The organism is Paraburkholderia antibiotica, from assembly GCF_012927125.1.
Classification (GTDB): domain Bacteria; phylum Pseudomonadota; class Gammaproteobacteria; order Burkholderiales; family Burkholderiaceae; genus Paraburkholderia; species Paraburkholderia antibiotica.
Window position 1 is genome coordinate 1 of record NZ_JABBFZ010000001.1, and the last position, 56,723, is coordinate 56,723.

General features: G+C 64.9%; 50 protein-coding genes. 18 read left to right on the top strand and 32 right to left on the bottom strand.

Translation table 11 applies throughout. The features are described 5' to 3' along the window. A partial coding sequence (locus tag HHL14_RS00005; RefSeq protein WP_169495559.1) for an IS3 family transposase occupies positions 1 to 94 on the top strand: 94 nt, incomplete at its 5' end. A 112-nt stretch (positions 95 to 206) separates the two neighbouring features. Here the strand turns inward: HHL14_RS00005 and HHL14_RS00010 are convergent. Beyond that, entirely contained in the window at positions 207 to 1,826 is a 1,620-nt protein-coding gene (locus HHL14_RS00010) for an N-acetylmuramoyl-L-alanine amidase (RefSeq protein ID WP_169495560.1), read from the bottom strand. Next, positions 1,808 to 2,404, bottom strand: coding sequence for a tRNA (adenosine(37)-N6)-threonylcarbamoyltransferase complex ATPase subunit type 1 TsaE (tsaE, locus tag HHL14_RS00015; RefSeq protein WP_169495561.1), 597 nt, complete (start codon positions 2,402 to 2,404; stop codon positions 1,808 to 1,810). Before tsaE ends, HHL14_RS00010 begins: the two co-directional genes overlap by 19 nt. A gap of 17 nt (positions 2,405 to 2,421) precedes the next feature. On the opposite strand from tsaE, the gene queG reads away from it, so the two are divergent. The 3 genes from queG (at position 2,422) to xerD (ending at position 5,482) form a co-directional block, all read left to right on the top strand. Beyond that, positions 2,422 to 3,780, top strand: a complete 1,359-nt coding sequence (gene queG / locus HHL14_RS00020; protein ID WP_169495562.1) for a tRNA epoxyqueuosine(34) reductase QueG — start codon at positions 2,422 to 2,424, stop codon at positions 3,778 to 3,780. Between the two features lie 278 nt (positions 3,781 to 4,058). Beyond that, the gene (locus tag HHL14_RS00025; protein ID WP_169495563.1) at positions 4,059 to 4,529 is read left to right on the top strand and encodes a methylated-DNA--[protein]-cysteine S-methyltransferase; all 471 of its coding nucleotides are present in this window, start codon (positions 4,059 to 4,061) and stop codon (positions 4,527 to 4,529) included. Positions 4,530 to 4,543: 14 nt separating this feature from the next. After that, the gene (gene xerD, locus HHL14_RS00030; RefSeq protein ID WP_169495564.1) at positions 4,544 to 5,482 is read left to right on the top strand and encodes a site-specific tyrosine recombinase XerD; all 939 of its coding nucleotides are present in this window, start codon (positions 4,544 to 4,546) and stop codon (positions 5,480 to 5,482) included. 247 nt (positions 5,483 to 5,729) lie between these two features. Here xerD and HHL14_RS00035 read toward each other — a convergent pair whose 3' ends face one another. Beyond that, on the bottom strand, positions 5,730 to 7,292 hold the full coding sequence (locus tag HHL14_RS00035; protein ID WP_169495565.1) for a class I adenylate-forming enzyme family protein: 1,563 nt from the start codon (positions 7,290 to 7,292) through the stop codon (positions 5,730 to 5,732). Between the two features lie 148 nt (positions 7,293 to 7,440). Here HHL14_RS00035 and ybaK point away from each other — a divergent pair, with 148 nt between their 5' ends. Beyond that, on the top strand, positions 7,441 to 7,932 hold the full coding sequence (gene ybaK, locus HHL14_RS00040) for a Cys-tRNA(Pro) deacylase (RefSeq protein WP_169495566.1): 492 nt from the start codon (positions 7,441 to 7,443) through the stop codon (positions 7,930 to 7,932). Positions 7,933 to 8,087: 155 nt separating this feature from the next. Then, positions 8,088 to 8,723, top strand: a complete 636-nt coding sequence (gene plsY / locus HHL14_RS00045; protein WP_169495567.1) for a glycerol-3-phosphate 1-O-acyltransferase PlsY — start codon at positions 8,088 to 8,090, stop codon at positions 8,721 to 8,723. A 329-nt stretch (positions 8,724 to 9,052) separates the two neighbouring features. Here plsY and HHL14_RS00050 read toward each other — a convergent pair whose 3' ends face one another. Next, on the bottom strand, positions 9,053 to 9,538 hold the full coding sequence (locus tag HHL14_RS00050; RefSeq protein WP_169495568.1) for a YajQ family cyclic di-GMP-binding protein: 486 nt from the start codon (positions 9,536 to 9,538) through the stop codon (positions 9,053 to 9,055). A 254-nt stretch (positions 9,539 to 9,792) separates the two neighbouring features. Between HHL14_RS00050 and murB the strand changes: the two genes are divergently transcribed. Further along, complete coding sequence (gene murB / locus HHL14_RS00055; RefSeq protein WP_230412874.1) at positions 9,793 to 10,917, top strand: UDP-N-acetylmuramate dehydrogenase; 1,125 nt, start codon at positions 9,793 to 9,795, stop codon at positions 10,915 to 10,917. A 202-nt stretch (positions 10,918 to 11,119) separates the two neighbouring features. Here the strand turns inward: murB and argF are convergent, their stop codons facing one another. Next, positions 11,120 to 12,049 carry an ornithine carbamoyltransferase gene (gene argF / locus HHL14_RS00060; RefSeq protein WP_169495569.1) on the bottom strand — a complete coding sequence of 310 codons (930 nt, stop codon included), beginning with the start codon at positions 12,047 to 12,049 and terminating at the stop codon, positions 11,120 to 11,122. A 501-nt stretch (positions 12,050 to 12,550) separates the two neighbouring features. Here argF and HHL14_RS00065 point away from each other — a divergent pair. Beyond that, on the top strand, positions 12,551 to 12,898 hold the full coding sequence (locus HHL14_RS00065) for a DUF3579 domain-containing protein (RefSeq protein ID WP_169495570.1): 348 nt from the start codon (positions 12,551 to 12,553) through the stop codon (positions 12,896 to 12,898). A gap of 227 nt (positions 12,899 to 13,125) precedes the next feature. On the opposite strand, the gene rpsT is transcribed toward HHL14_RS00065, so the two are convergent. Further along, positions 13,126 to 13,404, bottom strand: a complete 279-nt coding sequence (gene rpsT, locus HHL14_RS00070) for a 30S ribosomal protein S20 (RefSeq protein ID WP_169495571.1) — start codon at positions 13,402 to 13,404, stop codon at positions 13,126 to 13,128. 627 nt (positions 13,405 to 14,031) lie between these two features. Here rpsT and murJ point away from each other — a divergent pair. Together murJ and HHL14_RS00080 are read left to right on the top strand one after the other, a co-directional pair. Continuing rightward, a complete protein-coding gene (murJ, locus tag HHL14_RS00075; RefSeq protein ID WP_169495572.1) occupies positions 14,032 to 15,582 on the top strand; it encodes a murein biosynthesis integral membrane protein MurJ in 1,551 nt (516 codons plus the stop codon). Between the two features lie 5 nt (positions 15,583 to 15,587). Continuing rightward, positions 15,588 to 16,430 (top strand): SirB1 family protein, encoded by an 843-nt coding sequence (locus HHL14_RS00080; RefSeq protein ID WP_169496264.1) that lies wholly within the window; start codon positions 15,588 to 15,590, stop codon positions 16,428 to 16,430. 146 nt (positions 16,431 to 16,576) lie between these two features. Here the strand turns inward: HHL14_RS00080 and HHL14_RS00085 are convergent, their stop codons facing one another. From HHL14_RS00085 to lpxK, 5 genes are all read right to left on the bottom strand, one after another. Beyond that, positions 16,577 to 17,335, bottom strand: a complete 759-nt coding sequence (locus HHL14_RS00085) for a 3-hydroxyacyl-CoA dehydrogenase (RefSeq protein WP_169495573.1) — start codon at positions 17,333 to 17,335, stop codon at positions 16,577 to 16,579. 277 nt (positions 17,336 to 17,612) lie between these two features. Continuing rightward, positions 17,613 to 18,278, bottom strand: a complete 666-nt coding sequence (gene adk, locus HHL14_RS00090) for an adenylate kinase (protein ID WP_169495574.1) — start codon at positions 18,276 to 18,278, stop codon at positions 17,613 to 17,615. Between the two features lie 210 nt (positions 18,279 to 18,488). After that, complete coding sequence (kdsB, locus tag HHL14_RS00095; RefSeq protein ID WP_169495575.1) at positions 18,489 to 19,283, bottom strand: 3-deoxy-manno-octulosonate cytidylyltransferase; 795 nt, start codon at positions 19,281 to 19,283, stop codon at positions 18,489 to 18,491. Between the two features lie 194 nt (positions 19,284 to 19,477). Continuing rightward, a complete protein-coding gene (locus HHL14_RS00100; protein ID WP_007180583.1) occupies positions 19,478 to 19,681 on the bottom strand; it encodes a Trm112 family protein in 204 nt (67 codons plus the stop codon). Then, a complete protein-coding gene (gene lpxK / locus HHL14_RS00105; protein WP_169495576.1) occupies positions 19,662 to 20,678 on the bottom strand; it encodes a tetraacyldisaccharide 4'-kinase in 1,017 nt (338 codons plus the stop codon). The genes HHL14_RS00100 and lpxK overlap by 20 nt, the downstream gene beginning before the upstream one ends. 749 nt (positions 20,679 to 21,427) lie before the next feature. Between lpxK and xseA the strand changes: the two genes are divergently transcribed. The 3 genes from xseA to HHL14_RS00120 all read left to right on the top strand — a co-directional run bounded on the left by xseA (position 21,428) and on the right by HHL14_RS00120 (position 25,115). Continuing rightward, a complete protein-coding gene (gene xseA, locus HHL14_RS00110; RefSeq protein ID WP_169495577.1) occupies positions 21,428 to 22,807 on the top strand; it encodes an exodeoxyribonuclease VII large subunit in 1,380 nt (459 codons plus the stop codon). A gap of 255 nt (positions 22,808 to 23,062) precedes the next feature. Next, positions 23,063 to 23,641 (top strand): superoxide dismutase [Fe], encoded by a 579-nt coding sequence (gene sodB / locus HHL14_RS00115; RefSeq protein ID WP_169495578.1) that lies wholly within the window; start codon positions 23,063 to 23,065, stop codon positions 23,639 to 23,641. A gap of 919 nt (positions 23,642 to 24,560) precedes the next feature. Next, complete coding sequence (locus HHL14_RS00120; protein WP_169495579.1) at positions 24,561 to 25,115, top strand: glycine zipper family protein; 555 nt, start codon at positions 24,561 to 24,563, stop codon at positions 25,113 to 25,115. 456 nt (positions 25,116 to 25,571) lie between these two features. On the opposite strand, the gene HHL14_RS00125 is transcribed toward HHL14_RS00120, so the two are convergent. Together HHL14_RS00125 and clpP are read right to left on the bottom strand one after the other, a co-directional pair. Beyond that, positions 25,572 to 27,146, bottom strand: a complete 1,575-nt coding sequence (locus HHL14_RS00125) for an NYN domain-containing protein (protein WP_169495580.1) — start codon at positions 27,144 to 27,146, stop codon at positions 25,572 to 25,574. 131 nt (positions 27,147 to 27,277) lie between these two features. Beyond that, complete coding sequence (clpP, locus tag HHL14_RS00130; protein WP_169496265.1) at positions 27,278 to 27,934, bottom strand: ATP-dependent Clp endopeptidase proteolytic subunit ClpP; 657 nt, start codon at positions 27,932 to 27,934, stop codon at positions 27,278 to 27,280. A gap of 275 nt (positions 27,935 to 28,209) precedes the next feature. Between clpP and HHL14_RS00135 the strand changes: the two genes are divergently transcribed. Continuing rightward, positions 28,210 to 29,355 carry a sigma-70 family RNA polymerase sigma factor gene (locus HHL14_RS00135; RefSeq protein WP_169495581.1) on the top strand — a complete coding sequence of 382 codons (1,146 nt, stop codon included), beginning with the start codon at positions 28,210 to 28,212 and terminating at the stop codon, positions 29,353 to 29,355. On the opposite strand, the gene HHL14_RS00140 is transcribed toward HHL14_RS00135, so the two are convergent. From HHL14_RS00140 to HHL14_RS00150, 3 genes are all read right to left on the bottom strand, one after another. Further along, complete coding sequence (locus HHL14_RS00140; protein ID WP_169496266.1) at positions 29,311 to 30,585, bottom strand: EAL domain-containing protein; 1,275 nt, start codon at positions 30,583 to 30,585, stop codon at positions 29,311 to 29,313. The genes HHL14_RS00135 and HHL14_RS00140 overlap by 45 nt on opposite strands. Before the next feature lie 297 nt (positions 30,586 to 30,882). Continuing rightward, positions 30,883 to 32,343 (bottom strand): multidrug transporter subunit MdtD, encoded by a 1,461-nt coding sequence (gene mdtD / locus HHL14_RS00145; RefSeq protein WP_169495582.1) that lies wholly within the window; start codon positions 32,341 to 32,343, stop codon positions 30,883 to 30,885. 129 nt (positions 32,344 to 32,472) lie between these two features. Next, on the bottom strand, positions 32,473 to 33,891 hold the full coding sequence (locus HHL14_RS00150) for an aminotransferase-like domain-containing protein (RefSeq protein ID WP_169495583.1): 1,419 nt from the start codon (positions 33,889 to 33,891) through the stop codon (positions 32,473 to 32,475). 200 nt (positions 33,892 to 34,091) lie between these two features. Here HHL14_RS00150 and HHL14_RS00155 point away from each other — a divergent pair, with 200 nt between their 5' ends. Further along, entirely contained in the window at positions 34,092 to 34,397 is a 306-nt protein-coding gene (locus HHL14_RS00155; protein WP_169495584.1) for a DUF2917 domain-containing protein, read from the top strand. Positions 34,398 to 34,470: 73 nt separating this feature from the next. Here HHL14_RS00155 and HHL14_RS00160 read toward each other — a convergent pair whose 3' ends face one another. Continuing rightward, complete coding sequence (locus HHL14_RS00160; protein ID WP_169495585.1) at positions 34,471 to 35,712, bottom strand: citrate/2-methylcitrate synthase; 1,242 nt, start codon at positions 35,710 to 35,712, stop codon at positions 34,471 to 34,473. A gap of 126 nt (positions 35,713 to 35,838) precedes the next feature. Between HHL14_RS00160 and HHL14_RS00165 the strand changes: the two genes are divergently transcribed. Then, positions 35,839 to 37,302, top strand: coding sequence for a CoA transferase (locus tag HHL14_RS00165; protein WP_169496267.1), 1,464 nt, complete (start codon positions 35,839 to 35,841; stop codon positions 37,300 to 37,302). A gap of 240 nt (positions 37,303 to 37,542) precedes the next feature. Here the strand turns inward: HHL14_RS00165 and HHL14_RS00170 are convergent, their stop codons facing one another. After that, positions 37,543 to 38,289, bottom strand: coding sequence for a GntR family transcriptional regulator (locus HHL14_RS00170; RefSeq protein WP_169495586.1), 747 nt, complete (start codon positions 38,287 to 38,289; stop codon positions 37,543 to 37,545). A gap of 245 nt (positions 38,290 to 38,534) precedes the next feature. On the opposite strand from HHL14_RS00170, the gene HHL14_RS00175 reads away from it, so the two are divergent. Further along, positions 38,535 to 39,380 carry an aldo/keto reductase gene (locus HHL14_RS00175; RefSeq protein ID WP_169495587.1) on the top strand — a complete coding sequence of 282 codons (846 nt, stop codon included), beginning with the start codon at positions 38,535 to 38,537 and terminating at the stop codon, positions 39,378 to 39,380. 118 nt (positions 39,381 to 39,498) lie between these two features. On the opposite strand, the gene HHL14_RS00180 is transcribed toward HHL14_RS00175, so the two are convergent. From HHL14_RS00180 to HHL14_RS00240, 13 genes are all read right to left on the bottom strand, one after another. Further along, on the bottom strand, positions 39,499 to 39,972 hold the full coding sequence (locus HHL14_RS00180) for a hypothetical protein (protein WP_169495588.1): 474 nt from the start codon (positions 39,970 to 39,972) through the stop codon (positions 39,499 to 39,501). A 328-nt stretch (positions 39,973 to 40,300) separates the two neighbouring features. Beyond that, positions 40,301 to 41,143, bottom strand: coding sequence for a hypothetical protein (locus HHL14_RS00185; RefSeq protein ID WP_169495589.1), 843 nt, complete (start codon positions 41,141 to 41,143; stop codon positions 40,301 to 40,303). Between the two features lie 535 nt (positions 41,144 to 41,678). Beyond that, positions 41,679 to 43,973 (bottom strand): ABC transporter ATP-binding protein, encoded by a 2,295-nt coding sequence (locus HHL14_RS00190; RefSeq protein ID WP_169495590.1) that lies wholly within the window; start codon positions 43,971 to 43,973, stop codon positions 41,679 to 41,681. Next, positions 43,970 to 44,893, bottom strand: coding sequence for an ABC transporter permease (locus HHL14_RS00195; protein ID WP_169495591.1), 924 nt, complete (start codon positions 44,891 to 44,893; stop codon positions 43,970 to 43,972). The genes HHL14_RS00190 and HHL14_RS00195 overlap by 4 nt, the downstream gene beginning before the upstream one ends. Beyond that, positions 44,890 to 45,918: an ABC transporter permease gene (locus HHL14_RS00200; RefSeq protein ID WP_169495592.1), complete on the bottom strand. Its 1,029-nt coding sequence runs from the start codon at positions 45,916 to 45,918 to the stop codon at positions 44,890 to 44,892. The genes HHL14_RS00195 and HHL14_RS00200 overlap by 4 nt, the downstream gene beginning before the upstream one ends. A 79-nt stretch (positions 45,919 to 45,997) precedes the next feature. Continuing rightward, a complete protein-coding gene (locus tag HHL14_RS00205) occupies positions 45,998 to 47,695 on the bottom strand; it encodes an ABC transporter substrate-binding protein (RefSeq protein WP_169495593.1) in 1,698 nt (565 codons plus the stop codon). 398 nt (positions 47,696 to 48,093) lie between these two features. Next, positions 48,094 to 49,131: a HoxN/HupN/NixA family nickel/cobalt transporter gene (locus HHL14_RS00210; RefSeq protein ID WP_169495594.1), complete on the bottom strand. Its 1,038-nt coding sequence runs from the start codon at positions 49,129 to 49,131 to the stop codon at positions 48,094 to 48,096. 27 nt (positions 49,132 to 49,158) lie between these two features. Continuing rightward, positions 49,159 to 49,686, bottom strand: a complete 528-nt coding sequence (locus HHL14_RS00215; protein ID WP_169495595.1) for a cupin domain-containing protein — start codon at positions 49,684 to 49,686, stop codon at positions 49,159 to 49,161. A 331-nt stretch (positions 49,687 to 50,017) separates the two neighbouring features. Beyond that, entirely contained in the window at positions 50,018 to 52,126 is a 2,109-nt protein-coding gene (gene fusA / locus HHL14_RS00220) for an elongation factor G (RefSeq protein ID WP_169495596.1), read from the bottom strand. Between the two features lie 413 nt (positions 52,127 to 52,539). Beyond that, positions 52,540 to 53,055: a DUF192 domain-containing protein gene (locus tag HHL14_RS00225; RefSeq protein WP_169495597.1), complete on the bottom strand. Its 516-nt coding sequence runs from the start codon at positions 53,053 to 53,055 to the stop codon at positions 52,540 to 52,542. Between the two features lie 143 nt (positions 53,056 to 53,198). Further along, positions 53,199 to 53,393, bottom strand: a complete 195-nt coding sequence (locus tag HHL14_RS00230) for a hypothetical protein (RefSeq protein WP_169495598.1) — start codon at positions 53,391 to 53,393, stop codon at positions 53,199 to 53,201. A 161-nt stretch (positions 53,394 to 53,554) separates the two neighbouring features. After that, on the bottom strand, positions 53,555 to 53,701 hold the full coding sequence (locus tag HHL14_RS00235) for a hypothetical protein (protein WP_169495599.1): 147 nt from the start codon (positions 53,699 to 53,701) through the stop codon (positions 53,555 to 53,557). A 144-nt stretch (positions 53,702 to 53,845) separates the two neighbouring features. Beyond that, complete coding sequence (locus HHL14_RS00240) at positions 53,846 to 54,415, bottom strand: pseudouridine synthase (protein WP_169495600.1); 570 nt, start codon at positions 54,413 to 54,415, stop codon at positions 53,846 to 53,848. 429 nt (positions 54,416 to 54,844) lie between these two features. Here HHL14_RS00240 and icd point away from each other — a divergent pair, with 429 nt between their 5' ends. Beyond that, positions 54,845 to 56,101: an NADP-dependent isocitrate dehydrogenase gene (gene icd, locus HHL14_RS00245; protein WP_169495601.1), complete on the top strand. Its 1,257-nt coding sequence runs from the start codon at positions 54,845 to 54,847 to the stop codon at positions 56,099 to 56,101. Between the two features lie 171 nt (positions 56,102 to 56,272). Here the strand turns inward: icd and HHL14_RS00250 are convergent, their stop codons facing one another. After that, positions 56,273 to 56,479 carry a cold-shock protein gene (locus HHL14_RS00250; RefSeq protein ID WP_018421595.1) on the bottom strand — a complete coding sequence of 69 codons (207 nt, stop codon included), beginning with the start codon at positions 56,477 to 56,479 and terminating at the stop codon, positions 56,273 to 56,275. Between the last annotated feature and the right edge of the window lie 244 nt (positions 56,480 to 56,723).

The window sequence follows — 56,723 nt, forward strand, 5'->3', positions numbered from 1 at the left end:
TTATATCCATTACTACAACCACGAACGCATCAGGCTCAAGTTGAAAGGCCTGAGTCCCGTGCAATACAGGACCCAGGCCTCGCGTACCGTTTAATCTCTAACCGTCCAACTTCGCGGGGTCAGTTCAGTGAGGCCGTTTTTTTATGGCAGCGCGAGCAAGGGCTAGTCACTTCAACGCCACCGCAAAGCGACGAGCCCGTGGCGCATCACGTCATGCGGCTCTTCGCGAGCGGCGGGTTCGCCGCGAAATAGCGCTTGATGCCGGTCATGATCGCGCTCGCCATCCTGTCGCGATACGCGTCGTCGTTCAGGCGCTTCTCTTCGTCCGGATTACTGATGAACGCGGTTTCGACGAGGATCGACGGAATGTCCGGCGCCTTCAGCACCGCGAAGCCGGCCTGCTCGACCGAGCCCTTGTGCAGCTTGTTGATGTCGCCGATTTCCTTGAGCACGAAGTTGCCGTAGCGCATCGAGTCGCGAATCTGCGCGGTGGTCGACATGTCGAACAGCGCACGATTGACGGCCGCGTCGGCGGACTTCACGTTGATGCCGCCGATCTGGTCCGACGAGTTCTCCTTGTTCGCCATCCAGCGCGCGGCCGCGCTCGACGCGCCGTGCTCCGACAGCGCGAACACCGACGAGCCGCGCGCTTCCGGCGTCGTGAACGCGTCCGCGTGGATCGATACAAACAGGTCCGCGCCGACGCGGCGTGCCTTCTGCACGCGCACGTTCAGCGGCACGAAGAAGTCGGCGTCGCGGGTCATCATCGCGCGCATGTTGGGCTGCGCGTCGATCTTCGCGCGCAGCTTCTTCGCGATGTCGAGCGCGATATGTTTCTCGTAGGTGCCCGAGCCGCCGATCGCGCCCGGGTCCTCGCCGCCGTGGCCCGGATCGATCGCGACGGTGAGCAGCCGCACCGTGTTGCCGCGGCTCGACTTCGGCGCGCTGAACGCGTAGGTGTCGTCGTTGCCGGCGAGCGCGTCGGCGTCCTGGTCGCGCGTGGCGTTGCCGCCGCTGCCTTTGTTGCGCGCGATCGCGGCGGGCGGCGCGCTTGGGATGGTCGGTGCCGCAGGCGTGGCCGGCTTGCTCGCGATGATCGGCGGCGCGCCCAGCGTCGTCGTGCCGCGCGCGGGAGGATGCGGCACGGCCGCTGCGCCGCCGTTGTTGGCGCTACCGGCGCCGCCGTTCTGCGCGTAGCGCTCGAAGAATGCTTCGCTGTTGTCGGCGGGCGGCGTGGTGCCGGGACCGGCGAGCGTCGCGGGCGGCGGTGCGCCGTTTTCCGCGTTCAGCGCATCCTGCTTGTGCTCGCTCTGCGCGAGCAGCTCCATCAGCGGATCGGGTGCGACGGCCGGATACAGGTCGAACACGAGCCGGTACTTGTACGTGCCGACGGGCGGCAGCGTGAACACCTGCGGTTTGACCGAGCCCTTCAGGTCGAACACCATGCGCACGACGTGCGGCTGATACTGGCCGACCCGCACCGACGAAATCTGCGGATCGTTCGGCGTGATTTGAGAGACAAGATCCTTGAGCGCCTGATCGAGGTCGAGTCCGCTCAGATCGACGACCAGCCGGTCCGGTCCCTGCAGCAGTTGCTGGGCGTTTTGCAGCGGCTGATCGGACTCGATCGTCACGCGCGTGTAATCGCGCGCGGGCCATACGCGCACGCCGAGCACCGAGCTCGCAAACGCGAGACGCGGCGCGACGAGGCCGAGCAACAGCGTCGATGCGCCCGCGCGCAGCATCTGCCGACGCCGCCAGTTATGCGTTGCGTTCGCCGCCGATTCGATCGAGCGGAACGGTTTGATCAACATCTTTCGAGACATGCCTTTCCTGATTCGCTATACGCCCGTGCGACGAGTTTGCGTGCGTCCGCGTCGCCGTCGAGTTCGAGCGAGAAAACGAGATCCGGCACGCCGAGCAGCGAGCCCGCGCGCTGCGGCCATTCGACGAGGCAGATCGCGCCGCTGTCGAAATACTCGCGAAAGCCCGCGTCGGCCCATTCGGCCGGATCGGTGAATCTGTACAGATCGAAGTGATAGAGCGCGAGTTCCCCAGCGGGACGTTCGAGCATGTACGGTTCGACCAGCGTGTAGGTGGGACTGCGCACGCGGCCGGCGTGGCCGAGACCGCGCAGGGTCGCGCGTACGAGCGTGGTTTTGCCGGCGCCGAGGTCGCCGATGAGTTGTACCTGCAAGCCGTTGAACGGATGACTGTCGGCCGCGCTATGCGCTTCGTCCGGCTGCGGTGCCGCGTGCTGTCGCGACGCTTCGCGCACGCTTTCGATGGCCTGCGCGAAGCGCGCGCCGAATGCCTGAGTGGCGGCTTCGTCCGCGAGCGCGAAACTGCGTTCGAGCTGCACAGGAGCGGACGGTAGGAGCGCGTGATCGGAATTGACAGGCATTCTCGTAAAATGGCGTGATGAACCGAAGTCCGACGTCCCCTGTTTCCCGCACGCCCGCGGCGGCCGATGATGCCGCGCGGACTGAGCCTCGTTTCGACGAAGCGGCGCTCCATGCGCTCGCGCTCGACATCAAGACGTGGGGCCGTGAACTCGGTTTCGGGGCGATCGGCATCAGCGACACCGACCTGTCGGCCGCCGAAGCGCCGCTTGCGGCGTGGCTCGAAGCGGGCTGCCACGGCGAGATGGATTATATGGCCAAACACGGGATGAAACGCGCGCGGCCGGCCGAGCTTGTGGCCGGCACGCGACGCGTGATCACCGCGCGCATCGCTTATCTGCCTGCGCGGACGCTGGCCGGGGACACGCTTGAAGGGGCGGGTGAGAGTGGGTTTGGAGGAGCGCAGGAGGGCGGGCATGAGGGGGCGCGGGAAGCTTCGCGCGAAGGCCCGCATGAACGCTACCCCACGCCATCTGAAAGCGCGCCGCAAGACCCACGCCAAAGCGTTCGACACGCGCGCGACTGGCGCGCGGCCGAGCATGCGCGGCTCGCCGATCCGTCGACGGCGGTGGTGTCGATCTATGCGCGCGGCCGCGATTATCACAAGGTGATGCGCAACCGGCTGCAGCAGCTGGCCGACCGGATCGAAGCGGCGATCGGACCGTTCGGCTATCGCGTGTTCACCGATTCGGCGCCGGTGCTCGAAGTCGAACTCGCACAGAAGGCCGGCATCGGCTGGCGCGGCAAGCACACGCTGCTGCTGCAGCGCGACGCCGGTTCGCTATTTTTCCTCGGCGAAATCTACGTGGACCTGCCGTTGCCGACCGACGCCGACACGTCGCCCGAAGTCGCGCCCGAAACGCCCGGCTCGCATTGCGGCAGTTGCACGCGTTGTCTCGGTGCCTGTCCGACCGGCGCGATCGTCGCGCCGTACAAGGTCGACGCGCGCCGCTGCATCTCTTATCTGACGATCGAACTGAAGGGCAGTATTCCCCTGGACATGCGGCCGTTGATCGGCAATCGTGTGTATGGCTGTGACGATTGCCAGCTCGTGTGTCCGTGGAACAAGTTCGCGCAGGCGGCGCCGGTCGCCGATTTCGACGTGCGGCACGGGCTCGATCGCGCGTCGCTGGTCGAGCTGTTCGCGTGGAGCGCCGACGAGTTCGATACGCGCATGCAGGGCAGCGCGATTCGCCGCATCGGTTACGAGAGCTGGCTGCGCAATCTCGCGGTCGGCATGGGCAATGCGCTGCGTGCCGCGCCCGCGAGTCTTGCCGCCGATGCACGCGCGGCGATCGTCGCCGCGTTGCGGCAGCGTGCCGATGATCCGTCGGCGGTTGTGCGCGAGCATGTGGAGTGGGCGCTGGAAGCGGCGTGAGTGGTGATGTAAGTGATGACGATGCGATAGATGATGCGAGACGGTGGCGGCAATTCATTGATGGAAAATCCGCCGGGAGAAGCTGGCGCGGAGAATTCGGTAGCGCGCATTCGGCGGCAGCAATTCGGTGGAGAGAATTCGCGGCGGCGGGGTGTTGTTGTGGCGGGTCGTTGCAGCGCACCCGCACCCCATGCAGGTACGCTACCCGTCCAATGCGCGGCACGAATCCGCGTGCCCGCTTTCCAGCTTCCAGCCGCGCGATTAAGGAGCAGGCAATCATGTTCAACGCAGTGATCGATGCGCCGTTCGGCAAGGTCGGCATCCGGCTCGAAGGCGAGGCCGTGCGCGAGATCGTCTATCTGCCGGAGTCCACCCGCAACATCGCGCCCGATACGCCGCTCGCGCGGCAGGCGGTCGAACAGATCGAGCGGTATTTCGAGCGCGCGTCCGCGAAGTTCGAGTTGCCGCTCGCCGACGTCGGCACCGCGTTCCAGCGACGCGTGTGGCAGGCGATCTGCGAGATTCCGCCGGGCATCGTGCTGACCTACGGGCAACTCGCGAAGCAGGTCGGCAGCGCGCCGCGCGCGGTCGGCCAGGCGTGTGGCGCCAACTTCTTTCCGATCGTGATTCCGTGTCATCGCGTGGTCGGGTCGGGCGGCATCGGCGGCTTCGCGCATCATGGCGGCGATGGCTTTTTTCGCAACGTAAAGCGTTGGCTGCTCACGCATGAAGGTGTGCCGTACGCATGAGCGCGACTGTGAATATGACTGAAACGGCAACCCAGCCCGACGACGCGGCCGCGTCGCCGCTGCTCCTGACCAGCACCGCGTCGATCGACGCATTCTGCGACGCGCTGTGGCTCGAGCACGGCCTGTCGCGCAACACGCTCGACGCGTATCGCCGCGACCTGCGGCTCTTCTGCGAATGGCTTGCGCACACGCGCAACGCGTCGCTCGACACCGCCGGCGAAGCCGACCTCAACGCGTATAGCGCGGCGCGTCAGAAGGACAAGGCGACCTCGGCGAATCGTCGGCTGTCGGTGTTTCGCCGCTACTACGCGTGGGCGGTGCGCGAGCATCGCGCGACCGCCGATCCGACGCAGCGCATCCGCTCGGCAAAGCAGGCGCCGCGGTTTCCGTCGACGTTGAGCGAGGCGCAGGTCGAAGCGCTGCTCGGCGCGCCGGACATCGGCACGCCGCTGGGTCTGCGCGACCGCACGATGCTGGAGCTGATGTATGCGAGCGGTCTGCGCGTGACCGAACTCGTCACGCTGAAGACCGTCGAGGTAGGGCTCAACGAAGGCGTGGTGCGCGTGACCGGCAAAGGCTCGAAGGAGCGGCTGATTCCGTTCGGCGAAGAAGCGCATGCGTGGATCGAGCGCTATCTGCGCGACGCGCGCCCGGCGCTGCTCGGTCCGCGCGCGGCCGACGCGCTGTTCGTGACGACCCGCGCGGAAGGCATGACGCGCCAGCAGTTCTGGAACATCATCAAGCGACACGCGCAGGCGGCCGGGGTGCATGCGCCGTTGTCGCCGCATACGCTGCGGCACGCGTTCGCGACGCATCTGCTGAATCACGGCGCGGATCTGCGCGTCGTGCAACTGCTGCTGGGTCACACCGATATATCGACCACGCAGATCTATACGCACGTCGCGCGCGAGCGGTTGAAGTCGCTGCATGCGCAGCATCATCCGCGGGGGTGAGTGGGGCGTGATGATGTGGCAGTGCGGGCGGTGTTGCACGTACGGCGCGCGACGCGCGATATGCTGTGCTGCGTGCTGCGTGCTGCGTGCTGCGTGCTGCGTGCTGCGTGCTGCGTGCTGCGTGCTGCGTGCTGCGTGCCGCAGCGCTTGCGTGTTCGTAGCCCGTGTGCGCGCATGTTCGCGGTGCGCATGAGCGCACGACCGGCGCGCGAGCCAGGCCCGCGTCACCGCCCGCGCCCACCACGCATCACACGAACTCGCGCAGCCGATGCTTGAGAATCTTGCCGGTCGACGCCGCCGGCAACGCCTCCAGCACCTTCAGTTCGGCCGGCCGCTTGTACGGTGCGAGCCGCTCGCCGCACCACGCGATCAACTCGGCCGGCGTGAGCGTCGCGCCCGAAACCAGCTCGACGAACGCGATCACTTCCTCGTTGCCCTCGACCGCGCGCCCGATCACCGCCGATTGCACGACCTGCGGATGCGCGTTCAGCACATGCTCGACCTCGGCCGGATACACGTTGAAGCCCGAGCGGATGATCAGCTCCTTGCTGCGCCCGACGATATGCAATGCGCCGTCGGCATCCTGACGCGCGAGGTCGCCGGTTTTCAGCCAGCCGTCTTCAGTGACGGTCGCGCGGGTCTGTTCGGGGCTGCGGTAATAGCCGAGCATCACGTTCGGCCCGCGCACCCACAGTTCACCGATTTCACCCGGCGCCGCCGCGACGCCGTCGAGTCCGACGAACTTCACCTCGACCCCCGGAATGATTTCGCCGACCGAGCAGTCGTCACGCGGTGCATCGAGCATCGTGTGTGACACCGTCGGGCTGCTTTCGGTCATCCCATAGCCGTTGTGCAGCGGCAGACCGTAGATCGCTTCAGCCTGTGCTTTCAGCGCGGCGTCGAGCGGCGAGCCGCCCGAGTACGCGAAGCGCAGTTGCGGCGCGGACCACGCGTGGCCGTGCGTCTGCAGATGTTCGAGCAGCTTCGCGTGCATGGCCGGCACGCCCTGGAAGATCGACACGCGCTCGTCGGCGAGCGCGCGGCGCACCGCTTCCGGCACGAAGCGCGGCGCGAGCCGCAAGGTCGCGCCCGCATGCAGGCTGCCGAGGCACACCGACGCGAAGCCGTACACGTGCGAGATCGGCAGCACCGCATACACGACGTCGTCGGGGCCGACCTGGCGCAGCCGGCTCGACACCGCCGCGATGTACAGCAGATTGCGATGCGACAGCATCACGCCCTTCGGCGCGCCGGTGGTGCCGGTCGTATAGATCAGCGCCGCGCATTGGCGCGCGTTGGCGGCTTCGACGGGCTCGGCTTGCACGCTGTCATCCACCGCATATGACCACGCGCCGATGTCCGGCGTGAGCGTCGGTGCGCTGTGGGCGTCGTGGCGCTCGGCATGCCGGAGCGCGTCGGGCGAGCTTTCGACCGCATACGCGACGACGCGCGGCTGCGCATGCGCGCGGATCGCATCGAGTTCGGCCGCCGACAGCCGCGCGTTCGATACCAGCGCCCACGCATCGAGCCGCGCGGTCGCGAACAGCAGCACGATCTGCGCGATGCTGTTTTCCGCGACGATCATCACCCGATCGCCGCCGCGCACGCCCCAGTCGCGCAGCAGCGCGGCGGTCGCGTCGACGGCCTGCAGCAGTTGCGCGTTGGTGAGGCTGCGCGCGTCCTCGATCAGCGCGACGTGCTGCGGATCGCGTGCGGCGACGAGCGCCGGAATCTCGCTGATGCGCGCGGGCAGGGCGGCCAGCAGCGCGGGAATGTCGATGGTGGTGCGGATGACTGAAGCCTGATTCAACACTGCCTCCTGAAACGGTTCATTGCCCGCGTGCAGTATCTCGCACTGCATCGGCCTATTTCCGAACGATCGTGCCACAAGCCGCGGACCCGCACAATTGGCCGTTCGGCAAATAGCGGTCGTGCGGACGGGCCATTACAATGCGCCGATGAGCAAATCCAGACACGTGTCCGAAACGCCCGCCACGCAACTGCTGCGCCGTCATGGCGTCGCTTTTGGCGAGCATCCTTACGACTATGTCGAGCACGGCGGCACCGGCGAATCGGCGCGCCAGCTCGGCGTCGACGAGCATCACGTCGTGAAGACGCTGGTAATGGAGGACGAACACGCGAAGCCGCTGATCGTGCTGATGCACGGCGACCGTACCGTCAGCACGAAAAATCTTGCGCGGCAGATCGGCGCGAAGCGCGTCGAGCCGTGCAAGCCGGAGGTCGCGAACCGGCATTCGGGTTATCTGATCGGCGGCACGTCGCCGTTCAGCACGCGCAAGCAGATGCCGGTGTACGTCGAGTCGAGCATTCTCGAGATGGACCGGATCTGGCTGAACGGCGGGCGGCGCGGCTTTCTCGTCAGCATCGAACCGACGGTGCTGACCGAGCTGCTGGCGGCGAAACCGGTGCAATGCGCGAGCGTGGATTAAAGCGTGGATTGAAGTCCGAGTGCGTGTTGACGTTTGCATGAATGTTTTTCGCGCGTACACGTTCGGTAGAATGTGCGCCGCCCAGTTCCGAGTGGCATGCCCTGATGCGGTTGGGGCGTCGAGTGTCAGACCGCGATACCTATAAGAGTCCTCAGATGCCAAACCTGATCGTCGCCATCGTTGCCTATCTGATCGGTTCGTTGTCGTTTGCCGTGATCGTGAGTGCCGCGATGGGGCTCGACGACCCGCGCTCGTACGGCTCGGGCAATCCGGGCGCGACCAACGTGCTGCGCAGCGGCAGCAAGAAGGCCGCGATTCTGACGCTGATCGGCGATGCCTTCAAGGGTTGGCTGCCAGTGTGGTTCGTCGTGCATTTCGGCGCGCGCTTCGGGCTCGACGATCGCTCGATCGCGCTGGCGTCGATCGCGGTGTTTCTCGGTCACCTGTATCCGATTTTCTTCCGCTTCAAGGGCGGCAAGGGCGTCGCGACCGCCGCGGGCGTGTTGCTCGCGATCAATCCGACGCTTGGCGTCGCGACCTTGCTGACCTGGCTGATCGTCGCGTTCTTCACGCGCTATTCGTCGCTTGCCGCGCTGTGCGCGGCGTTGTTCGCACCGCTCTTCTATGTGTTCCTGTTCGGGCCGCGCATCGTCGCGCTGTCGATCTTCGCGATGAGCCTGCTGCTCGTGTGGCGCCATCGCGGCAATATCGCGAAGCTGATGCGGGGCGAGGAGAGCCGGATCGGCGACAAGAAGAAGGCCGCGAGCCCGGCGTCGGGCAACGATCTTTGAGGTGGGTGGCGACGCGATCTTCGGCGCGGGTTCGATGGCGATACGGTGACTTGGCGCGCGCTGTCGCAAAACGATGCGTGGGGCGACGGGAACGTGAAGATGCTTCGCGCTTTGCGGCGTATGCGGTGGCGCGAATCATGCGAATCGCGATAAGCGTCGGGTGAAGTGCGAGGCCTTCGCGCAAGGCTCCCACGCGAGGCCTCCGCGCAGAACCTCCGCGCAAGGCAAGGCCTCGACATGCAGCCGCTGCGATGCGGCTTTTTTTACACCCGCGGAATTCGCACGAGGCTCATTGCGAACCTCGTGCAAACCTGGCGCGTCGCGATTGCTTAATCGCGGAAATTGTTGAAGTCGAGCGGCGTGTCGGTCACGTCCTTGCGCAGCATCGCGATCACGCTCTGCAGATCGTCGCGCTTCGCACCGGTGATGCGCACTGCATCGCCCTGGATGCTGGCCTGAACCTTGATCTTGCTGTCCTTCACGAGACGCACGATCTTCTTCGACAGATCGCCGGACACGCCCTTCTTGATCTTGATGACCTGCTTGACCTTGTCGCCGCCGATCTTCTCGATCTTGCCGTAGTCGAGGAAGCGCACGTCGACGTTGCGCTTGGCCATCTTCGACAGCAGCACGTCCTTCACCTGGCCGAGCTTGAACTCGTCGTCGGCGTAAGCGGTGATTTCGTTTTCCTTGTGCTCGACGCGCGCGTCGGAGCCTTTGAAGTCGAAACGCGTCGAGATTTCCTTGTTGGATTGCTCGATCGCGTTCTTGACTTCGATCATGTCCGCTTCGCAGACGACGTCAAACGATGGCATTGCATTCTCCCAATAGTGCGGCGGTGCGCGGCGCGGCCGGTCGGCTGCGCGCGGGGCACTCGCTATAATCACGAACCGGACGTCATTTTACCGACGCCACTCCCTTTTGCCTAAGGCCGTCGCGCAGTGCCGCGCGGGCGGCCTCCAGCGCCGGATGGCGCCGCGTTGCCGTCATTCGTGGCGGTTCGTCGCCGTTCGTTGCGATTTGTCGTGACTTGCCGTTTTTCTGCTGCTATTCGATGTCCCCATCCGCGATGTCCCAATTCCATCCTGCCGCTGGTTTCGACTCTTCCGCAGCGTCCGCCGTCGCTTCCTCCGTTGCCCCGCTCATCGCCGGCTATCCGCTGAAGGCGCACAACACGTTCGGTTTCGACGTGCATGCGCAGTTCGCATGCCTGGTCGAGCGCGAAGAGCAATTGCTTGCCGCGGTGCGCGATTCGCGTGTCGCGGACTTGCCGCGCCTCGTGCTCGGCGGCGGCAGCAACGTGGTGCTGACTGGCGACTTCGCCGGGCTCGTGCTGCTGGTCGCGCTGCGCGGTCGTCGCGTGGTGCGCGAGGATCAGGACGCGTGGTATGTCGAGGCGGCGGGGGGTGAGCCGTGGCATGAGTTCGTCGCGTGGACGCTCGAGCAAGGGCTGCCCGGCCTCGAAAACCTGGCGTTGATTCCGGGCACGGTCGGCGCGGCGCCGATCCAGAACATCGGCGCGTACGGGATGGAGATGTGCGAGCGCTTCGTGTCGTTGCGGGCAATCGAGCTCGCGACCGGCGAAGCGGTCGAGCTCGACGCGGCCGCGTGCCGCTTCGGTTACCGCGACAGCTTCTTCAAGCGGGAAGGGCGGGAGCGCTTCGTGATTACGTCGGTGACGTTCCGGTTGCCGAAGGTGTGGCAGCCGCGCGCCGGCTATGCGGATCTCGCGCGCGAACTGGCGGCGCGCGGTTACGCGGCGAGCGCCGAATCGGCCGATGTCGCGGCCGGCACGTCGATGCCGCCGACCGCGCAGGCTATTTTCGATGCGGTGGTGGCGGTGCGGCGCGCGAAACTGCCGGATCCGCTGGAGCTCGGCAACGCGGGCAGCTTCTTCAAGAATCCGGTGATCGACGCTGCGCAGTTCGATGTGCTGAAGCAGCGCGAGCCGGAGATCGTGTCTTATCCGCAGCTGGATGGTCGCGTGAAGCTGGCTGCCGGCTGGTTGATCGACCGCTGCGGCTGGAAAGGGCGCGCGATGGGCGCGGCGGCCGTGCACGACCGCCAGGCGCTGGTGCTCGTGAACCGCGGCGGCGCGAGCGGCGCGGACGTATTGGCGCTCGCGCGGGCGATCCAGCGCGACGTGCTGGGCAGATTTGGCGTGGAGCTGGAGGCGGAGCCGGTTTGTCTGTAAGCGGGCGCTGATTTTTGTGCGCTGAATGTGCGCTGAGGTGGGCTAAGGCGCGTCGAAGTGCGTCAAGAAAAAGAAAAGGCGCCGGGAGTTTCCTCCCGGCGCCTTTTTGCATTCCGGTTCTTCCGGTGCGCTTATGCAAGCGCGACGTGATACCCACCCGGTAGCCTTGCCTCGTATTCAAGGCCCCGTCGCACTTACCGCGTCAGTGATTCAGCTTGCCGAGCAGCAGGAATTCCATCAACGCCTTCTGCACGTGCAGGCGGTTCTCCGCCTCGTCCCACACGACGCTTTGCGGCCCGTCGATCACTTCCGCGCTGACTTCCTCGCCGCGATGCGCGGGCAGGCAGTGCATGAAGAGTGCATCCGGGTTCGCACGCGCCATCATGTCGGCGTCGACGCACCAGTCCGCGAAGGCCTTCTTGCGCGCTTCGTTCTCGGCCTCGAAGCCCATGCTGGTCCAGACATCCGTCGTGACGAGGTCGGCGCCCGCGCAGGCTTCGTTCGGATCGTCGAATTCTTCGTAGAACGGCGCGCTTTCCGCCGCGACGAGCGCGCGGTCGAGCTTGTAGCCGGGCGGCGTGGACAGGCGCAGCTTGAAGCCGAGAATCTGCGCGGCTTCGATCCACGTGTACAGCATGTTGTTGGCGTCGCCGACCCACGCGACCGTCTTGCCGCGGATCGGGCCGCGATGCTCGAAGTACGTGAAGATGTCCGCCAGCACCTGGCACGGATGGGATTCGTTGGTGAGCCCGTTGATCACCGGTACGCGCGAATTTTCGGCGAAGCGCTGGATGATGTCCTGGCCGAACGTGCGGATCATGATGATGTCGACCATCCGCGAGATCACCTGCGCGGCGTCTTCGATCGGTTCGCCGCGGCCGAGCTGCGTGTCGCGCGTGCTCATGAACACCGCGTGGCCGCCGAGCTGGAAGATGCCGGCTTCGAACGACAGGCGCGTGCGCGTCGAATTCTTTTCGAAGATCATCGCCAGCGTGCGGTCGTGCAGCGGGTGGTAGGTCTCGTAGTTCTTGAATTTGCGTTTCAGGATGCGCGCGCGTTCCAGCACGTACTCGTAGTCTTCCAGCGAGAAATCCTTGAACTGCAGGTAGTGGCGAATTTTCTTGGCGGTCATGAAACAAATACGGCGGTTTCACCCAGCAGGATTGCCGGACTGCGCCGCCGTCGTTTGGTGGTAACTCAAGGCAGCATAAAGGATTTCGCCCCGTTTGACGAGTCGGCCAGAAGGCGGGGCAAGCTGGATGAAAGCGTCGCGAGGATCGTCGCGGCGGGAGGGTGGGGCGCTTGTGTGCGCTGCGGAAAAGGGTCTGCTGCGCTATAATCTACGGGTTATCCCAAAGCCCAGCAGGCGGCGTTTCGCATAAAGAAACTCGGCTCGTGCGGCGCGGAAAACCTGTCACGGCGTGGCCGTCTTGGCAGGTGCCAGGGCGGTTCAGCCGATCCTCCGCAGCGGTTCTCGTGGTGCGGTTCGTCATTGTTGCGTCAGCGCCAGGTCGTATGCCGCAGGTGCTTGCGAGCGCCTGCCGCGCATGCCGCTTGCGGCGAGTTTGAGCGCATGACCGGCACGTCGCCGGTTCACCGTCCTTCCGCCGGGCAGTCACACAGGTATTCCTACATGGCCGAAACAGCTCCAATCGAATATTTCATTCAGGGCATCACGTCGACCGGAAAGAGGTTTCGGCCGAGCGATTGGTCGGAGCGGCTCGCGGGCGTGATGTCGTCGTTCGGGCCCGGTGTGAGGAAGGGGCCGAACGCCTACATGCAGTACTCGGTGTACGTCCGGCCGACCATGATCGGCGACCTCAAGTGTGTGATTCTCGATTCGCGTTTGCGCGACATCGAGCCCATGGCCTTCGATTTCGTGCTCAACTTCGCGAAAGACAACGACCTCGTCGTGACCGAGGCCTGTGAGCTGGAACTGGATCATGCTCCGGCGCAGCAAGCCAAGCGGCATGTGATCTAGCGCAGCCGGGCCTGATCGTCGGGCCGCTGGATCGAAAAAAACAAAAACCCGCGAGTAGCGGGTTTTTTTTATGGCTGGCTTTATCGCGGGCAATAAAGCGCGGTGCGTTCCTGACTGTGATCCATCGCGAGAGCAGGGCGCGAAGGCCGAAAACAAAAAAGCCCGCCAAAGCGGGCTTCTTGTGCAGCGGAAACAGGAGGTAGCCCACCGAAGCGGGCTGACCGGAATTACTGCGCTGCGGGCGCTTGCAGACCCTTGATGGCTGCAGCGAGACGGCTCTTATGGCGAGCTGCCTTGTTCTTGTGAATGATGCTCTTGTCGGCGATGATGTCGATGGTCTTCGACGATGCCTTGAAGATTTCAGCGGCCTTAGCCTGGTCGCCTGCATCGATTGCCTTGCGAACAGCCTTGATAGCCGTGCGGAACTTCGAGCGCAGTGCCGAGTTGTGCGAGTTTGCCTTCGCGGCCTGGCGGGCGCGCTTGCGTGCTTGTGCGGAGTTAGCCATGACGGTTCCTTATCCTGTTCCTGTTTCCAGTACCCGGCCTTCAATGTTGAGGCGAGGTGCTGCTTCTCGATCCGAACCCCTGGAAGCGATTGCCCAAGGGCGCAAAAGTGTCGAAAAAATCGATCGAACTACGCGAAGGCAGGCTCGTGTTTCAAGGCATTCGGGGAATTGACCGATGGCGTGGCGCCAACCTGAGAATCCTAGCCGAAAACCGTTCGAAAACTGAGCGGGCTTCGAAACCGACGATTATAGCAACAAAATCAGGCACGTGGCAACGACAAAGCGTGGCCGCGCCACAGTAACTGGCCTGGGGCCGGGCGAAAGGCTGTGCGCATTGACCGGGAAGCCGTGGAGCGGGCGGGTGGAGCGGAAGCCGCCAGCCGCCAGGACCGGCGAACATTCGGCGGCGAGATTCCACCGGCATTCGGTCGCGAAACCGTCAGGAAGCCGCCTCGAAGCCGCCCCTAAGCCACCACAAACCTCCCAGCCGCGCCTGCCAGCACCCCGAAAAAACACGAAAAATCATGCCTCGATGCCGGTCGCAGCGAACGTCCGCGCGATAAATCGGTCCGAATCGCTCTGTCGGCTCATCGCCCGCATTGGCGGGACCCGTATAATAAGCGCCCCATGAATCTATTCCGAGCCCTGCTGACGGTCAGCGGCTTCACGCTGCTGTCGCGCGTGACCGGACTGGCCCGTGAAACGTTGATCGCCCGTGCGTTCGGCGCCAGTCAATACACCGACGCTTTCTACGTCGCCTTCCGCATTCCGAACCTGCTGCGTCGTATTTCCGCCGAAGGCGCGTTCTCGCAGGCTTTCGTGCCGATCCTCGCCGAGTTCAAGAACCAGCAAGGCCACGACGCCACCAAGGCGCTTGTCGACGCGACCTCGACGGTGCTCGCGTGGGCGCTCGCCGTGCTGTCGCTGCTCGGCGTGGTCGGCGCGTCGGGCGTCGTGTTCGTCGTCGCCTCGGGCCTCGCGCACGAAGGCCAGGCTTACCAGCTCGCGGTCGCGATGACGCGCATCATGTTCCCGTACATCATTTTCATTTCGCTGACGTCGCTGGCGTCGGGCGTGCTGAATACGTACAAGAACTTCTCGCTGCCCGCGTTCGCGCCGGTACTGCTGAACGTCGCGTTCATCGGTGCCGCGGTGTTCGTCGCGCCGCGGCTGCAAACGCCGGTCTATGCGCTCGCGTGGGCGGTGATCGTCGGCGGCGTGCTGCAGTTCGTCGTGCAGCTGCCCGGCCTCAAGAAGATCGACATGGTGCCGCGCATCGGCCTGAATCCGCTGCGCGCGCTTGCGCATCGCGGCGTGAAGCGCGTGCTGTCGAAGATGGTGCCGGCGATGTTCGCGGTGTCGGTCGCGCAGATCAGCCTGATCATCAACACCAACATCGCGTCGCGCATCGGCCCCGGCGCGGTGTCGTGGATCAACTACGCGGACCGGCTGATGGAGTTTCCGACCGCGCTGCTCGGCGTCGCGCTCGGCACGATCCTGCTGCCGAGTCTGTCGAAAGCGCACGTCGACGCCGATGCGCACGAGTATTCGTCGTTGCTCGACTGGGGACTGCGCGTGACGTTCCTGCTCGCCGCGCCGAGCGCGATCGCGCTGTTCTTCTTCGCGCAGCCGCTGACCGCGGTGCTGTTCAACTACGGCAAGTTCGACGGCAACTCCGTCGTGATGGTGAGCCGCGCGCTGGCTGCGTACGGCGTCGGCCTGATCGGTCTGATCCTGATCAAGATTCTCGCGCCCGGCTTCTACGCGAAGCAGGACATCAAGACGCCGGTGAAAATCGGCATCGGCGTGCTGATCGTCACGCAGTTGAGCAACTATGTGTTCGTGCCGGTGTTCGCGCATGCGGGGCTGACGCTGAGCGTTGGTCTCGGCGCCTGCGTGAACGCGCTGCTGCTGTTCCTCGGCTTGCGCAAGCGCGGCATCTATATGCCGTCGCGCGGCTGGCTTAAATTCTTCGTGCAACTGCTCGGCGCCTGCCTCGTGCTCGCCGGCGTGATGCGCTGGCTCGCGATCAGCTTCGACTGGATCGGCATGCATAGCCAACCGGTCAATCGGATGGTGCTGCTCGGTGCGTGTCTCGTGGTGTTCGCCGCGCTATATTTCGGTATGCTTTGGTTGATGGGCTTCAAGTACGCGTATTTCAAAAGGCGAGTGAAGTGATCACGATGACGCGGGTTCTCGACTATTTCAGCACGCTCGTCGCCGAAGACGAGAGCCTGCCGTTGACCGAGGCAGCGCTGTCGCTCGCGCAGGACGCTTATCCTGACCTCGATCTGCAGGCGGCACTCGCCGAGATCGACGAGCTGGTGCTGCGGCTGCGCCGCCGCATGCCGGACGACGCCGACATCCGCCAGAAGGTCGGCATCCTGAACCGCTTCTTCTTCCGTGAGCTCGGTTTCGCGAGCAATCTGAACGACTACTACGACCCCGACAACAGTCATCTGAACGTCGTGCTGAAGCGTCGCCGCGGCATTCCGATTTCGCTCGCGGTACTGTACCTGGAGATGGCCGAACAGATCGGCGTTCCGGTACGCGGCGTGTCGTTTCCCGGTCACTTCCTGCTGCGCGTGACGACGCCCGACGGCGACGTAATGCTCGATCCGACCACCGGTCATTCGCTGTCCGAAGCGCAGATGGTCGAGATGCTGGAGCCGTACGTCGCATCCGCCGGCGATTCGGTCGGGCGCGCGTTGCGCATGCTGCTGCAGCCGGCCACCCGCCGCGAAATCGTCGCGCGGATGCTGCGCAATCTGAAGGCGATCTATCTGCAGACCGAGCGCTGGCAGCGCCTGCTCGCGGTGCAACAGCGGCTCGTGATCCTGCTGCCGGACAACATCGAGGAAGTGCGCGATCGCGGCTTCGCGTATGCGCGGCTCGATTATCTGCGGCCCGCGCTCGAGGATCTCGAGAACTATCTTGGCGACCGCCCCGATGCGGAGGATGCGACCGTGGTCGAATCGCAGCTGCACGAATTGCGGCAACGCACGCGGCCCGACGGTAGCGAATAGCGGCGCGCGTTTTTTGGTCGCGTAATTTTCGTCTGCGGAAAACAGCAACGCCTGCCCATGATGCACATGGGCAGGCGTTTTTATTTCCGGTCCGGTTTTGCAAAGCCGCGCGAAGCGGCTTGCAAAGACTGGCGCTCGAACGGTCCTTACTTCGGCTGCATACGGATCGCGCCGTCCAGACGGATCACTTCGCCGTTCAGCATCGGATTGTCGAAGATCTGCTTGGCCAGCATCGCGTATTCCGCCGGTTTGCCGAGACGCGGTGGGAACGGCACCATCGCGCCCAGCGCGTCCTGCACTTCCTGCGGCATGCCGAGCAGCATCGGCGTTTCGAAGATGCCGGGGGCGATCGTCATCACGCGGATCGCGTTGCGCGACAGGTCGCGCGCGATCGGCAGCGTCATGCCGACCACGCCGCCCTTCGACGCGGAGTAGGCCGCCTGGCCGATCTGGCCGTCGTAGGCGGCAACCGACGCGGTGTTGATGATCACGCCGCGCTCGCCATAGCCGTTCGGCTGGTTCTTCGACATTTCCGCCGCCGCGAGCCGGATCATGTTGAAGGTGCCGATCAGGTTGATCGAGATCGTGCGCGTGAACAGATCGAGCGGATGCGGGCCGTCCTTGCCGACCGTCTTCGAGGCCGGCGCGACGCCCGCGCAATTGACGAGACCGCGCAGCGTGCCGAGTTTCGTGGCGGCATCGACGGCATTGCGCGCGTCTTCTTCGCGGCTCACGTCGCATTTGACGAACACGCCGCCGAGTTCCTTCGCGAGCGCTTCGCCCGCGTCCAGATTCAGGTCGGCGAGCACGACCTTGCCGCCGTTTTCGACGAGCAGACGCGCGGTGGCGGCGCCCAGACCCGATGCACCGCCGGTGATCAGGAATACGTTGTCACGAATCTCCATCTCTTCTCCTTTGCTACGGTTGTTCAGTGCTGTCTCGATCGAAGCCTTATCGACGATCGATCGATTGTAGCGGCTGTGCTGCAATGCGGAAAGCGAAGCGGACCTACGCGAACCGATATGGAAAGCTAACTATTTCGCCGACCAGATCGCATCGCTTTCCACTGCGTGCCCGTCGCCTGTTTTCAGACTCGGGCGAAACTCTGGCGAAAGCGACGCGCCAATAAAAAACCCGCCAACAGGGGCGGGTTTTCATGCCAACGCAAACAGCTAACGACGCTTACTTCAGCGCGTCGAACGCGCGGCTGCGGATTTCCTCGACGCTGCCGAGGCCCGAAATCCGGCGGTATTGCGGCGCATTCAGCGAGGTCGATGCATCGCCGTTGTTCGCCCAGCCGTTGTAGTACTCGATCAGCGGCTTGGTTTGCGATTCGTACACTTCGAGACGCTTCTTGACCGTCTCTTCCTTGTCGTCGTCGCGCTGGATCAGCGGTTCGCCGGTCACGTCGTCGATGCCTTCGACTTTCGGCGGATTGAACTTCACGTGATACGTGCGACCCGAAGCCGGGTGCGAGCGGCGGCCGCTCATACGCTCGATGATCTCGTTGAACGGCACGTCGATTTCGAGCACGTAGTCGATCGCGACGCCGGCTTGCTTCATCGCCTCGGCTTGCGGAATCGTGCGCGGGAAGCCGTCGAACAGATAACCGTTCGCGCAATCCGGCTGCTGCAGACGTTCCTTGACGAGATTGATGATCAGTTCATCCGTGACCAGCTCGCCTGCGTCCATGAAGCGCTTTGCTTCGAGGCCGAGCGGGGTGCCCGCCTTGACGGCCGCGCGCAGCATGTCGCCGGTCGAGATTTGCGGAATGCCGAACTTTTCCTTGATGAAGTTGGCCTGAGTGCCTTTGCCAGCACCCGGTGCACCCAACAGGATCAAACGCATGGATATCTCCAGATCTATGTGAATTCTTTGTTGGCGCGGCGTGTTCCGGGAGATTTCTCACCGGGTTCGCCTCGCCTGCCGTTAGCTGGCTCGCGCTGCACGTCGCGTACGACGGCGCTGCGAGATCCGCGCGGCGCGACCGGGATAACCCGGTGTCGCCTGCGCTGGGAGGCGCGCACAACCGTCCGATTATGCCATGCCTTGTTGCGCTCAAGACCCGAATAAAGCCCGTACGCGCGCGAGATCGGCGGGGGTGTCGACACCGGGCAGCGGCACGTCATGCGTGACGAGTACCGCGATGCGCTCGCCATGCCACATCGCGCGTAACTGTTCGAGCGCCTCGACCTGCTCGATCGGCGAGATCGCGAGGCTCGGATAGCTGCGCAGGAATTTCGCGCGATACGCGTACAGGCCGATATGCCGGTACACGACGGCGGGTGCCGGCGGCGTGGGCATCGATGCGACGTTGGGCCAGTGCGGTTGCCACGCATCGCGTGCCCACGGAATCGGTGCGCGCGAAAAATACAGCGCGACGCCGCGCGCGTCGGGCACGACCTTGACGACGTTCGGATTGAAAATTTCGGCGGGATCGGTGATCGGATGCGCGGCCGTTGCGATCGCGCAGCCGCTCGTGGTCGCGAGATGCGCGGCCACGCCTTGCACCAGCGCCGGATCGATCAGCGGTTCGTCGCCCTGCACGTTGACGACGATCGTGTCGTCGCTCCAGCCGAAGCGCGTGGCGACTTCCGCGAGACGGTCCGTGCCCGACGGATGATCGGCGCGCGTGAGCACCGCGTCGAAGCCATGGTCGTGCGCGGCGTCGAGCACTTCCTGCGAGTCCGACGCGACCAGTACCTGCTGCGCGCCCGATTCGCGCGCACGCTCCGCAACGCGCACCACCATCGGCTTGCCGCCGATGTCCGCGAGCGGCTTGTTGGGCAGACGCGTCGACGCGAGGCGGGCCGGCACGACGGCGATAAACGGATGAGTGGCGGTGTGGGTCATCGGATCAGGGCGGGCGGCGAGAAGACCGGGAGGAAGCGTGCGCGAGCGTAACGCGTACGCGGATTCAGATTAAAACCGATGCGGCGAAGAAGGGCGAGAACGGCGGGAAGGGTGACGATGGACCGACGCGGCGGCGACTGATGCGCGCACGTGGTGTGCGGTCCGCTCCCGCGTTCGTCGCCAATCGACCCGCGTCAGGCGACCGAGCCCGGATTCAGGTCGACCGGCGTGCCTTCGACGGTTTGCCGCGCTTCGTCGACCAGCATCACGGGGATGCCGTCGCGGATCGGATAGGCGAGCTTGTCGGCGTTGCAGATCAGTTCCTGCGCGGCGCGGTCGTAGCTGAGCGGGCCCTTGCAGATCGGGCAGACGAGAATTTCAAGCAGGCGAGCGTCCACGGACTTTCTCCACAACTAATGCAATGAGGCGATGATCGAGCGCGGTTTCGACGGGGACAACCCAGATGCGCGCGTCGTGCCAGGACCCTAATTTTACCGCATCCTTTTCCGTTATCAGGATCGCGTCGACGTCGATGTCGGTGAACGGATTGCGCTCGAACGCGTAGTGATCGGGCAGCGCGCGGGTCGAGGGCGCGAGGCCGGCCGCGCGCACCGTCGCGAAAAAACGTTCCGGCGCGCCGATGCCGGCCGCGGCCAGCACGCGCTGACCGGCGAATTGGGCGAGCGGGCGGCGCAGCGCGGGGTTGTCCAGATGCCACGCGTCGCCGGGCGCGAGTTGCAGGGCGAAGGTGTTCGGCCATGCGGGCAGCGTGCGCGCGTACGGATCGTTGATCAACGTCGCGTCGCGTCGGCGCGATAGCGGTTCGCGCAGCGGCCCCGCCGGCAGCAGAAAACCGTTGCCGCCGAGCCGGTGATCGAACACGACCAGTTCGGCGTCGCGCGCGAGGCGATAGTGCTGCAGACCATCGTCGCTGACGATCACGTCGACGTCGCGGTGCGCGGCGCACAGCGCCTGCGCGGCGGCCACGCGGTCCGGGCAGACCCACACCGGTGCGCCGGTGCGACGCGCGATCAGGAGCGGCTCGTCGCCACCGACGCGTGCCGACGAGCCCGGCGTGACCGAGGTCGGCGTATTCACGCGCGCGCCATAGCCGCGCGACACGACGCCGGGCGTAAAGCCCGCGGCGCGCAGCGCCTCGACCAGCGCGATCACGGTCGGAGTTTTGCCTGTACCGCCGACGGTCACATTGCCGACCACCACGACCGGCACGCCGACACGCACCGACTTCAGCCAGCCGAACGAGAACGCGGCACGGCGCGCGGCCGCGATGGCGCCGAACACGCAGGCGAGTGGCGTCAGTGCCCAGGCGAGCGGACCGCGCTGTTGCCATTCGCGCGCGAGGCGCGCTTCGAGACGATGGCTGAGTTTGCTCATGGGCGGGCGATGACAGCGAACTGCGCGCCGCGCACCGGATGCGGGCGAAGCGGAGACGCGAAGGCGTCGGGTGCGATACGCGGGGTCAGCATCAGCACGATTCTCCGGGCAATCGAAAATTGAGGCGGGTTGAGAGGCAGCAGCAGGGGCAGCGGCAGCACTCGCGCAAGCAAGGCCGGGGCGCAAGCGGCGTAGCCGCTGGACTCGTGCTGCCTGGCCAGGTCCTGGCTCGATGGTCTGGCGCCGTGGTTTGACGCGTTGCCCAGTCATGCCCTCAACGGCCGGCCATGCGCTCACCGACACGCCAGGACAATCCTGCCACCGGGACGGTCCGAGCGTCCCCGACTTGTCCCTGACGTGTCTATTTCGCGCTGGTTCGGCATGCCGTGGAACCCGCCACTCTAGCGCGCGGGCATCCCGCCCGGCAAGTCGCGCGGCGAGCGCGGCAGCTTCGCCGACACGTTTCGGCGGTGTGCACGCCCTGTGGATAACTTTGTGGAGAACCTGCCATCCGATTGGCCGAAATGGCCGTTCCGTGCGCTCTGGCTCGGTGTGGTTGCACCTTGTTGAGATATAAACACCATATAAATCAAAGGCATGCCCTGAATTCGCGAGCGTTGGCGCGGGTTCTGGCGGAATTCGTCAGGCGGTTCCCGCCATGTGGACACTTTTAACAATCCAGCGATCAAGCTGGACGCCGCTAGCCAGTCGGTCTATCGTCTGTCCGGCCAGTTCTATTTAATCCTCGCATGAATCCCGAAAGTCCCTTTGCTGCGCCGGCGACGCCCGGTGGTGACGTCGTCGTTCCCGTTTCCGCACTCAATCGCGCGATCGGCTCGATGCTCGAACGCTCGTTTCCGCTCATCTGGGTGGCGGGCGAAGTCTCGAATTTCACGCGCGCCGCGAGCGGCCACTGGTATTTCTCGATCAAGGATGCGCAGGCGCAAATGCGTTGCGTGATGTTTCGTGGCCGCGCGCAATACGCCGAGTTCACGCCGCGCGAAGGCGATCGCATCGAAGTGCGCGCGCTGGTCACGATGTACGAACCGCGCGGCGAGTTGCAACTGAACGTCGAAGCGGTGCGCCGCACCGGCCAGGGACGTCTGTACGAAGCGTTTCTGCGACTGAAGGCGCAGCTCGAGGCCGAGGGTCTCTTTGCCGCCGAGCGCAAACGCGCGCTGCCGACGCATCCGCGCGCGATCGGTATCGTCACGTCGTTGCAGGCGGCCGCGTTGCGCGACGTGCTGACGACGCTGTCGCGCCGCGCGCCGCATATTCCGGTGATCGTTTATCCGGCGCCGGTGCAGGGCGTGGGCGTCAGCGCGAAGCTCGCCGCGATGGTCGAGGCGGCCGGCGCGCGGCGTGAGGTCGATGTGCTGATCGTGTGCCGCGGTGGCGGCTCGATCGAGGATCTGTGGGCGTTCAACGAAGAAGTGCTGGCGCGCGCGATCGCGGAAAGCGCGATTCCGGTGGTGAGCGGCGTCGGTCATGAAACCGATTTCACGATCGCCGATTTCGCCGCCGATGTGCGCGCGCCGACGCCGACCGGCGCCGCCGAACTCGTGAGTCCGCAGCGCGCGATGCTGCTGCGCGAGCTCGATCATCGGCACGCGACGCTGGCACGCGCGTTCGGCCGCATGATGGAGCGGCGCGCGCAGCAACTCGACTGGCTTGCGCGCCGGCTGGTGTCGCCGGCCGAGCGGCTCGAGCGGCAACGCGCGCATCTGCAGCAGTTGCGCGTGCGGCTTGCGTCGGCGGGTGCGCGGCCGGTGCGCGATGCGCGGGCGCGCTTTGCGCTGCTGCAGATGCGCTGGCAACGCTGGCGCCCGGATCTCGCCGCCGAGCAGACGCGCGTGAACAACCTCGCGCAGCGTTTGAATGCCGCGTTGTCGCGCCAGCACGAACGCCAGACCGCGCGTATCGATACGCTCGCCGCGCGGCTCGAAGTGCTGAGTCCGCAGCGCACGCTCGAGCGCGGCTATGCGGCGGTGCTCGATGCGCAAAGCGGCCGGGCGATCCGCACGCCGTCGTCGCTGAAACCGGGCCGGCGCCTGACGATGCATCTCGCCGAGGGTTCGGCCGACGTCGCGCTCGCCGACGTGCAGGCTCGCCTGAGCGACGGCTTCTGATGTTTCAGCGGTGGGCGTGTGTTGCGTCGTGCCGTGTCGTGTTGCTGTTTCGCTCCGTTTGGCCCCGTTTGGCCGTGTTCCGATCGTGCGGGCATGCGTCGTGCGCAACCGTTCTGAAGGCCTTGCGCGCGGCGTGTTTGTCATGCTGGGCATAAAGTCCGTCGGTTTGCGGGGTTATTCCAACTCGCCTACAATCGAGTGCTCTAAAGCGTCCTCCGCAGACTCCCCCCACAACAGATACAGAAGGAAAGCACCATGGAACATACGCTCCCGCCGCTGCCGTTCGCGAAAAACGCGCTCGTCCCGCACATGTCGGAAGAGACGCTTGAGTTTCACTACGGCAAGCACCACCAGACCTATGTGACCAACCTGAACAATCTGATCAAGGGCACGGAGTTCGAAAACCTGTCGCTGGAAGAGATCGTCAAGAAGTCGTCGGGCGGCATCTTCAATAACTCGGCTCAGGTGTGGAACCACACGTTCTTCTGGAACAGCCTGTCGCCGCAAGGTGGCGGCGCTCCGACCGGCGCGCTGGCTGACGCGATCAACGCCAAGTGGGGTTCGTTCGACAAGTTCAAGGAAGAATTCGCGAAGACCGCGGTCGGCACGTTCGGCTCGGGCTGGGCATGGCTGGTGAAGAAGGCCGACGGTTCGCTCGACCTCGTGTCGACGAGCAACGCCGCGACCCCGCTGACCACCGACGCCAAGGCACTGCTGACGATCGACGTGTGGGAGCACGCGTACTACATCGACTACCGCAATGCGCGTCCGAAGTTCGTCGAAGCGTACTGGAACATCGTCAACTGGGAATTCGCAGCGAAGAACTTCGCCTGAGATCGCCGGTTGTTGCTGACCGTCGATGTCGTGACTTGACGCGAGATTCGGATCGTTCGAACTGAATCCGCCGGTTGCGATCGATGACGGTAGCGAAACGAGAAAGCCCTCCTATGCGAGGGCTTTCTGTTTTTTGGAGCCGAGGAGGGGCTGGCTGCTTTCGCTTCCAGGTGTGGCGTAGGCTTCTTTCTGGTTTCTGGTGGGGTGGTTGAAAGAAGATTGTCACAGTTCGTAACTGCGGTGATGTGCGCGTCGGGTGGTGGCGCGTGGTAGGCAAGCTGGTTGAGTCGTGTTTTCGCGCGGCTTACTAATTGCTGCTCTCTGCCTGTTATCGGTCCGTTTCTGCCGGTTTCTGTTGCTGCTTCGCTGCTAGTTACCGGAATCCGTGCTCGTCGATATCGACCGGTGCCGATGACCGCGCCCGCCACTGGGGGGCCTTGCCGAACTTGCAGGCGTGGGTGGCGGCGGATGGTTGATGTACTGGAAGTTTTGCGCGACGGCCGCGTTGGGAAAGCTCGTTGCTGCCGGTTGCTGGAGGACGATGCTGGGTGCCGCGGGATTCGATTGTGCGAACACGGGCGCGGCGCTAACGATGCATGTCGCGCTCGCGGCGAGAATGAGCCGGTTCATCGTGGCATCCTTTGTTTGTCGATTGCTGCGTCTATGGGGTGGGGCGCGTCGTACTGCGAGCGCGGGGCGGTTGGGTTTTGTTCGAGGCGAGTGTAGGCCGCGCAGCGTCGGATTTGATTGCCGGTCGATTTACAAGCATTACCCGATATACCGGGTGCGATCGCCGAATTTCCCTGAAGCGAGTGCCTGGAAGGACGAGCGAGGAAAAACTTTCTGTAACGAAGCTGTAACCACGGAATTTAGCGATTAGCCTACCGTGGGGATTCCGATATTTCGAAGTGGCACGACCATGATTTCCAGCAATAAATCGATCAGCCTGGCTATTCCCGCTGCCGTCATCGCGCTTGCGCTTGGCGGTTGCGCGGTGGTGCCTCCGAGCGGCCCGAGCGTGGTCGCGATGCCGCGCAGCGGCGAACCGCTCAACCAGTTCCAGCAGAACGACTATGAGTGTCGTGATTACGCGAACCGCTCGACCAATCCGTCCGGCGCGGCGCAAGCGGCGACCAACAATAGCGTGAACAGCGCGGCGCTTGGCACGATCGGCGGCGCGGCCATCGGCGCGCTGCTTGGCGCGGCCGCAGGCAACGCTGGCGCGGGTGCGGCGATCGGCGCAGGCAGCGGCCTGCTGATCGGCAGCGCGAACGGTGCGAATGGTGCCGAATATTCGGCCGCGGGCATGCAGGCGCGCTACGACGCCGCCTACGCGCAATGTATGACGTCGAAGGGCGATACGATTGCCCAGCCTCAACCTCAGCCTTATTACGCACCGCAGCCTGTGTACGTTGCGCCTCGGCCTTACTACGCGCCGCCGCCGGTCATGTATGCGCCTTATCCGTACTACTGAGCGGTGATTTCATCGGGGGCGACGGGCATGTTGGTTAAGCATGGGCTGTCGATCTCTGCGAGCACTGTGACTCCTGACTGCAACGGTTGGGTTCCGGAGGGGCGCGTCAGATGCCTGGCCGACAGATGCGAAGCGATGTCATGTCGGGCGTCTTGTTTGCTGAGGACGTGGGTGGTGCGGTGGCGACTGCTTGTGGCTGCGGCGTGCAGGGCTTGCCACGTTTAGACGGCTAGCGGCCATTCGGTCGACGAATTCAGGCCGATTTCGCACCATTTCCGATTGAAATTGAGCGATGCGCTGGCGGGCCTATGCAGCTCGCCAGCTTACTATCTATCTCAGCGTTTTTTGCTCCGGAAGCCTGAATGATCGCGTGACCACTGGGTGCCGGGCGACAGCCAGGCGTGCGATGACGCCTGGCTTGCTCCGTTGATGATCGAAGCAATGTCGGTTGTGTGCTTATTCCACGTTGTCCGACGATGCCGCTTTGCGCGGACGACGACCACGCGACGCTGTCTTGCGCGTTGCCTTTTTAGCGGCCGCAGGCACTTCTTCCGGGTTGGCCGCGGCTGCAATGCCCTCGGTTGGCGCAGCGATTTCGGGGACTTCGTCGACTGTTCGCGGCGCGCTTTTCTTCACCTTCTTCGCAGCCGGTTTGCGTGACGCACGTTTTTTGGCGCTTTGCGGCTGTTCGCGTTGCTCGTTGTCCGTGTGCTGGCCGGGTTCGTTTTCGCTACTGATGGCGAGATGTTCCGCGGCGGCATGTCGTTCCGTTGCCCAGGAGCGAGCTTCGGGCTGCCCGATAACGAATTCATGTGCGGAAGGCGCCGGCTCGTGCGCTTCCTGTTGCAGGATGGGCTCGATATGCTCAGCACGTTCGACATGTTTCGCTCGTTCGGTCTCTTCAGTGTGTTCAGCGGTAGCTGATTCGGCGGCCGTTGGCGCTTCATGAGCAGAACCGCCATACGCGGACTCTTCGCGAGCGGCTTCCTGCTGACCGCGACCCGCCTTACGATTACCTCGGTCCTTGCGGCGCGACTTGTGCTTGCCACCTGACTCGGACGTCGCCGCGTGCGTAGCTTGCGCGGCCGGCGCGTCGCTTGAGTGCTCGGTTGCCTGTTCGGCCGTCTCTGCTTCGACGGACTCATTGACCGACTCACTGACAGCTTCACCGATGGCTTCGCTCGCGACGTTGGCCGTCGCGCTTCGATACACATACGCACCGGACTTTTCATCGCGACCGAACTCGAGCAATCCACGCGCCTGCGCTTCTTCCAGCAGATTGCCGAACGCGCGAAAACCATAGTAGGTCTCGTTGAAATCGGGTTTGCGGCGCTTGATGGCGTTCTTCAGCACCGAAGCCCAGATCTTGCCGCTGTCGCCGCGTTCGGACGCGAGTGCATCGAACGTCTGCACTGCAATTTCAACCGCTTTACTCCGGCGTTTTTCGAGATCCTCCTTGGGGCGGGCCTTTTCTTCGTCCGGCGCACGTTTGGCGGCTTGTTGAGCGCCCGGTTGCTGACGCGACGACTCGCGCCTCGCGACCGCGCGCTGGCTTTCGCGCACGAGGTCATCGTAAAAGAAGAACTCGTCGCAATTTGCGATCAGCAGGTCCGACGTGGACTGCTGTACGCCGACCCCAATCACCTGCTTGGCGTTCTCGCGCAGTTTCGATACGAGCGGCGAAAAATCCGAGTCGCCACTGATGATGACGAACGTATTGACGTGCGATTTCGTGTAGCAGAGGTCGAGCGCATCGACCACAAGCCGGATGTCGGCGGAATTCTTGCCTGATTGGCGCACGTGCGGAATCTCGATCAGCTCGAAATTCGCCTCGTGCATTGCCCCTTTGAAACTCTTGTAGCGGTCCCAGTCGCAATACGCTTTCTTGACGACGATACTGCCCTTCAGCAGCAGGCGTTCGAGCACCAGCTTGATGTCGAACTTGTCGTACTTCGCGTCGCGTACGCCGAGAGCGACGTTTTCGAAGTCGCAGAATAGCGCCATGCTGACGTTTTCGTTGGATGACGCCATGTATCTCTCCATTGAAGCGGTCGTCGAACTCGACGAATCGCGACATGATAGCGATTCCAGCGAAGGTGAGCAGCTTTTGTGGCTCGGTCGCACCGACGAGGATGCGGAAATGTCCGGTAAGCGACGGCATGTCAGTTTCGTGACGCGTTCTCAAGACGAATTGCACCGCTCAGTGCCTCCCGCGTTTCCAGCACCGCGTCGATCAAGCCATAGTCTCTGGCTTCGGGCGCCGACATGAAGTTGTCGCGGTCGGTGTCGCGCGCGATGTCTTCGATGCTACGGCCGGTGCGCTCGGCCATCATCGCGTTCAGACGCGCACGCGAATACAACACCTCTTTTGCCTGAATCTCGATGTCCGCGGCGGTGCCCTGACCACCGCCGGAGGGCTGGTGAATCATGATTCGCGCATTCGGTAGCGCATACCGTTTGCCGCGTTGGCCCGCAGTGAGCAGGAACGTGCCCATGCTCGCGGCAAAGCCTGTGCACAAGGTCGAGACTTCGGGTTTGATGAACTGCATGGTGTCGTAAATCGCGAGGCCGTCGTATACCGAGCCGCCCGGCGAATTGATGTAAAAGGAAATATCCTTGTCAGGATTCTCGGACTCCAGAAACAGCAGTTGCGCGACGATCAGACTGGCGGATTGTTCGTTGACCGGCCCGATCAGAAACACGATGCGTTCGCGCAGCAGACGGGAATAGATGTCGTACGCGCGTTCGCCGCGACCGGACTGTTCGATCACTGTCGGCACGAAACCCAGGCTGGAGACAGATGGATAGCTGGAAGGCATAGGCTCCTCGTTCAGGACAGGGGTGATGACGGGACATTCGCGGATGAGCATGCGGCGCCAGTTCGTCAACTGCGCGCGCCATGCGCCGGTTGTTGGTCATTTGACGAAGCGGCGGTCGCCCGTGTGACAGAAATTTTTTCGTGTTTCGCTGTCACATCAGTAGGTGCCGCGGCGTCAAGCTCAGGAATGCCGACGATGGCGCGCCTGAACTGCACCGCAATTGCACTACGGTGGGCAGGCGTCTTTTTCACCACGCACGATCTGGAGGTCTACGCATGACGGAACAGGGAATCGACAAGGCATCCAGTTTCGAGGCTGCACGCGCCCGTCTGCTGGCGCTGGCGTACCGGATGCTCGGCAGCCGTGCGGAAGCGGAAGACGTGGTGCAGGACGTCTGGCTTAAATGGCATCTGGCCGACACGCAGGTGGTGCAAACCCCGGCCGCCTGGCTCACCACATTGACTACGCGTACGGCAATCGACCGTCTGCGGCACGCGCAGCGCGAGCGTGCGTCGCAGGCTACCGGATGGCTACCGGAGCCGTGGCTCGACCAGGTCGCGCCATCGGCGGAGGAGCTGGCGTTACGCGCGGCGGACATGTCGTATGGCGTGATGCTGCTGCTGGAGCACCTGAAGCCTGACGAACGCGCGGCCTTCGTCCTGCATGAAGCGTTCGATTGCGATTATGCGGAGATTGCCTCGATTCTTGAGCGCACGCCGGCGGCCTGCCGGCAGATCGTCCATCGGGCCAAAGCGCGTTTGAGGCGTGCGGGCGCACCGTTGGAACGGCCGGATCCAGCGGTACACGGGCGGATCGTCGAGCGTTTGCGAGCGGCGCTGGAAGCACAGGATCGAGCAAGCCTGCTGCGACTCTTCGGCGACGAGCCCGAATTGATTAGCGACGCGCCATTGTATGGACCGCTGGGTGCTCCGGCTCATACGCTTCCGCATGCACATCCATCTGTGCCTCCCCATGCGCCGCTATACGCTCCGATCAAGGGCGCCGTGAACGACCCTTCCGGTTTATGTTGTCGCCTGTCTCTCATCGCGCAGCCCCAAACAGCCGAAACCGAATCGCTGCACACGTGCGAACCCGTTGGCGGCCCCGGATGGATGGGGGCGATCGCGTCGCTTACGCGCCAGGCGAGCCATGCCGAGGTGGTGTCGATGGCCGGAGCCTTGTGCATCGCGTTGTTCTGCGACGGCGACGTGGTCGGCGTGATCGACGTGCTGACGGATGGCGCAACGGACGACTCGGCGCGAATCGTCTCGGTGCGCATTGTGACCAGTGCTGCGCGCTTGCAGGCAGCCAACCAGATGCTGGGTCGCGAGGCCGTTAGGCAACTGCTCGCCCGGATCAAGGATCAGCCGGGCGCTTCAGTTACGGTGAGCCGCGACTTCCCAGTTGATGTCGACGCATAACACCTGGGTGCCATGCGGCGTGTGAGCGGCGATCGAGGCCGTGACGCAAAGGTGTGCTTCGTTGATCGATAGATACGGTGGTGTCAGATGCACCTGACCGGGTTGGCGCATCGCCTGGATGAAGTACGGGCGACGTTCCCAGCTCGCGCCTTCGGAGTGCAGCAGCGGGCGGAAGCGCTTTGCGCGCTGCGACGTGCGGCCCGGCGGCAACACGTTGTCGCCGATCTGCCGGCCCGAACCGTCCAGCACGAAGCAGCGGGCCGTTTCGCCCAGTGCGAGCAGTGGCGCGGTGGCCTGTGCGATCGGTTCGCCGGCAACCAGTTGGGCGGCGGCTGTCTCGAGCGCGGTGACGTACGGAGCGAGTCGCGCGGACTGAGCCTTCTCGCGAGCGGTAACGCGTTCGCGCAGCGCGGCGGAGAGCGAATCCATCAGGCCGGCCGCAACTTGCGGCTTGACCGGTTCGACGCTGGGGCCCGAGAAAAAGGCGCCCTGCACGAAGTCCACGTTGCATTCGAGCGCAATCAGCGCGTCGCGTTCGGTGCTCAGGCCGCCCATCAGCACCAGCTGTCCGGACTCGTGCAGCAGCGAAACGAGGCCCGGCAGCACGCGTTCGATGTGCGAATGTTCGCTCGCCTGAGCAAGGATGCAGCGATCGAGCGTGACGATATCCGGCCGCAGATTCCACACGCGGTCGATGTTCGAATGCTTCGCGCCGAAGCCGTCAAGTGCGATCAGAAAGCCGGACTTGCGCAGCGCGTCGACGATTTCCGCAAAGCGGGTCGTTTCGCCGCCGGCCTGCTCGGACACTTCGAGCACCACGCGTTGCGGCGGCAAACCGAGCATCTTCAGGCCGGCAAGCAGTGCGTCGCCATAGCTGGTGTCCATCAAGGCGGCCGGATGCAGGCTCAGGAAAAGCCATTCGTCGTGGCTGTCGAAGGCGTTGAAATTGCCGAGGTGCAGGGATTCGGCCAGTCGTCCGAGTTCCAGCAGGTCGCCGCGGCGGGCGGCCTGAGTGAACACTTCGTGCGAGGGGACTTGCCGTGCATGTTCGTCGTGGGCGCGCAGCGACGCGTGGTAGCCGATCGCCCGCCGGTGCGACACCGAGAAAACTGGCTGGAACACGCTGAAAACGGTGTAGCCGCCATACAGGACGGTACGCCGCGAGCCCTCGTCGCCGGCCATTGGGCGTGGTGGCTGAAAGCCGGGAGGATCGAGTTCGATCATGCTCATCATGTCGGTCGTGTGGAAGTAGCGGCGCTTGCAGGGCTCGATACGAGTTCGCACGCGCAGATCAGGAGTTTACAAGATAGACCAGCAAGAACTATGCGCGTATGCAAACACAGTCTCAGCGTCCGGCAGCCATACGCCGAGGCGACTATTGTGCGCCTGCCGGGATGCGAAGGCGACGACTCGCACTTCACTGGTGCGGTGTACGCCCTGTTGCGGGTCGATGGCCCGATGCAAGGGCGTACGCTGCAGCGCACATTCGGCACGGGCTCGCGTTCGCCGTGGCGCCGCGTCGAACCCTCAGGTCCGCTCGGAGGGGTCGGTTTTTTTCGCCGGCGTCCGGATGTCCGGCGACAACTGCGCGAAGATCCACGACGAGCACGCGGTGATAATGCCGACGCACAGGAACGTCGCGTGAAAGGCGGGCAGCGAATTGGCCGAGGTCACGCGGTGCATGATGCCGGTGAAGGTCGTCAGCAATGCGCCCGCTACGGTTACGCCGAGGCTCATCGAGAGCATCTGCACGAGCGAGAACAGGCTGTTGCCGCTGCTTGCGCCGCCGGTGCCCAGATCCTTCAGCGTCAAGGTATTCATCGCGGTGAACTGCATCGAGTTCACGCCGCCGAAGATCGCCAGTTGCACGAGTCGCAGCCACAGCGGCTGGTCCGTGCTGGTCAGCGCGAAACTGGCCATCATGAGTCCGACCAGAATCGTGTTGGTCATCAGCACGCGTCGGTAGCTGTACTTGACGATCAGCTTCGTCACGAGTCGTTTGGTTGCCATGCCGGCGGCTGCGACCGGCAGCATCATCAGACCGGCTTCGAAGGCGCTATAGCCGAGACTCACCTGCAACAGCAGAGGGATCAGGTACGGCATCGAACCGCTGCCGATCCGCGCGAACAGATTGCCGAGCAGGCCGACGCTGAAGGTATGGATCTTGAACAGATCGAGCGGGAAGATCGGCGCGGGCTCGCGCACCGCGTGCAAGCCATACGCAACAAAGCAGGCGAGGCTCAGAATCAGCAGCACCAGCACGGTCGCGTGCTGGATGCCGAACTCGGTGCGGCCGTCGAGCGCGAACGAAATCGCCACCATGCCGACCACCAGCAGCAAGTAGCCGCTGAGGTCGAATTTGCCAGTGTGTTCGTTGCGGCTATCCGGCATGAAGATAAACGTCGCGATACAGCCCACGATGCCCACCGGCACGTTAATCAGAAAGATCCAGTGCCACGACGCGATCTTCACGAGCCAGCCGCCGAGCGTCGGGCCGATCAGCGGTCCGATCAACCCCGGAATCGCCACGAACGACAACGCCGGCAGATAACGCTCGGCTGGAAACGTGCGGAGTACCGCGAGTCGGCCGACCGGCAGCAGCATCGCGCCGCCCACGCCTTGCAGAATGCGGAAGAACACCAACTGATTCAGCGTGTGCGCGTTCGCGCACAGCAGCGAGCCGACCGCGAACACAAGAATCGCGCTGAAGAACACGCGCCGGGTGCCGAGCTTGTCCGCGAGCCAGCCGGACACGGGAATCATCACGGCCATCGTCAGCGAGTAAGCAATCACCACCGACTGCATGCGCAGAGGCAATTCGCCGAGACTCGTCGCCATCGCGGGGAGCGCGGTGTTGACGATGGTCGAGTCGAGCGTCTGCATGAAGAAGCCCGTGGCGACGAGCCACAGCATCACGGTCAGCGAGCGGGCCGAAGGACCGGAGGGGGTGTTGGGGGCGAGGGCGGGCTGAGTCGGCGTCGTGGACATGGCGAGCGGCTGGGCGCGCAGGGGCGGGCTGGGACTCGCTATTCTAGGGAAAAGCGCGGCTCAGCGCAGCGGGCAGTGGGCGATTTTGTCCGCGTCGACGAGTTGCCGTGGTTGCCCGTCAAGGTGCCTTTATTCATCGGCGGGCAGCGCGGCGGCCGCGTGGAGAAAAGCCTGCGCCCGCGGTTCGTTGCCGAATGCCACATGAATTCGGATCCACGGACTCACTTCCCGATTAGGCCGGAAGTGTTGCCCCGGCATGACCGTCACCCCCAGCGGCTCGCCGCATTTCACGAGCCGCTCGGCATCCGCCACATGCGGTACGCGTGCCCAGACGAATTTGCCGCCCACGGGCTCCTCGAAAATTTCCCAGCCGGCGTCTTCGAGCGTCTGGACGGTCGAACCGAGCGCGGCGCGCATCTGTCGGCGCAGGCGTTCCAGATACTTGCGGTACGCGCCGCGCTCCAGCATCGAGACGGCCACCGCCTCGGCAAAGCGCGAGCCGCCTATGCTCGTCAGCATCTTGATATCGACCAGGTCCTTGATGATCGCGTGATTCGCCACCACACAGCCGATCCGTAGCGAAGACGACAGCGTCTTCGACAAACCGCCCACGTAAATCACCTGTTCGAACTGATCGAGCGTGGCCAGGCGATCGGTGATGTCGGTCTGGAGGTCGGCATAGATGTCGTCTTCGATGATCTGGAAGCCGTGCGTGCGCGCGAGTTGCAACAGCCGGAACGCAACCTGAGGGGCGACGTTGGTGCCGGTCGGATTGTGAAACACGGTATTGATCAGCAGCAGCCGTGGCCGATGCAGCTTGAGCTGTTCCTGCATCACGTCGAGATCGGGGCCGGTCCGGATGCGTGGAATGCCGACCAGCTTCATACCGTGCAAGCGAAGCAGGCCGTACAGGTTGTAGTACCCGGGGTCTTCCACGAAGATCGTGTCGCCCGGCTTGAGCAGGTAGCGCAGCAGCAGATCGAACGCCTGGCTCGCGCCGTTGGTGATCAGGATTTGCGAGGTGTCGGCCTGGATGCCCAACTGGCCGATGCGGCTTCTCAGGTGCTCGCGCAAGACCGCATTGCCGAACGGCGTTGCGTAATCGACCATGCTCGACGGGTCGGTGCGCGACACGTGGCGGATCGCTTGCGCAATGCCGTCCATGTCGCGCCAGCTTGCCGGGATGAAGCCGCTGCTGAGGTCGAGCATTTCGCCCGGATAGTTGAACTGCTGGAGCAGATGGCCCGATTCGACGTCGGCGCGGCGCGGGTCCGACGCGCCCTGGCAGCGTACGTCCGGAGGCGGGCGATCGGCAATGTAGAAGCCGGAGCCGTGCCGTGAGTCGACATAGCCGAGCGAGACCAGCCTGTCGTAAGCCTCGATCACCGGGAAGCGGCTCACGCCGAACTCGGCGGCGAACTGACGGATCGACGGCAGCTTTGCGCCGGGGTGTGCGTTGCGCGAGCGGATCCATGCGGTGACGCCCGCGACGATCTGTTCGGTGAGCGGCACGCCGTTATCGCGATCGAGCTGGATATCGAGCTTCATACGCTTGCGCTCCTTTGCCGGTCGCGGCGTGATCGGTGCGGCACGCTTGTCCGGCACTCGCCAGCACCGTGTCGGTGATGCCAACTGTTCGGTTTTTTGACTGAACAGTTCCGCTGAAAGTGTTCGGAACTGTGCATGGGTCTCCGATCATCGCACGTCAATAATCGGTACAACAGAAAAGTTCTTGAAGGAGAACGGCGATGCGAGAAGTCCGGATTTTCGAACTGGAACATGGCGAGCCCGCGGCGGCCTGGCGTGTCGCGCGTCCGTCGATTTTCAAGGTGATCTCGGGCGAGATCTGGCTGACCGTCGGCGGCGAGCACGAGGATCACTGGCTTGCAACGGGCCAGTCGATCGAGTTGACGCGCGGATCGGTCGCGTGGATTAGCGCGGGGCAGGCGGGTGCGCGTTTTGCGCTGGCGAGCGGCTCCGAGCGCACGGTGGGCAAGCCGCTATTCGGCGGGGTGTTGTCGAGCTGGCTGGGGCGTCGGCCGGGCGTGGTTTAAAGCGTCTTCAACAGCTGAAGCATGTGTAGCGTGCGAGGGAGGGCGGCGCGGTGGCTAGCCCACACTCCCGCCGCTAGCCCTCACCCCCCGCCTCATACTCCCCAACATACCGCGCCCGCGGCCGGATCAGGCGTCCATCGCGGGTCTGCTCCATCGCATGCGCAATCCAGCCGACCACTCGCCCCACCGCGAACAGCGTGAATGCCGAGCCCGTCGGCAGGCCGAGCACGCGCTCGATTGCCGCCAACGCAAAATCGACCGTCGGCTCCGCGCCCGTCGTGTCGCGCACCGCGCGTGCGAGCTTTAGCACGTCATCGAGCGGCGAGCGGGCCGACGCGCAATCGGCGAGCATCGTCAACAGCAGCCGCGCGCGTGGATCGCCGTCCGGATAAAGCGGATGGCCGAAGCCCGACAGCACCGGCCCCGGCGTGCCGTGTTCGTGGCGCGCGAGACGGTTCGCCAGATAGCGGTCGAGGTCGGATGCGCGCGATGCCTCGTCGAGCAGCGCCGCGATGCGCACGGTCTCGCCGCCGTGGCGCGGGCCGGCCAACGCGGCGAGACCGCCCGCGACCGCGCCGAACAGATGCGTGCCCGTCGACGTGATGCAGCGGACCGTAAACGTCGATGCATTCAACTCGTGATCCGCGCAGGCGACCAGCGCCGCGCGCAGCAGCCCGCCTTGTTGCCGGTTGCGCACCCGCCAGGCCGTGGCGATCTGCCGATGCAGCGGTTCGTTCGACGGCGCCGCCGGCAGCATCGCGGCGGCGAGCAAGCGCATCACCGCGCACGCGGTATCGAGTTGCGCATCGCGACCGAGCGCCCACACGCGTGGCACCTGCGCGGCGGCGGCCGGCAGCAGCACGAGCGCGCGATCGAGCGGTGTGCTGTCGCTCCACAGCTTCAGCCACGCGGCCCATTGGGCGGGAGCGAGCGGCGCGGCCGGCGCGTCGGCGATGCGCCGCGCGCTGCATTCCCACAGCAGCGCCGCGACGTCTTCGAGCGATGCGCTGCGCGCCAGCTCGATCGCATCGTGCCCGCGATACAGCAGGCGGCCGTCGGCGACCAGCGTGATCGACGATTCGAGCACCGGCACGCCCCAGTCGAGCACCTTCTGCGCGACTTTGCCGGCACGCTTGCCATCGGCCTTGCGGCGCGCGAGACGGCGCACCTCGGCCGCATCGTAGAGCCGGTGCCGGCTCTGCGCATCCGGCGACGAACCGAGCATGCCGCGGCTCACGTACGCGTAGAGCGTGGCAACGCTGACGCCGAGTGTCGCCGCGGCTTCAGCGGCGGTCAGAAAAGTCGGGCTGGGCATGAAAACGTATTGAAACCGAAGAAATCAATATATGTTGATTATCATAATCAAGATTGATTGCGGCAAGGTGGAATTCTAGACTCGATGCACATTCCTTCCGCTCGCGTGACGAACACGCCCGATCCGATGACGCCCGAACTCGCCCTCAAACATATCTGGACCCTCGCCGGTTGCGACCCGGTTGCACTGCACACCGTCTCGCTGAGCGGCGGAGTGGGGGATGCGGACCTGGACCTGGACCTGGACCCGGACCCGGGCCTGCCATCGGTCTACCGGGTCGGCAGTCTCGCGTCCGCGACCATCGCCGCGACGGGCCTCGCCGCCGCTGAATACTGGCGCTTGCGCAGCGGGCGTCGGCAGCACGTGACGGTGCAGATGCGGCGCGCGCTGGCGGCGTTTCGCAGCGAGCGCTATCTGCGTGTCGACGACGGGCCACCGCCCGTGCTGCGCGATCCGGTCACGGGCTTCTACGAAACCGGCGACGCTCGCTGGATTCAACTACACACGAATTTCGCGCATCACCTGCAAGGCGTGCTTGCGGTGCTCGGCTGTGAAAACGATCGCGCGGCGGTGGCCGCCGCAATTCGCCACTGGGACGGCGCGACGCTCGATCGCACGCTCGCCGACGCAGGCCTGTGCGCCGCGTTGATTCGCACGCCGGACGAATGGGCCGCGCTCGAACAGGCGAAGGCGCTCGCGGGCATGCCGCTGTTCGAAATCGAGCGCATCGGCGACGCGCCGCCCGAGCCGCCGCGCGACACGAACCCGGGCAGCCTGGCGGCGGTCGGCTCGGAGGTCGGCACCGACCGGCCGCTGGCCGGCGTGCGCGTGCTGGACCTGTCGCGGATCATCGCGGGACCAGTGGCAGGGCGCGCGCTCGCGCATCACGGCGCGGACGTGCTGATGATCAACGGGCCGCATCTGCCGAACATCGCGCCGCTCGTGATCGACAACAGCCGCGGCAAGCGCTCGGCGCTCGTCGATTTGCGCGACATGGCCGGCCGTGCGACCTTGCGCGAACTCGCGCGCGAGGCCGATGTGTTCCTGCAGGCCTATCGTCCGGGCGCGCTCGCGGCGCGCGGTTTCGGCCCGGACGAGCTCGCGCGCTTGCGGCCGGGCATCGTCTATGTGTCGGTGTGCGCGTATGGGGACACGGGGCCGTGGGCGCAGCGGCGCGGCTTCGATAGTCTGGTGCAGTCGGCGAGCGGCATCGCGTGGACCGAGCGCGCGGTGGCGGGGGGAGTCGAACCGCGTCATCTGCCGTGTCAGGCGCTCGATCACGCGACCGGCTACCTGGCCGCGTTTGCCGCGATGGTCGCGCTCGCGCGCCGGGCCCGCGAGGGCGGCAGCTGGCATGTGAAGGTATCGCTCGCGCAGACGGGGCGCTGGCTGCAATCGTTTGGATTGGTGGCCGATGGGCAGCAGGTGCCGGACGTGTCGCTCGACGAGGTACGCGATTGCGTCGCAAGCGTGCCGTCGGAATTCGGGCGGGTGCTGGCCGTGCAGCCGGCGGAGGAACTGGAGGAGACGCCGGCGTTTTACGCGTTGCCGCCGACGCGAGTGGGCGCGCACGAGGCCAGGTGGCTGTGATCGACTGTGAGTGGGTGGTGGGCGTTGGCGCGGTGATTCGGCAACGCGGTTTCGGGCCATCCGTCAGCAGCCGGTGCTGCCTGTCTCATCGCTTCGGCGACTTCCGTAACGCCGCGCCGGCGTCGTAGTAACCGTTGTGGAGATATGCGTGGGCCAAAGCAGCCTCGTGCAATCCACCAGCGCCGACGCCGCCAGCCGAGCAATCCCACGCCCGCCAATCCCACCCAACCGCCACCTCGCCTACTTCCTCAACTCCGCCACAAAATCGTAGTAATCATTGCGGCAATACGTATCCGTCAACTCGATCGCCCGCTGATCGGCCGTGTAGCCGACCCGCGTAATCAGCAGCAGCGCTTCGTTCGGCGCGATGCTCATCTGCTGCGCGATCTCGTCGCTGGCATTGACCGCCCGAAAATGCTGCAGCGCGCGCACGATCGTCAGTCCGCGATTCTCCAGATACGTGTACAGCGAATCGCCGATCGCCTGCGGATCGGGGATCACCGCCGCGGGAAACGTCGAGTTCTCGACGGCCATCACGATGCCGTCGGCGAGCCGCAGCCGTCGCAGGCGCGTGACCGCCGCGGCCGGCGACAGACCCAGCTGGATCACCTCGTCGCGATTGGCCGGCGAAATCTCGCGCGACAGCCACTGCGAACTCGGCGTGAAGCCGCGCCGCCGCAGCATCTCGCTGAAGCTCGACAGGCGCGAAAGCGGATCTTCGTAACGCGGCGTGATGAAGCTGCCCGCGCCCTGAGTGCGGCGAATCAGGCCCTGCTCGACCAGCAGCGCAATCGCCTTGCGCGAGGTGATGCGCGACACGCCGAGCGCTTCCGACAGCACTCGCTCCGACGGCAGCGCCTCGCCGGCGTTCCAGCGGTTTTCGTGGATCGCGCTGCCGAGCTTGCGGGCGAGTTGCAGATAGAGCGGCGTGTCGTTTTCCGGGTCCGGGCGCAGGTCGCGCCAGCGGTCTTCCGAGGCAGAGGTCATGGGGCTCACGCAAGATAGGCAAGCGGCAATTCTAGAACATCGGCGCGCCGCGTTATAGCCGGCTTTTGTCAAACGCATCGTCGCCGCGCTGTCGAGCCGCTACACTCGTCGCTATGTTTTTTCGTTGCGTGCGTTGGGTTGTGCGTCATGTTGCGGCGCCTCCGCGCGAGCCGACCGCCGGCGGCGGCATCGGCGGCATCGACGGTACCGCAGCGCATTGAACCGAGCCACTTCGAGGAGTCAGCATGACGAGCGATATCGCAAGCGTGAGCCTGCCCGGCGGCGAGCGCATTCCGGCATTGGGGCAGGGCACGTGGGAGATGGGCGAACAGGTGTCGCGGCGCGCGGCGGAAATCGCCGCGTTGCGCTGCGGCGTCGAACTCGGCATGACGTTGATCGACACCGCCGAAATGTACGGCGACGGCGCGACCGAGTCGCTGCTCGGCGAAGCGCTTGCCGGTCTGCGCGACCAGGTGTTTCTGGTCAGCAAGGTCTATCCGCACAACGCCAGCCGACGCGGCGTGATCGCCGCATGCGAGCAGAGTCTCAAGCGGCTGAAGACGGATCGGCTCGATCTGTACCTGCTGCACTGGCGCGGCTCGGTGCCGCTCGCGGAAACCGTCGACGCGTTCGAGGCACTGCGTCGCGCGGGCAAGATCCGTCACTGGGGCGTGAGCAATTTCGACACCGACGATATGGAAGAACTCGTCGCGACGCCGGGCGGCGATGCATGCGCGACGAATCAGATTCTCTACAACGTCGCGCGGCGCGGTCCCGAGTTCGATCTGCTGCCGTGGCTCGCCGCGCGCGGCATGCCGGCGATGGCGTACAGCCCGGTCGATCATGCGCGCCTGCCGAAGCGCTCGCCGCTCGACGATATCGCCGACGCGCGCGGTGTGTCGGTGTTTCAGGTCGCGCTCGCCTGGGTGCTCGGCAAGCCCGGCGTCTGCGCGATTCCGAAGTCGGGTCGCATCGAGCACGTGCGCGATAACCATCGCGCCGCGCAATTGCGGCTCGAAGCCGGCGAATTCGCCGCGCTCGACGGCTACTTCAAACCGCCGCGCGGCAAACGCCCGCTCGAAATGTTGTGATCCGGATGATGATCGATGAAAGCGCGGCCGCCGCGATAGGTGGCGCGGCGGCGCGCGAGGCGCTCAGGCAGACGGCGTGAAGCACACGCCGTCAAGCCATCAGGCCGCCAGATGTGGCTCAGGTGCAGGCGTGATGCAGATGCACCGAGCCGAGCACCGCGACTTCGGCGGGCGTGTGCTGGAGGGAGTCGGTGTCGACCTGGGCGGCGTCGGCGACGAAATTGTCAACGATTGTCGATACCGGCACGTCGCGCAGACAGAGCGACACGCGTTGGGTTTCGTTCGGCGGCAACGGTGCGCGCTGGCTGAGGAACAGCACGCCGTACTGATAACCGTGGATGATGCCGCGGATCGCGCCGACGCATTGACCTTGCGCGACGTTGTCGTTGCGCTGCTTGCAGGTTTGCAGCAGCGAGTAGGCGGAGAAGGTTGGATCGACCGGTGGTGCGGCCTGTGACATGGTTTGCGGCAACGGCTGCGGCGTAGTGGGCGCCGGCGTTTGCGCATTGGCGAGCGATGCGAGGCCCAGCGCGGCAGCCATCAGCACGGCGGCAGCCGTGCGGGTCGCGGAGGGGGGGACATTTCGTTGCATGTTGTGGGCCCTCATATCGAACGTTGAATCTGATATGAGGCGGTCGTCTCGGATTGGTTCCATAACACTCGCACGCAATGGGGGTTGTGTTCCCGCCGCGCGTAGGGCGGTGCGCGTGACGGCGCGAAAAGCGTCCGATGCGTTCTCGCGTCACTCCGTCAGCGCGCTCGCCGGAGGCGCGCGGGCCGCTCCGACCGGCCTCGGGCGGTGACGCCCGACCGGGGGATCGGGACGTCACCGCCGTTGCCGGCGGATAGCGGACAGTATGCCGGTACATGCCGTCGACGGGTAGGGCGCGGGGGCCCCCTACCTAAGACGCGGGCGATGCCTAGTGCCCGTTCCCACCGCCGTTGCCATTGCCGCCGCTGCCACCACCCTTGCCTCCGTGACCGCCGCCGAAGCCTCCGCCAAAGCCTCCGCCGAACCCGCCACCGAAGCCGCCGCCTTTCCCACCGCCAAAGCCACCGCCGAAACCACCACCTTTGCCGCCACTGCCCGGGCCGCCGCTGGAGCCTCCGCAACCGCAGCCGCCGCTCCCGCTGCTGCCGCTGCTTCCACCTCCGCTGCTGCTTCCGCCACTACTGCTTCCACCGCTGCTGCTTCCGCCACTGCTGCTTCCACCGCTGCTGCTTCCACCGCTGCTGCTTCCGCCACTACTGCTTCCACCGCTACTGCTCCCGCCACTGCTGCTTCCACCACTACTGCTGCCTCCGCCACCGCCGCTACTGCTGCCTCCTCTACCGCTCGCCCCCGAACTGCTACCGCTGCCACTGCTCGAACCCGCCGCACCGGTGCCGGCATTGCCGCTGGCGCCACCGCCGCTATTGGCCGCACCTGCCGCGCCGCCGTTGCCGCTGCCGCCGCCCAACCGTCCGCAGCCGGTCAGGCCGAGGCTGGTGCAGCCGGCCGGCGCGAATATCGCGGACGCGTCGTCGGCGGCGGTCGGCGCGGTGGCCTCGGTGCCCATGGCCGCGCCATCGTTCTGCGCCAGCTGCTGCGGCGCCGAGCCGGCGGGTGCGGGCTCGGTCGCGGCGGCGAGCACCATCCATTGCGGGATCACGTCGGTCGATGCCGCGTATCCGACTTCGGTCGCGAGCGCCGTCACTCCCGCGACGATCACCGCCCAGCGCCTTACCCCGCAGTAGTACTGATTGAATGTTGTGGTCTTCATCGCGCTTCTCCCGAGCGAACGACGGTGCCTCGCTGCCATCTTCGCAAGTTGCTCCAGCGGCGGCCGACCTGTCTGCAGGCGGGTCTTGTCGCACCCCGAGTTCTCGTCGAAGCAGTCCGCGTGTCGCTCGCGTGCTGATCGCGCGATCTCGCGCCATCGCGTGAATGGCGCATGTCGTGCGGATTTGCGCGGCGTTGCGCGCGGTTGGCTTCGAATCTCTGGACGCTCAATTAGCGATATCCATGCCACGGAGCGCAAGTCCTTGACGCGACACGGGTACTCGCGCGATGTGCGGTGCCCGCAACGGAAAAACGCAGGAAAACGTTTCGGCGATGAAACGCGCGGCCCTCAGGCGTGCGTTTTGGCATGCGATTCGTTAAGGGCGGCGCAAGGGTGAAGGGTTGGCGGCGCGATGAAGAAGGGCGGCGAGCGAAGGCAAACGGAGGCGAGCGACGGTCAGCGAAGGCAGATGAAGGTAAGCGAAGGCGCGAAGGTAAAGGCGTGAAGGCGAACGCGGAGAGCGGCGCGAGCGCCGCTAATCGCCATCACGCGACGAGTCGTTCGATGCCATGCCGTCTGCCGGATTGCTCGCGCCATCGGGGCGGTTGCCGTTGTCGTCATCACCGTTGCCGCGCGCAGAGGCTTGTAGCGCGCGCAACGTGTCGACGGGAATATGGCAGCGGATCCGATGCGCGGACGGTTGCCCGGCCGTCTCTCGCGCATCCCCGGCATCGAGAAACGGCGGGTCCTGCTGCTCGCAGATCGCGCCGAGCTTGCGCGGACAGCGCGTGTGAAACACGCAGCCCGATGGCATCGCGCCCGCGTTGGGCAATTCGCCCGACAGCCGGATGCGCGTGCGCGGCGCCGTATCGGGCTCCGCCGCGAGCACGCCATTGCCGGGCATCGTCGGCACCGCCGACAGCAACGCTTCGGTATAAGGATGCTGAGGACCGTCGAACACCGCCGCCGCCGGGCCGATCTCGAGCAGCCGGCCGAGATAGAGGACAGCGATGCGATCCGACACGTAGCGCACCACGTGCAGATCGTGCGAGATGAACACATAGCTGACGCCGCGCTCGCGTTGCAGATCGGCGAGCAGGTTGAGGATCGCGGCCTGTACCGACACATCGAGTGCCGAGGTCGGCTCGTCGCAAACCACCACGCGCGGCTCGCCGGCAAACGCGCGGGCGATCGCGACACGCTGCTTGAGTCCGCCCGACAGCTGTCGCGAGTGCGCGTCGAGATAGCGTTCCGGCAGGCGCACGGCGGACGTCAACGCGGTGAGCCGGTCATCGGCCACGGACCCGCGCAGCGCGGTGAAGCGCGCGAGCGCGCGGCCGATCAGCCGTTTCACCGAATGCGCGCGATTGAGCGCCGAGTCCGGGTTCTGGAACACGATCTGCAGTGATTTCAACTGCTCGTCGCTGCGGCGCGTGACGCGCGCGGCGAGCGGCGCGCCGTCGAGTTCGAGCACGCTGCCGGCGTCGGGCGTCAGCAGGCCGAGCAGCAGCCGCGCGAGCGTGGTCTTGCCGCTGCCCGATTCGCCGACGAGGCCGAGCGTCTTGCCGCTCGCGAGTTCGAGCGATACGTCGTCGACTGCGCGCAGCGGCGTGCCGGTGCCGTGGAAGGTCTTCGACAGATTGCGCGCGCGCAGCACAGGAGAAGTGGGTGTGTGCCTGGCCGCTTGGTCGGGCGAGTCCGATGAACCTGGCAACGCAGCGGGCTCGGCAGTGGAGGCGGTGGACGTCGCAGAAGCCGTCGCAGCGCCCGCCGCACGCGGCAACTCGATCGCGCGCTCGTGATAGTGGCAGCGCGCCATCTGATCGCCATGCGCGGCGGCGAGCCGATAGGGCGGCGGCGCTTCGCGGCGGCAGCGCTCGTCGGCGAGACGGCAGCGCTCCGCATAGATGCAGCCCTGCGTGACCGAGCCCGGCGGCGGCAGGCTGCCCGCGATCGTGTCGAGCGGCTCGCGGTCCTTGCTGTGCGCGGCGCCCGGCAGGCAGCGCAGCAGCCCGACCGTGTACGGATGGCGCGGCCGCGTGAACACGTCGGCGGTGGCGCCTTCCTCGACCAGCTTGCCCGCGTACAGCACGCCGACGCGCTCGCACATGCGCCCGATCACCGCGAGGTTGTGGCTGATGAACAGCACCGCGGTGCCCAGTTCCTTGCGCAGTTGCGCGACGAGGTCGAGCACTTCGGCTTCGACGGTCGCGTCGAGGCCGGTGGTCGGTTCGTCGAGGATCAGCAGCGCGGGGTTCGACGCGAGCGCCATCGCGATCACGACGCGTTGCTGCATGCCGCCCGACAATTGATGAGGATAGCTGGCCATCACGCGTTCGGGCGCGGCGATGCGCACGCGTTCGAGCATCTCGCGTGTGCGGCGCAGCGCTTCGTCGCGCGCGACGCCGGCCGCCTCGAATGCTTCGGAGACCTGACGGGCAATCGTCAGCGACGGATTCAGCGCGCGCCCCGGATCCTGATAGACCATCGAGACGGTCGTCGCGCGCAGCTGGCGCAGCGCATCGGCGCCGAGCTTCTGCACGTCCTCGCCGGCGATCGCGAGCTTGCCGGCCTTCATCCTGCCGTTGCGCGGCAGATAGCGCAGCGTCGCCATCGCAACGGTCGACTTGCCGCAGCCCGATTCGCCGACCAGTCCATACGCTTCGCCGCGCCGCACGCGAAACGACACGTCCTGCAGGACTTCGCGATCGCGGCCGCGGATCCGGTACGAGACCGTCAGACCGACGACGGTCAGCGCGTCGGTGCGCTCGCTCTTCGATACGTCGAAGGCGGCGAACGGGGAGGGCAAGGGGGACGACGAGCCGTTCATCGGTCGAGCACTCCTTGCACGCCGTCGGCAATCAGATTGACGCCGACCACCAGCGACGCGATCGCGCCCGCCGCGAACACCACGGTCCACCATGCGCCGCCCGCCATCAGCGTGTATGACTCGGACAACGCGAGTCCCCAGTCGGCCGACGGCGGCTGGATGCCGAAGCCGAGAAACGACAGCGTCGCGACCGCGAAGATCGCATAGCCGAGGCGCACGGTCGCCTCGACGACGATTGGCGGCAGCACATTGGGCAGGATCTCGACGAACATGATGTACGGCGCGCGTTCGCCGCGCAGCTGCGCGGCCGCGACGTAGTCGAGATGGCGCTCGGCGAACACGGCGGCGCGCACGGTGCGCGCGGTGATCGGCGTGAACGTGATGCCGATCACGAGGATCACCGTGAAGTTCGACGCGCCGAGCGCGGCGAGCGCGAGCAGCGCGACGATCACGAGCGGCAGCGCGAGCACCGCGTCGATCACGCGGCCGATCACGTTGTCGACCCAGCCTTCGAAGTAGCCGACCAGCAGGCCGAGCGCGGTGCCGGCGAGCGTGCCGAGCAGCGTCGCGAGCGGCGCGATGGTGAGGATGTCGCGCGCGCCGACGATCACGCGCGAGAACACGTCGCGGCCCAGTTGATCGGTGCCAAACCAGTGCGCGTGATCGGGCGGCGCGAGCGAGTTCAGCGGATCGGACGCATAGGGGTCGAGCGGCACGAACCACGGCCCGGCGATCGCGCAGACGATCCACCACGCGACGATCAGCGCGCCCGCGACGAAGGTCGGCGAGCGCAGCAGCAGACGCAGGCGCGGATAGCGCGGCTCGGCGACGGGACTCGGTGCGGCGCCGGACGCGGGTGGCGTTGGCGTTGCGCCAGGAGAGCCAGGCGAAGGCGGGCCCGGCGGAACGACGCTACTCATTCGGCGCTCCTGACCCGCAGGCGCGGATTGAGCAGCACGTGCAGCGCATCGGCCAGCAGATTCGCGAGCGTATAGACCACGCCGATCGTCAGCACGCCTGCTTCGAGCATCGGAAAGTCCTTTGCCTTGGCCGCGTTGTAGATCAGCGAGCCGATCCCCTGGTAGTGGAACAGCGTCTCGACCACCACCAGTCCGCCGATCATGTAGCCGAGCTGCGTGGCGGCGACCGTGATGGTCGGCAGCAGCGCATTGCGCAGCACGTGCCGCCAGATCACGATGTGCCTCGGCAGGCCCTTGAGGATCGCGGTGCGGGTGTAGTCGGCGTCGAGCGCTTCGACGGTGCCCGCGCGCGCCATCCGCGCGATATAGCCGAAGAACACCAGCACCAGCGGCAGCACCGGCAACACCAGATGCCTTAGCTGCTCGAACACGCCCGCGTCGGGCGCGGAGGTGGCTTCGATCGGCAGCCAGCGCAGCCATACGCCGAACACGAGAATCAGCACGATCGACGACACGAACTCCGGCACCACGGTCGCGGACAGGCCGGCAATGCTGATCGTGCGATCGAGCCAGCGTCCCGCGTGCATCGCTGCCCACACGCCGCCCGCGATGCCGAGCGGCACGACGACGATGAACGCGAGCAGGCCGAGCTTCGCCGAGTGCGCGAGCGCCTCGGCAATGAACGGCCCGACCGGTTCGCGATACGCGTACGACAGCCCCATGTCGCCGCGCACGAAATGCGCGATCCAGTCGACGTATTGCGTGACGAGCGGCCGGTCCGCGCCGAGCTGATGGTTGAGCGCGGCGACCGCGCGCGCATCGGCGAGCGGCCCGAGCACCGCGCGGCCGATGTCGCCGGGCAGCAACTGGCCGCCCGCGAACACGATCAGCGACAGCAGCCACAGCGTGATCAGCGCGAGCCCGACGCGCGTCGCCAGAAAACGCGCGACGCGGCCCGCATTGCCGTTTGCCGCGCGTGCTGCGTGCGGTGCCGCGGATGCGGGAGAGGGCGCCGGTGCCGACATCGTGAGTCCTCCTGCCGAAGTTGCGAAAACGCCTGCGTGCCGTACAGCGCGCGGCTTATACGGTGGCTTATCTGACGGCTTACGCGGCGAGCGTCGCGCGATCGAAATACAGTTGCGCGAGCGCGGTGAAGCGCACGCCGTTCACGCCCTTGCGCATCGCGATCAGCTGATCGTAGAAGAACGGAATGATGACCGGCGTCTCGTCGAGCAGCAGCGTCTGAATCTGGCCGGAGATCTTTCTCTGCGACGACAGATCGAGTGCCGCGACGAACTGCGCAACCAGTTGATCGTATTGCGGGTTCCTGAAGTGCGCGGCATTCCACGTGCCGTTGCTGGTGAACGGCGCATTGAGGAACACGTTCGGCACGCCGCGATGGCCGTAGTCGGTGATGCCGAGCGGCGAGTCGAGCCAGTCGGATTTGCCCGGCGTGCCCGCGCCGTAATACAGCGACTGGCTTTCGACCTTCAGGTTGATGCGCACGCCGATCGCCTTCGCGGCGTTCTGCACGACCACGGCGAGGTCTGGAATCTCCATGTATTTTTCGGTGGTCAGCGTGACGTCGAAGCCGTTCGGCACGCCGGCCTGAGCGAGTAGCTGCTTCGCCTTCGCGACGTCGATCCGGCGTTGCGGCACGCCTGCATCGGACGACGGAAACACCGGCGCGAACGGACTGTCGTTGCCGGTTTGCGCGCGGCCCTTGAAGAGGCCACGCACGATCACATCGCGGTCGATCGCCAGCGCGAGTGCCTGGCGCACGCGCTTGTCCTTGAAGAGCGGATTGTCGTTGCGCATATGAATCTGCCGATGCGCGCTCGACTTCACTCCCATCGCCTTGTAGTCCGGATTGTTCAGGATGCCGGCGCCGCCCTGCACGGTGAAGGTGCCCATCACGTCGGCCTGATGGCCTTGCAGCGCGAGCAGCTGCGCCTGCTCGTCGGCGTAGAAGGTGAACTGCACGCGCTGCGGCAACGCTTTGTCGCCCCAATAGTCAGGATTGCGCACGAACGACGCGCCGACCTTCGGCTGATACTTCTCGAAGCGGAACGGCCCGGTGCCGATGAAGCTCTTTTCGTAATTGCCCGCATAATTCGCGGGCAGGATCACCGCGTTGTAATTGTCCGACGACACGTAGTACGGGAAATTGCCGTTCGGCGCATCGAGATGAAACGCGACCGTGTGTTCGTCCACGACCTTCGCGCCGCCTTTCGACAGCACGCCCTTCAGCACCGACAGCGCGGCCGAGCCGCTGGCCGGGTCGGCGAGACGGTCGAAGGTGGCGACCACGTCTTTGGCGCCGAAGCGCTGGCCGTCGTGGAACTTGACGTTCTGGCGCAGTGTGAAGGTCCACACGTCGCCTTTGTCGTTCGGCTTCCACGACAGCGCGAGCGCGGGCTTCAGCATCAGCTTCTCGCCGTCGTCGTCGATCAGGAATTCGCCGGTCTGGTTCAGCAGCGCGAGGCTCGCGGCGTCGGTCACGGTCAATGGGTCGACGGCGCCCGCCGGCGTCAGATGCGCGACGCGGATCGTCTGGTTCGAGGCGGCGGGCGTGGCCGCCGCGCCTTGCGCCTGTGCGCGCGGCGTGCCGAGCACACCGCCGCCCGCGAGCGACAGGCCGATCACGCTCGCGTAGCGCAGCAGTTCGCGTCGCGTGATGCGGCCGGCAAGGAATTCGTCGAGGGCGTGGTTGCCGTAGGCGTCGGCGGTGGGGCGGGCTGCGTCGAGGGCTGTGCTCAGTGCTGCATGACTTGCGAGAAATCGGTCCGCTGGCTTTTTCATCGATGGCGTGTCCAGTCCGTTCTGTTGCCGGTTCCGTAGCGTCGCGCGAACCGCGCGAGCACGCGAGGGCAGCGCGCGATCGGAGCGGCGGTGCGAGGTGGCCGCCGCGAGCGCCGACGCGCAGGGCTGCGCAAAGCGGTTTCAGTGTAAGCGATTGCTCACGGCTGCGGCGCGCTGGCGGCGCCGCGAGCTTGCCGATCGGCTGATAAAGTCGGCGCGGTGTGTCGTCGTCACAACGGTGGTGAGCGGTGGTGAACGGTGGCAAGCGGCGGCGGGAACGTGTTCACGTTGCGCGACCGCGCCGGCGGACGGACCGCCGCTATTGCGCTGGAATCCTTACCGATTGCGCCGTTCGTGCTGCTCACGGGCAGTGAGATTTACCGCTGCGGCTTGCCGCGCTAGTACGTCTGCGACGTTTGCGTGCCCGGCCGGCGCCAACGATGAAGCAGCACGGAGCCGATCCAGCACGCCATGAACGCGGCGACGATCCAGTAGCCGAGCGCGCCGAACCGCTCGTTGATGCTCGCGACCGCGTCCCACACGCCGCCGCTCCAGCCGAGGTGCTCCGACAGCAGCCCGAGCGCCTCGACGCCGCCGATCACGATCGCGACCACTGCCGAGACGAAGGTGATGCTGGCGTTGTAGTAGAGCTTGCGCTTCGGGTCGTCCATCGCCCAGCCGTACGCGTGGACCATCAGCACGTTGTCGGTCGAATCGACGAGCGTCATGCCGGCGGTGAAGAGCGCCGGGAACACGAGGATCGAGTAGAGCGGCAGGCCGGTACTCGCCTGCGACGCGGCGATCGCGAGCAGGCCGATTTCGGTGGCGGTGTCGAAGCCGAGGCCGAACAGCACGCCGACCGGGTACATGTGCCAGCTTTTCGTTACGAGCCGGAACAGCGGCCGCAACGCGCGCGACAGCAGGCCAGCCGGCGCGAAGGTATCGCTGGCGGGCTGGCCGGGGTCGGGTGTCGCGCCGTCGCGTTGCGCGTGCCGATAACGGCGCCACACATCGCGCAGGATCACCAGATTGGCGGCTGCGAGCACCAGCAGGAACGTCGCCGAGACCAGCGTGCCGATCGTGCCGCCGACTTCCTTGAAGCTCTCGAAGCGCCCATGCAGCGAATGCGCGGTCCACGCGATGCCCACGGTCGCCGCGATCACGATCGTCGAATGGCCGAGCGAAAACGCGAGGCCGATGCCGAGCGGCTGCTTGCCGGTTTGCATCAGCTTGCGCGTAACGGCGTCGATCGCCGCGATGTGGTCGGCGTCGACCGCATGGCGCAGGCCGAAGCCGTACGCGAGCAGCGCGGTGCCGAGCAGCAGCGGATAGTGGCGAAACGCGATCAATGCCCACAGCCACGCGCCGAGGTTGGCGGCGATCAGCACCGTATAGAGCGTGAGCAGGCGAGGGCGCAGCGAGGCGGTGGGTGTCATGGGCGCGGCAGTGAAAGAGCGGATGAGTTAATGATCGTGCGGATGCTTGTGGATCGGATCGACCCAGTAGACGGTCTCGGGCTGCTCGACCGCGTCGATGTTCAGATTGACCACGACCGCTTCGTTGTCGCTGCGCACCAGCACGCATTCGAGCGGATCGTCGGTGCTCGCGTTGATCTCCTGATGCGGCACGTAGGGCGGCACGAAGATGAAGTCGCCGGGACCGGCTTCGGCGGTGAACTCCAGATGCTCGCCCCAACGCATGCGCGCGTGGCCGCGCACCACGTAGATCACGCTTTCGAGCGCGCCGTGATGATGCGCGCCGGTCTTCGCGTTCGGATGAATCGTCACGGTGCCGGCCCAGATCTTCTGCGCGCCGACCCGCGCCGCGTTGATCGCGGCCGCGCGATTCATGCCAGGCGTCTGCGCGGTGTTGGTGTCCAGCTGGTCGCCGCGGATGACCTTCACGCCGTGCTCGCGCCAGTCGATCTGCGCGCCGCTTTCGGCGGCTTCGTGCTCGGCGCGGTAATGCGGGTGTTCGTGATCATGGCTCATGGTGTCTCCTTCCCGGCTTGCATGCCGTGCTTGAGTGCTTGACCGATGCGGCTCGACCGTAGTGCAGAACAAAACAACCAAACGACAAAACGGCAGACCCGATAGACCGGTTGCTGTCCGGCATTCTGGCACGGCCAAAAAACGTGTGGTGCAACTGCGTGCGCCGCGCTGTCTGTCGAGCCGATCGTCGTGCGATAGATAAAGTGCGATAAAAAAAGCCCGTTCACAAGGAACGGGCTTCGGTTTTTTACGTGAGCGGTGCGAGCCTGCAACCGGTTGCCGAACGCTGATCGTTGCTGCTGCGGCCGGTTGCGGGGCTCATGTGCAGTGCTTACTGCTTCTTCGCGTTGATCACCGCCTCGGCGACATTGCTCGGCGTTTCCGCGTAATGCTTGAACTCCATCGTGTAAGTCGCGCGGCCCTGAGTGGCCGAGCGCAGCGACGTCGAGTAGCCGAACATCTCGGCGAGCGGCACCTCCGCGCGCACCAGCTTGCCGCCGCCGCCCGCGATGTCTTCCATGCCCTGCACCATGCCGCGTCGGCTCGACAGATCGCCCATCACGTTGCCCATGAAGTCTTCGGGCGTTTCCACCTCGACCGCCATCATCGGTTCGAGCAGCACGGGCCTGGCCTTGCGCATCGCTTCCTTGAACGCCATCGAGCCGGCCATGCGGAAGGCGTTTTCGTTCGAGTCGACGTCGTGGTACGAGCCGAAGGTCAGCGTGACCTTCACGTCGACGACCGGATAGCCGGCCAGCACGCCGGCCTTCAGCGTTTCCGTGATGCCCTTGTCGACCGCCGGGATGAATTCGCGCGGAATCACGCCGCCCTTGATCGCATCGACAAATTCGTAGCCCTTGCCCTGCTCGGACGGCTCGAGCGTAATCACCGCGTGACCGTACTGGCCGCGCCCGCCCGATTGCTTGACGAACTTGCCTTCCACATCTTCGACCTTGTTGCGCACCGTCTCGCGATATGCGACCTGCGGCTTGCCGACGGTCGCCTCGACGCCGAACTCGCGCTTCATCCGGTCGACCAGAATTTCGAGGTGCAGCTCACCCATCCCGGAGATGATCGTCTGGCCGGATTCCTCGTCAGTCTGCACGCGGAACGACGGGTCTTCCTGCGCGAGGCGGTTCAGCGCGATGCCCATCTTCTCCTGGTCGGCTTTGGTCTTCGGCTCGACCGCCTGCGAGATCACCGGGTCCGGGAAGATCATCTTTTCGAGGATGATCACATGGTTAGGATCGCAGAGCGTGTCGCCGGTGGTCGCTTCCTTCAGGCCGACGGCCGCGGCGATGTCGCCCGCGTAGACCTCCTTGATTTCCTTGCGCTCGTTCGCGTGCATCTGCAGGATCCGGCCGAGGCGCTCCTTCTTTTCCTTGATCGCGTTGTAGACCGTGTCGCCCGAATTGACGACGCCCGAGTACACGCGGAAGAAGATCAACTGGCCGACGAACGGGTCGGTCATGATCTTGAAGGCGAGCGCCGAGAACGGATCGTCGTCGTTCGGATGACGCTCGATCTCCTTGTCGTGCTCGTCGTGACCGATGATCGCGGGCACGTCGACCGGCGACGGCAGATAGTCGATCACCGCGTCGAGCATCGCCTGCACGCCTTTGTTCTTGAACGCGCTGCCGCACAGCATCGGCACGATCTCGTTGGCGATCGTGCGCGCGCGGATGCCGTGCTTGATTTCCTCTTCGGTCAGGTGATGCTCGCCGCCGAGGTATTTTTCGAGCAGTTCTTCGTTCGCTTCGGCGGCGGCCTCGACCATCTTGTCGTGCCATTCCTTCGCGGTCGCGGCGAGCTCGGCCGGAATCTCGCGATACTCGAACTTGATGCCCTGGCTGGCGTCGTCCCAGAAGATCGCCTTCATCTTCACGAGATCGACCACGCCCTGGAAGTGATCTTCCGCGCCGATCGGAATCTGGATCGGCACCGCGACGCCTTTCAGGCGATCGCCGATCTGCCGCTGCACGCGGAAAAAGTCCGCGCCGACGCGGTCCATCTTGTTGACGAACGCGATGCGCGGCACCTTGTACTTGTTCGCCTGGCGCCACACGGTTTCCGATTGCGGCTGCACGCCGCCGACCGAGTCGTAGACCATGCAGGCGCCGTCGAGCACGCGCATCGAGCGCTCGACTTCGATCGTGAAGTCGACGTGCCCGGGGGTGTCGATGATGTTGATCCGATGCTCGGGATAGTTGCCGGCCATGCCTTTCCAGAACGCCGTGGTGGCCGCCGAGGTGATCGTGATGCCGCGCTCCTGCTCCTGTTCCATCCAGTCCATCGTCGCCGCACCGTCGTGAACCTCGCCGATCTTGTGGGTCACGCCGGTGTAGAACAGGATCCGTTCGGTGGTGGTGGTTTTGCCGGCATCGATGTGAGCGCTGATGCCGATATTCCGGTAGCGCTCGATGGGAGTCTTGCGGGGCACGTGAACCTCCTTGGAATGGCGCGCCTGAAACGCAGGCCGGGCGACCGCGTGGGCCGCCCGGGGAAGTGATGTGCTGCTCTATGTCGTGTCGCTTTATCGAGATTACAAGGATAGCGCGTCGGTTGGTCTTTTGCATGAATCCTGCCAGCGGGCGCGAAGGCCGCCCGAGCGGGGCCTCGCGGCAGGCTGCACGGGCGTAAAAAAAGCCGGCGCCCGGGGAAGGGCGCCGGCTTTCCGGCGAAACGGTGCGGCCGCTGGGCGGCGCTATGGTGGTGTTGCAGTGGGGCTGCTGTGGCGCCGCATTGGCACCATGGCGGCGCCGATGCGCTGCGCGCCGCCGGATGCCCTGCAGCGTCTCGCTGCGACGCGCGTAGCTGTGGCTCCCGCGCGGCTACTGTGCAGTTATCGCACGGTTACTGCGTGACGCCCGGCACCGGCGGCAAGCCCTGAATCTGCATGCCCGGCTTGATGCCCTTCGACGCGAACCAGCCCTTCGACATTTCCAGCGCGAACACGCCGTTATGCGTCGGGCAGTGGTTGTTGGTGGTCTCGGCCTGCATCTCGGCGATGTCGGTGATCGTGCCGTCCGCGCGCATGAACGCGATCGACAGCGGGATCAGCGTGTTCTTCATCCAGAAGCAGTGGCCGGCGTTCTCGTTGAACACGAACAGCATGCCTTCGTTCGGCGCGAGATTCGTGCGGTACATCAGGCCCTGTTCGCGGTCCGCGTCGTTGGCGGCGACGGCCGCGTCGATCACGAACATGCCGGCAGTCAGCTTGACGCGCGGGAACTCGCCCGGCTGCTTCGCGCCCGGCGGCATCTGCTGCGCGTGAGCGGGGACGGTGGTGGCGACGAACGATAGCGCCGCGAGCGGCAGGGCAACGGCAATGGCGAGACGCGCCATCGACGAGCGCAGGGAAAATCGCACGGCAAGACTCCTTGCTGAAATTGACTCGCGCATGTTACGCGAGCGCGCCAAAAACAAAAAGGCAGATCGCCTTGCGGTGATCTGCCTTACAACGCCGTAAGAACGGCAATGAAGCGTGTTCTTGACTGCGTTTTACAAGCAACTTACTCCGAAGCTGCCGAAGCTGCAGCAGCTGCTGCTGCCTTCTTGTGCGACTTCTTGTGGTGGTGCTTGGTGGTCTTCTTGGCTGCCGAAGCTGCTGCTGCCGGAGCTGCCGAAGCTGCTGCCGGAGCCGAAGCTTGTGCGAATGCTGCCGTTGCGAAGAGGCCAGCGACCAGAGCGGCGATCAGTTTGTTCATTTTGTAAATCCTCAGCTTGAGTTAATTAACCAAATGACCCGGCTTATGTAGAGTCATGTCGGTAAACGTGCCATCCACCTTTCGGTTGACAGCCGCATCGAACAAAATTTTTCGACGCGTCTGCTAGCGTTCGGACTTTCGTACTCGCCGAGCGAAGCGGCTTATGCAAAGGTCTTTACGGCTGAATGCCGGATAGCTTCGGTGGCATCTGCGTCGAATAACGCGGCGGGTTGCACGGCGGTTGACGCGAATTCCGCGGAAATTTCGAGCGCACGCAGAGGCGTTGAAAATACTTTGCGATAGATCATGCGGACATCGTTGTTCCACGTTTTTCGAGCCCGCGTTTCACGTGTCGATTTGCGTGCTGATACAACGAGTTAGGGACGATGTTCACAACCGTGAAACATATTTTGAGCTGGTACGTATAGCGTTATTTGCACTTTTGCGTGGCTTCAGATCACACCATCCCACGGTGCATTCGACGGCAACTCGCGACTCTCTCCGGGCTGCAGTCCGAGTGAAAAAATGTCAAGCGCACCGACGCCGACGCGCACCAGACGCAAGGTCGGAAAGCCGACCGCGGCCGTCATACGTCGCACCTGGCGGTTCTTGCCTTCGGTGATCGACAGCTCGATCCAGGTGGTCGGAATCGCGGCGCGATAGCGGATCGGCGGCGTGCGGGTCCACAGCGTGTCCGACGGTTCGACGTAATTCGCGCGACACGGACGCGTCACGTAATCGCCAAGATCGACGCCGCGCGCAAGCTTCTTCAACGCGGCCTCGTCGAGCGCGCCTTCGACTTGTGCCCAATAACGTTTGACGAGCTTGTGACGCGGCTCCGCGATACGCGCCTGCAACGCACCGTCGTCGGTGAGCAGCAGCAGGCCTTCGCTATCGGAGTCGAGCCGGCCCGCCGGATAGACGTTGGGCACCTTGACCCAGTCGGCGAGCGACGCGCGCGTCTCGTGCGGCGAGAATTGGCAGATGGTGCCGAACGGCTTGTTCAGGGCGAGGAGGCGCATGGGGAGTCAGACGGCAGAGAGTGGCAGAGGGTGCGGACAGCGGCGCGAACGTGGGTCGGCGAGGGCGTTGTCAAGGGCGTCGCACGGCGCGCCGTGACGAGCATGTGACGACAGCGTGGCGATGACCGGCCGCCTTGTGCATGAGTCCATCGCGCGTACACGTTTTGGGGCCGATGGCGGATGGCGCGATGATAATGCATAAATCGGAATGAAGATTCTTGTATCTTATACAGGAGCACGGCGCGCTCGGATTTCTCCCAGAGCGGGGCGTTCATGTTGGAAAACCCCGAGCGCAAGCCGCCCGGGCGCGCGAGACGCGTGGGCTAGAATAGCGGCCAGGCCGCTCGCGGGCGTTCGGCATTGCGCGGCGAGGGGCGTCTCTTTCGCAGTCTCCCATCCGCTTTTGCACAGCTTTCACTGGAGTCGATCATGCCGTATCAGCACATCAAGGTTCCGACCGGTGGCGACAAGATCACCGTCAACGCCGACTTTTCGCTCAATGTTTCCGACCAGCCGATCATCCCGTACATCGAGGGCGACGGCACCGGTCTGGACATCACGCCGGTCATGATCAAGGTCGTCGATGCGGCGGTCGAAAAAGCGTATGCGGGCAAGAAGAAAATCCACTGGATGGAAATCTATGCGGGCGAAAAGGCAACCCGCGTGTACGGTCCGGACGTGTGGCTGCCGGAAGAGACGCTGGAGGTCGTGAAGGAATACGTGGTGTCGATCAAGGGTCCGCTCACCACGCCGGTCGGCGGCGGCATCCGTTCGTTGAACGTCGCGTTGCGCCAGGAGCTCGACCTCTATGTGTGCCTGCGGCCGGTGCAGTATTTCAAGGGCGTGCCGTCGCCGGTGCGCGAGCCGGAAAAGACCAACATGGTGATCTTCCGCGAGAACTCGGAAGATATCTACGCGGGCATCGAATGGCCGGCCGAGTCGGAGCAGGCGAAGAAGGTCATCAAGTTCCTGCGCGACGAAATGGGCGTGAAGAAGATCCGCTTCCCGGACAGTTCGGGCATCGGCATCAAGCCGGTGTCGCGCGAAGGCACCGAGCGTCTGGTGCGCAAGGCGATCCAGTACGCGATCGACAACGATCGCCGCTCGGTGACGCTGGTGCATAAAGGCAACATCATGAAGTTCACCGAAGGCGCGTTCCGCGACTTCGGCTACGCGCTCGCGCAGAAGGAATTCAACGCGGAGCTGATCGACGGCGGTCCGTGGATGAAGGTCAGGAATCCGAAGACGGGCGGCGATATTGTCGTGAAGGACGTGATCGCCGACGCGTTCCTGCAGCAGATCCTGTTGCGCCCGGCCGAATACGACGTGATCGCGACGCTGAACCTGAACGGCGACTACATCTCGGACGCGCTGGCGGCGCAGGTCGGCGGCATCGGCATCGCGCCGGGCGCGAACCTGTCGGATTCGGTCGCGATGTTCGAAGCGACGCACGGCACGGCGCCGAAATACGCGGGTAAGGACTACGTGAATCCGGGTTCGGAAATCCTCTCGGCCGAAATGATGCTGCGCCACCTCGGCTGGTTCGAAGCGGCGGATCTGATTATCAGTTCGATGGAAAAATCAATTCTGCAAAAGCGCGTGACTTACGATTTCGCGCGTCTGATGGAAGGTGCGACGCAGGTATCCTGTTCAGCATTTGGGCAGGTAATGATCGAAAATATGTAATTAATGCGGCGGGATTATCCGGCCTGCATTAAATGCCCCGGCGCCTTTCAGATGGCCGGGGTATTTTTTTACCCGGATTTCCGGCCGGAAAATCCGCGGCGTAAAAATAGCGCGGCAAAAAAGAAACCCGGCGCGGAGCCGGGTTTCAAAAAGGACGGGTAACGAACCGGTTCAGACGGGTGCCTGAATGTTCGATGCCTGTTTGCCTTTCGGGCCTTGCACGACTTCGAAGGTGACCTTCTGGCCTTCCTTCAGCGTCTTGAAGCCATTCATCTGAATGGCCGAGAAGTGTGCAAACAGATCCTCGCCACCCTCGTCAGGCGTGATGAATCCGAAACCCTTTGCGTCGTTAAACCATTTAACCGTACCGGTTGCCATTTCCAACTTCCCCTGTAACTCATGTCACTACCACGAGCCCTCGAAAAGCCACGACCGCGCGAGGCAGTCGCTCTCTCCTCACAAGCTCACCATCGGCATTTTTTCGAAATTATGGCTTGGTGAAAAAAGTGCCAGCTTGATTGTTGAGGCTCTTTATTCGAGTGTCAAGAAAATTTTGAGACGCCGTTGTCGAGTTACAAACACCCTGCTTTTCCAGGGGTTTTTACCGCTTCCGTTATGTGCG

Coding starts and splice junctions, on each gene's coding strand:
- HHL14_RS00230 (WP_169495598.1), bottom strand. CDS start 53,393: ATGAACAAACTGATCGCCGCTCTGGTCGCTGGCCTCTTCGCAACGGCA.
- queG (WP_169495562.1), top strand. CDS start 2,422: ATGAACCGAAGTCCGACGTCCCCTGTTTCCCGCACGCCCGCGGCGGCC.
- lpxK (WP_169495576.1), bottom strand. CDS start 20,678: ATGAGCAAACTCAGCCATCGTCTCGAAGCGCGCCTCGCGCGCGAATGG.
- HHL14_RS00160 (WP_169495585.1), bottom strand. CDS start 35,712: ATGCCCAGCCCGACTTTTCTGACCGCCGCTGAAGCCGCGGCGACACTC.
- HHL14_RS00235 (WP_169495599.1), bottom strand. CDS start 53,701: ATGATCTATCGCAAAGTATTTTCAACGCCTCTGCGTGCGCTCGAAATT.
- HHL14_RS00150 (WP_169495583.1), bottom strand. CDS start 33,891: ATGAAGCTCGATATCCAGCTCGATCGCGATAACGGCGTGCCGCTCACC.
- HHL14_RS00085 (WP_169495573.1), bottom strand. CDS start 17,335: ATGGAGATTCGTGACAACGTATTCCTGATCACCGGCGGTGCATCGGGT.
- murB (WP_230412874.1), top strand. CDS start 9,793: ATGTCCCAATTCCATCCTGCCGCTGGTTTCGACTCTTCCGCAGCGTCC.
- clpP (WP_169496265.1), bottom strand. CDS start 27,934: ATGCCTTCCAGCTATCCATCTGTCTCCAGCCTGGGTTTCGTGCCGACA.
- HHL14_RS00125 (WP_169495580.1), bottom strand. CDS start 27,146: ATGGCGTCATCCAACGAAAACGTCAGCATGGCGCTATTCTGCGACTTC.
- HHL14_RS00185 (WP_169495589.1), bottom strand. CDS start 41,143: ATGAAGACCACAACATTCAATCAGTACTACTGCGGGGTAAGGCGCTGG.
- xseA (WP_169495577.1), top strand. CDS start 21,428: ATGAATCCCGAAAGTCCCTTTGCTGCGCCGGCGACGCCCGGTGGTGAC.
- HHL14_RS00010 (WP_169495560.1), bottom strand. CDS start 1,826: ATGTCTCGAAAGATGTTGATCAAACCGTTCCGCTCGATCGAATCGGCG.
- HHL14_RS00025 (WP_169495563.1), top strand. CDS start 4,059: ATGTTCAACGCAGTGATCGATGCGCCGTTCGGCAAGGTCGGCATCCGG.
- kdsB (WP_169495575.1), bottom strand. CDS start 19,283: ATGACCCACACCGCCACTCATCCGTTTATCGCCGTCGTGCCGGCCCGC.
- HHL14_RS00240 (WP_169495600.1), bottom strand. CDS start 54,415: ATGCGCCTCCTCGCCCTGAACAAGCCGTTCGGCACCATCTGCCAATTC.
- rpsT (WP_169495571.1), bottom strand. CDS start 13,404: ATGGCTAACTCCGCACAAGCACGCAAGCGCGCCCGCCAGGCCGCGAAG.
- xerD (WP_169495564.1), top strand. CDS start 4,544: ATGACTGAAACGGCAACCCAGCCCGACGACGCGGCCGCGTCGCCGCTG.
- HHL14_RS00190 (WP_169495590.1), bottom strand. CDS start 43,973: ATGAACGGCTCGTCGTCCCCCTTGCCCTCCCCGTTCGCCGCCTTCGAC.
- icd (WP_169495601.1), top strand. CDS start 54,845: ATGCCGTATCAGCACATCAAGGTTCCGACCGGTGGCGACAAGATCACC.
- HHL14_RS00140 (WP_169496266.1), bottom strand. CDS start 30,585: ATGAGCATGATCGAACTCGATCCTCCCGGCTTTCAGCCACCACGCCCA.
- HHL14_RS00065 (WP_169495570.1), top strand. CDS start 12,551: ATGGCCGAAACAGCTCCAATCGAATATTTCATTCAGGGCATCACGTCG.
- plsY (WP_169495567.1), top strand. CDS start 8,088: ATGCCAAACCTGATCGTCGCCATCGTTGCCTATCTGATCGGTTCGTTG.
- ybaK (WP_169495566.1), top strand. CDS start 7,441: ATGAGCAAATCCAGACACGTGTCCGAAACGCCCGCCACGCAACTGCTG.
- HHL14_RS00180 (WP_169495588.1), bottom strand. CDS start 39,972: ATGCAACGAAATGTCCCCCCCTCCGCGACCCGCACGGCTGCCGCCGTG.
- murJ (WP_169495572.1), top strand. CDS start 14,032: ATGAATCTATTCCGAGCCCTGCTGACGGTCAGCGGCTTCACGCTGCTG.
- HHL14_RS00215 (WP_169495595.1), bottom strand. CDS start 49,686: ATGAGCCATGATCACGAACACCCGCATTACCGCGCCGAGCACGAAGCC.
- HHL14_RS00080 (WP_169496264.1), top strand. CDS start 15,588: ATGACGCGGGTTCTCGACTATTTCAGCACGCTCGTCGCCGAAGACGAG.
- HHL14_RS00195 (WP_169495591.1), bottom strand. CDS start 44,893: ATGAGTAGCGTCGTTCCGCCGGGCCCGCCTTCGCCTGGCTCTCCTGGC.
- HHL14_RS00135 (WP_169495581.1), top strand. CDS start 28,210: ATGACGGAACAGGGAATCGACAAGGCATCCAGTTTCGAGGCTGCACGC.
- HHL14_RS00050 (WP_169495568.1), bottom strand. CDS start 9,538: ATGCCATCGTTTGACGTCGTCTGCGAAGCGGACATGATCGAAGTCAAG.
- argF (WP_169495569.1), bottom strand. CDS start 12,049: ATGACCGCCAAGAAAATTCGCCACTACCTGCAGTTCAAGGATTTCTCG.
- HHL14_RS00165 (WP_169496267.1), top strand. CDS start 35,839: ATGACGCCCGAACTCGCCCTCAAACATATCTGGACCCTCGCCGGTTGC.
- HHL14_RS00250 (WP_018421595.1), bottom strand. CDS start 56,479: ATGGCAACCGGTACGGTTAAATGGTTTAACGACGCAAAGGGTTTCGGA.
- tsaE (WP_169495561.1), bottom strand. CDS start 2,404: ATGCCTGTCAATTCCGATCACGCGCTCCTACCGTCCGCTCCTGTGCAG.
- sodB (WP_169495578.1), top strand. CDS start 23,063: ATGGAACATACGCTCCCGCCGCTGCCGTTCGCGAAAAACGCGCTCGTC.
- HHL14_RS00175 (WP_169495587.1), top strand. CDS start 38,535: ATGACGAGCGATATCGCAAGCGTGAGCCTGCCCGGCGGCGAGCGCATT.
- HHL14_RS00120 (WP_169495579.1), top strand. CDS start 24,561: ATGATTTCCAGCAATAAATCGATCAGCCTGGCTATTCCCGCTGCCGTC.
- HHL14_RS00205 (WP_169495593.1), bottom strand. CDS start 47,695: ATGAAAAAGCCAGCGGACCGATTTCTCGCAAGTCATGCAGCACTGAGC.
- adk (WP_169495574.1), bottom strand. CDS start 18,278: ATGCGTTTGATCCTGTTGGGTGCACCGGGTGCTGGCAAAGGCACTCAG.
- mdtD (WP_169495582.1), bottom strand. CDS start 32,343: ATGTCCACGACGCCGACTCAGCCCGCCCTCGCCCCCAACACCCCCTCC.
- HHL14_RS00155 (WP_169495584.1), top strand. CDS start 34,092: ATGCGAGAAGTCCGGATTTTCGAACTGGAACATGGCGAGCCCGCGGCG.
- HHL14_RS00170 (WP_169495586.1), bottom strand. CDS start 38,289: ATGACCTCTGCCTCGGAAGACCGCTGGCGCGACCTGCGCCCGGACCCG.
- HHL14_RS00210 (WP_169495594.1), bottom strand. CDS start 49,131: ATGACACCCACCGCCTCGCTGCGCCCTCGCCTGCTCACGCTCTATACG.
- HHL14_RS00200 (WP_169495592.1), bottom strand. CDS start 45,918: ATGTCGGCACCGGCGCCCTCTCCCGCATCCGCGGCACCGCACGCAGCA.